58 protein-coding genes (1 of these 58 running past the window's edge) are annotated in these 57671 nt (G+C 39.8%); 31 read left to right on the forward strand and 27 right to left on the reverse strand.

Translation table 11 applies throughout. The annotated features are described in order from the left end of the window. Positions 1–19: 19 nt before the first annotated feature. The 3 genes from epd (at position 20) to fbaA (ending at position 3465) form a co-directional block, all read left to right on the forward strand. Positions 20–1039 carry an erythrose-4-phosphate dehydrogenase gene (gene epd / locus OOA_RS16960; protein WP_008913397.1) on the forward strand — a complete coding sequence of 340 codons (1020 nt, stop codon included), beginning with the start codon at positions 20–22 and terminating at the stop codon, positions 1037–1039. Between the two features lie 84 nt (positions 1040–1123). Further along, positions 1124–2287 carry a phosphoglycerate kinase gene (gene pgk, locus OOA_RS16965; RefSeq protein ID WP_008913398.1) on the forward strand — a complete coding sequence of 388 codons (1164 nt, stop codon included), beginning with the start codon at positions 1124–1126 and terminating at the stop codon, positions 2285–2287. Positions 2288–2388: 101 nt separating this feature from the next. Then, the gene (gene fbaA, locus OOA_RS16970; RefSeq protein ID WP_008913399.1) at positions 2389–3465 is read left to right on the forward strand and encodes a class II fructose-bisphosphate aldolase; all 1077 of its coding nucleotides are present in this window, start codon (positions 2389–2391) and stop codon (positions 3463–3465) included. 194 nt (positions 3466–3659) lie between these two features. Here fbaA and OOA_RS16975 read toward each other — a convergent pair whose 3' ends face one another. Beyond that, on the reverse strand, positions 3660–4547 hold the full coding sequence (locus tag OOA_RS16975; protein WP_008913400.1) for a LysR family transcriptional regulator: 888 nt from the start codon (positions 4545–4547) through the stop codon (positions 3660–3662). 290 nt (positions 4548–4837) lie between these two features. Here OOA_RS16975 and OOA_RS16980 point away from each other — a divergent pair, with 290 nt between their 5' ends. Then, positions 4838–6061, forward strand: coding sequence for a sodium/glutamate symporter (locus OOA_RS16980; protein ID WP_008913401.1), 1224 nt, complete (start codon positions 4838–4840; stop codon positions 6059–6061). 25 nt (positions 6062–6086) lie between these two features. After that, positions 6087–7052, forward strand: a complete 966-nt coding sequence (locus OOA_RS16985) for an agmatinase (RefSeq protein ID WP_008913402.1) — start codon at positions 6087–6089, stop codon at positions 7050–7052. A 116-nt stretch (positions 7053–7168) separates the two neighbouring features. Here the strand turns inward: OOA_RS16985 and OOA_RS16990 are convergent, their stop codons facing one another. Next, complete coding sequence (locus OOA_RS16990) at positions 7169–8020, reverse strand: LysR family transcriptional regulator (protein WP_008913403.1); 852 nt, start codon at positions 8018–8020, stop codon at positions 7169–7171. Positions 8021–8104: 84 nt separating this feature from the next. Here OOA_RS16990 and OOA_RS16995 point away from each other — a divergent pair, with 84 nt between their 5' ends. From OOA_RS16995 to OOA_RS20945, 8 genes are all read left to right on the forward strand, one after another. Further along, positions 8105–8791 carry an ankyrin repeat domain-containing protein gene (locus tag OOA_RS16995; RefSeq protein WP_008913404.1) on the forward strand — a complete coding sequence of 229 codons (687 nt, stop codon included), beginning with the start codon at positions 8105–8107 and terminating at the stop codon, positions 8789–8791. Continuing rightward, positions 8791–9258, forward strand: a complete 468-nt coding sequence (locus tag OOA_RS17000; RefSeq protein ID WP_008913405.1) for a nucleoside deaminase — start codon at positions 8791–8793, stop codon at positions 9256–9258. The genes OOA_RS16995 and OOA_RS17000 overlap by 1 nt, the downstream gene beginning before the upstream one ends. Then, complete coding sequence (locus OOA_RS17005) at positions 9255–10475, forward strand: cyanate transporter (RefSeq protein ID WP_008913406.1); 1221 nt, start codon at positions 9255–9257, stop codon at positions 10473–10475. Before OOA_RS17000 ends, OOA_RS17005 begins: the two co-directional genes overlap by 4 nt. Positions 10476–10569: 94 nt before the next feature. Then, positions 10570–11439, forward strand: coding sequence for a helix-turn-helix transcriptional regulator (locus tag OOA_RS17010; RefSeq protein WP_008913407.1), 870 nt, complete (start codon positions 10570–10572; stop codon positions 11437–11439). 170 nt (positions 11440–11609) lie between these two features. Further along, entirely contained in the window at positions 11610–12458 is an 849-nt protein-coding gene (locus OOA_RS17015; RefSeq protein ID WP_008913408.1) for a TonB-dependent siderophore receptor, read from the forward strand. Further along, positions 12439–12705, forward strand: coding sequence for an MFS transporter (locus OOA_RS20935; protein ID WP_008913409.1), 267 nt, complete (start codon positions 12439–12441; stop codon positions 12703–12705). The genes OOA_RS17015 and OOA_RS20935 overlap by 20 nt, the downstream gene beginning before the upstream one ends. Positions 12706–12717: 12 nt before the next feature. Beyond that, a complete protein-coding gene (locus tag OOA_RS20940; protein ID WP_236611259.1) occupies positions 12718–12954 on the forward strand; it encodes a hypothetical protein in 237 nt (78 codons plus the stop codon). Between the two features lie 21 nt (positions 12955–12975). After that, complete coding sequence (locus OOA_RS20945; RefSeq protein WP_236611261.1) at positions 12976–13269, forward strand: MFS transporter; 294 nt, start codon at positions 12976–12978, stop codon at positions 13267–13269. Between the two features lie 162 nt (positions 13270–13431). Here OOA_RS20945 and hpaC read toward each other — a convergent pair whose 3' ends face one another. The 14 genes from hpaC to OOA_RS17090 all read right to left on the reverse strand — a co-directional run bounded on the left by hpaC (position 13432) and on the right by OOA_RS17090 (position 29716). Next, a complete protein-coding gene (gene hpaC / locus OOA_RS17025) occupies positions 13432–13950 on the reverse strand; it encodes a 4-hydroxyphenylacetate 3-monooxygenase, reductase component (RefSeq protein ID WP_008913410.1) in 519 nt (172 codons plus the stop codon). A 19-nt stretch (positions 13951–13969) separates the two neighbouring features. Beyond that, on the reverse strand, positions 13970–15532 hold the full coding sequence (gene hpaB, locus OOA_RS17030) for a 4-hydroxyphenylacetate 3-monooxygenase, oxygenase component (RefSeq protein WP_008913411.1): 1563 nt from the start codon (positions 15530–15532) through the stop codon (positions 13970–13972). Between the two features lie 559 nt (positions 15533–16091). Then, positions 16092–16772, reverse strand: coding sequence for a LysR family transcriptional regulator (locus tag OOA_RS17035; protein ID WP_008913412.1), 681 nt, complete (start codon positions 16770–16772; stop codon positions 16092–16094). A gap of 1456 nt (positions 16773–18228) precedes the next feature. Next, entirely contained in the window at positions 18229–19101 is an 873-nt protein-coding gene (gene hpaA, locus OOA_RS17040) for a 4-hydroxyphenylacetate catabolism regulatory protein HpaA (RefSeq protein WP_008913413.1), read from the reverse strand. Positions 19102–19280: 179 nt separating this feature from the next. Next, on the reverse strand, positions 19281–20651 hold the full coding sequence (gene hpaX / locus OOA_RS17045) for a 4-hydroxyphenylacetate permease (protein ID WP_008913414.1): 1371 nt from the start codon (positions 20649–20651) through the stop codon (positions 19281–19283). 343 nt (positions 20652–20994) lie between these two features. Continuing rightward, complete coding sequence (gene hpaI / locus OOA_RS17050; RefSeq protein ID WP_008913415.1) at positions 20995–21801, reverse strand: 4-hydroxy-2-oxoheptanedioate aldolase; 807 nt, start codon at positions 21799–21801, stop codon at positions 20995–20997. Positions 21802–21811: 10 nt separating this feature from the next. Then, positions 21812–22615, reverse strand: a complete 804-nt coding sequence (gene hpaH / locus OOA_RS17055) for a 2-oxo-hept-4-ene-1,7-dioate hydratase (protein WP_008913416.1) — start codon at positions 22613–22615, stop codon at positions 21812–21814. Positions 22616–22718: 103 nt separating this feature from the next. Then, entirely contained in the window at positions 22719–24185 is a 1467-nt protein-coding gene (locus tag OOA_RS17060) for an NAD-dependent succinate-semialdehyde dehydrogenase (protein WP_008913417.1), read from the reverse strand. After that, on the reverse strand, positions 24182–25408 hold the full coding sequence (locus OOA_RS17065; RefSeq protein WP_008913418.1) for a Bcr/CflA family multidrug efflux MFS transporter: 1227 nt from the start codon (positions 25406–25408) through the stop codon (positions 24182–24184). The genes OOA_RS17060 and OOA_RS17065 overlap by 4 nt, the downstream gene beginning before the upstream one ends. Positions 25409–25417: 9 nt before the next feature. Further along, positions 25418–25798 carry a 5-carboxymethyl-2-hydroxymuconate Delta-isomerase gene (locus tag OOA_RS17070; protein ID WP_008913419.1) on the reverse strand — a complete coding sequence of 127 codons (381 nt, stop codon included), beginning with the start codon at positions 25796–25798 and terminating at the stop codon, positions 25418–25420. Between the two features lie 9 nt (positions 25799–25807). After that, positions 25808–26689: a 3,4-dihydroxyphenylacetate 2,3-dioxygenase gene (hpaD, locus tag OOA_RS17075; RefSeq protein WP_008913420.1), complete on the reverse strand. Its 882-nt coding sequence runs from the start codon at positions 26687–26689 to the stop codon at positions 25808–25810. A gap of 164 nt (positions 26690–26853) precedes the next feature. After that, positions 26854–28320, reverse strand: coding sequence for a 5-carboxymethyl-2-hydroxymuconate semialdehyde dehydrogenase (gene hpaE, locus OOA_RS17080; RefSeq protein WP_008913421.1), 1467 nt, complete (start codon positions 28318–28320; stop codon positions 26854–26856). Continuing rightward, on the reverse strand, positions 28320–29087 hold the full coding sequence (locus OOA_RS17085; protein ID WP_008913422.1) for a fumarylacetoacetate hydrolase family protein: 768 nt from the start codon (positions 29085–29087) through the stop codon (positions 28320–28322). Before OOA_RS17085 ends, hpaE begins: the two co-directional genes overlap by 1 nt. Then, entirely contained in the window at positions 29087–29716 is a 630-nt protein-coding gene (locus OOA_RS17090) for a fumarylacetoacetate hydrolase family protein (RefSeq protein ID WP_008913423.1), read from the reverse strand. Before OOA_RS17090 ends, OOA_RS17085 begins: the two co-directional genes overlap by 1 nt. Before the next feature lie 601 nt (positions 29717–30317). On the opposite strand from OOA_RS17090, the gene hpaR reads away from it, so the two are divergent. After that, on the forward strand, positions 30318–30770 hold the full coding sequence (gene hpaR / locus OOA_RS17095; protein WP_040691831.1) for a homoprotocatechuate degradation operon regulator HpaR: 453 nt from the start codon (positions 30318–30320) through the stop codon (positions 30768–30770). Between the two features lie 85 nt (positions 30771–30855). Here the strand turns inward: hpaR and OOA_RS17100 are convergent, their stop codons facing one another. The 4 genes from OOA_RS17100 to OOA_RS17115 all read right to left on the reverse strand — a co-directional run bounded on the left by OOA_RS17100 (position 30856) and on the right by OOA_RS17115 (position 34777). Continuing rightward, positions 30856–32862 (reverse strand): BCCT family transporter, encoded by a 2007-nt coding sequence (locus tag OOA_RS17100; protein ID WP_008913425.1) that lies wholly within the window; start codon positions 32860–32862, stop codon positions 30856–30858. 463 nt (positions 32863–33325) lie between these two features. Then, positions 33326–33592, reverse strand: a complete 267-nt coding sequence (locus OOA_RS17105) for a DksA/TraR family C4-type zinc finger protein (RefSeq protein ID WP_008913426.1) — start codon at positions 33590–33592, stop codon at positions 33326–33328. Between the two features lie 72 nt (positions 33593–33664). Beyond that, complete coding sequence (locus OOA_RS17110; protein WP_008913427.1) at positions 33665–34102, reverse strand: GNAT family N-acetyltransferase; 438 nt, start codon at positions 34100–34102, stop codon at positions 33665–33667. 216 nt (positions 34103–34318) lie between these two features. Next, positions 34319–34777, reverse strand: a complete 459-nt coding sequence (locus OOA_RS17115) for a hypothetical protein (protein WP_008913428.1) — start codon at positions 34775–34777, stop codon at positions 34319–34321. Positions 34778–35316: 539 nt separating this feature from the next. On the opposite strand from OOA_RS17115, the gene OOA_RS17120 reads away from it, so the two are divergent. After that, positions 35317–35985 (forward strand): DUF421 domain-containing protein, encoded by a 669-nt coding sequence (locus OOA_RS17120; RefSeq protein ID WP_008913429.1) that lies wholly within the window; start codon positions 35317–35319, stop codon positions 35983–35985. 48 nt (positions 35986–36033) lie between these two features. Here the strand turns inward: OOA_RS17120 and cptA are convergent, their stop codons facing one another. Beyond that, positions 36034–37743: a phosphoethanolamine transferase CptA gene (cptA, locus tag OOA_RS17125; protein ID WP_008913430.1), complete on the reverse strand. Its 1710-nt coding sequence runs from the start codon at positions 37741–37743 to the stop codon at positions 36034–36036. Positions 37744–38327: 584 nt separating this feature from the next. Here cptA and OOA_RS17130 point away from each other — a divergent pair. From OOA_RS17130 to OOA_RS17200, 15 genes are all read left to right on the forward strand, one after another. Continuing rightward, positions 38328–39503 carry an ion channel gene (locus OOA_RS17130; protein WP_008913431.1) on the forward strand — a complete coding sequence of 392 codons (1176 nt, stop codon included), beginning with the start codon at positions 38328–38330 and terminating at the stop codon, positions 39501–39503. Between the two features lie 23 nt (positions 39504–39526). Continuing rightward, positions 39527–40144, forward strand: coding sequence for a cytochrome c biogenesis heme-transporting ATPase CcmA (gene ccmA, locus OOA_RS17135; RefSeq protein ID WP_008913432.1), 618 nt, complete (start codon positions 39527–39529; stop codon positions 40142–40144). Further along, a complete protein-coding gene (gene ccmB, locus OOA_RS17140) occupies positions 40144–40809 on the forward strand; it encodes a heme exporter protein CcmB (RefSeq protein ID WP_008913433.1) in 666 nt (221 codons plus the stop codon). The genes ccmA and ccmB overlap by 1 nt, the downstream gene beginning before the upstream one ends. Before the next feature lie 883 nt (positions 40810–41692). After that, a complete protein-coding gene (locus tag OOA_RS17145; protein ID WP_008913434.1) occupies positions 41693–42031 on the forward strand; it encodes a helix-turn-helix domain-containing protein in 339 nt (112 codons plus the stop codon). A 302-nt stretch (positions 42032–42333) separates the two neighbouring features. Continuing rightward, complete coding sequence (locus OOA_RS17150; RefSeq protein WP_008913435.1) at positions 42334–42870, forward strand: fimbrial protein; 537 nt, start codon at positions 42334–42336, stop codon at positions 42868–42870. 68 nt (positions 42871–42938) lie between these two features. After that, a complete protein-coding gene (locus OOA_RS17155; protein WP_008913436.1) occupies positions 42939–43472 on the forward strand; it encodes a fimbrial protein in 534 nt (177 codons plus the stop codon). A 94-nt stretch (positions 43473–43566) separates the two neighbouring features. Further along, complete coding sequence (locus tag OOA_RS17160) at positions 43567–46236, forward strand: outer membrane usher protein (protein ID WP_040691833.1); 2670 nt, start codon at positions 43567–43569, stop codon at positions 46234–46236. A gap of 123 nt (positions 46237–46359) precedes the next feature. Next, positions 46360–47070, forward strand: coding sequence for a fimbria/pilus periplasmic chaperone (locus OOA_RS17165; RefSeq protein ID WP_473086671.1), 711 nt, complete (start codon positions 46360–46362; stop codon positions 47068–47070). Between the two features lie 51 nt (positions 47071–47121). Next, on the forward strand, positions 47122–47730 hold the full coding sequence (locus tag OOA_RS17170) for a fimbrial protein (protein WP_008913439.1): 609 nt from the start codon (positions 47122–47124) through the stop codon (positions 47728–47730). Positions 47731–47739: 9 nt separating this feature from the next. Then, the gene (locus OOA_RS17175; RefSeq protein ID WP_008913440.1) at positions 47740–48279 is read left to right on the forward strand and encodes a fimbrial protein; all 540 of its coding nucleotides are present in this window, start codon (positions 47740–47742) and stop codon (positions 48277–48279) included. A gap of 14 nt (positions 48280–48293) precedes the next feature. Continuing rightward, positions 48294–48791 (forward strand): fimbrial protein, encoded by a 498-nt coding sequence (locus OOA_RS17180; protein ID WP_008913441.1) that lies wholly within the window; start codon positions 48294–48296, stop codon positions 48789–48791. 10 nt (positions 48792–48801) lie between these two features. After that, the gene (locus OOA_RS17185; protein ID WP_008913442.1) at positions 48802–49299 is read left to right on the forward strand and encodes a fimbrial protein; all 498 of its coding nucleotides are present in this window, start codon (positions 48802–48804) and stop codon (positions 49297–49299) included. After that, positions 49296–49811 (forward strand): fimbrial protein, encoded by a 516-nt coding sequence (locus OOA_RS17190; RefSeq protein ID WP_008913443.1) that lies wholly within the window; start codon positions 49296–49298, stop codon positions 49809–49811. The genes OOA_RS17185 and OOA_RS17190 overlap by 4 nt, the downstream gene beginning before the upstream one ends. A gap of 21 nt (positions 49812–49832) precedes the next feature. Next, the gene (locus OOA_RS17195) at positions 49833–50375 is read left to right on the forward strand and encodes a fimbrial protein (RefSeq protein ID WP_008913444.1); all 543 of its coding nucleotides are present in this window, start codon (positions 49833–49835) and stop codon (positions 50373–50375) included. Positions 50376–50519: 144 nt separating this feature from the next. Beyond that, a complete protein-coding gene (locus tag OOA_RS17200; protein WP_008913445.1) occupies positions 50520–51383 on the forward strand; it encodes a hypothetical protein in 864 nt (287 codons plus the stop codon). Between the two features lie 383 nt (positions 51384–51766). On the opposite strand, the gene OOA_RS17205 is transcribed toward OOA_RS17200, so the two are convergent. From OOA_RS17205 to OOA_RS17230, 6 genes are read right to left on the reverse strand one after another with little or no spacing between them, the layout of a single operon-like run. Beyond that, positions 51767–52417: a 3-oxoacid CoA-transferase subunit B gene (locus tag OOA_RS17205; RefSeq protein WP_008913446.1), complete on the reverse strand. Its 651-nt coding sequence runs from the start codon at positions 52415–52417 to the stop codon at positions 51767–51769. After that, positions 52417–53073 (reverse strand): acetate CoA-transferase subunit alpha, encoded by a 657-nt coding sequence (gene atoD / locus OOA_RS17210; RefSeq protein WP_008913447.1) that lies wholly within the window; start codon positions 53071–53073, stop codon positions 52417–52419. The genes OOA_RS17205 and atoD overlap by 1 nt, the downstream gene beginning before the upstream one ends. A 14-nt stretch (positions 53074–53087) precedes the next feature. Next, on the reverse strand, positions 53088–54269 hold the full coding sequence (locus OOA_RS17215) for an acetyl-CoA C-acetyltransferase (RefSeq protein WP_008913448.1): 1182 nt from the start codon (positions 54267–54269) through the stop codon (positions 53088–53090). Next, positions 54266–55099 (reverse strand): beta-keto acid cleavage family enzyme, encoded by an 834-nt coding sequence (locus OOA_RS17220; RefSeq protein WP_008913449.1) that lies wholly within the window; start codon positions 55097–55099, stop codon positions 54266–54268. Before OOA_RS17220 ends, OOA_RS17215 begins: the two co-directional genes overlap by 4 nt. 18 nt (positions 55100–55117) lie before the next feature. Then, entirely contained in the window at positions 55118–56380 is a 1263-nt protein-coding gene (locus OOA_RS17225; protein WP_008913450.1) for an MFS transporter, read from the reverse strand. 13 nt (positions 56381–56393) lie between these two features. Beyond that, positions 56394–57167, reverse strand: a complete 774-nt coding sequence (locus tag OOA_RS17230; RefSeq protein ID WP_008913451.1) for a cyclase family protein — start codon at positions 57165–57167, stop codon at positions 56394–56396. A gap of 316 nt (positions 57168–57483) precedes the next feature. Here OOA_RS17230 and OOA_RS17235 point away from each other — a divergent pair, with 316 nt between their 5' ends. Then, a protein-coding gene (locus OOA_RS17235) for a TetR/AcrR family transcriptional regulator (protein WP_008913452.1) crosses the window boundary here: on the forward strand, positions 57484–57671 show its beginning. It continues 493 nt past the right edge of the window; only the first 188 of its 681 coding nucleotides appear in the window; its start codon is at positions 57484–57486; its stop codon lies off the right edge, out of view.

The following is a 57671-nucleotide window of genomic DNA, read 5'->3' on the forward strand; positions in this document are numbered from 1 at the left end:
TTAAAATTCAAGGTGTAGGATGCCAATTAAAGTGGCGATAAACGGCTTTGGCCGGATCGGACGGAGTGTGCTAAGGGCTCTATATGAGTCAGGGCGACGCGCAGAAATTATGGTCGTTGCGATTAACGAACTCGCTGCTCCTGAAGGCATTGCACATTTACTCAAATATGACTCTAGTCACGGGCGCTTCGCTTGGGATATCCGTCTTAATGGCTCACTTTTACAGGTCGGTGATGACAATATTCGTCTCTTCCATCAACCTGAAATTAGTGCATTGCCTTGGAAGGAACTTGGGGTTGATGTTGTGCTTGATTGTAGTGGGGTATATGGTTCCCGCGAAGATGGCTTAGCTCATCTAGACGCTGGTGCAAAAAAAGTGCTATTTTCTCACCCCGGCACGGATGATCTTGATGCGACTGTTGTCTATGGTGTCAATCATGATAGTCTGACAATCGAAGATAAAATTGTTTCGAATGCATCCTGTACTACAAACTGTATTATTCCTATTATTAAATTGCTGGATGACGCTTTTGGTATTGAGTCAGGCACCGTAACAACCATTCATGCTTCAATGAATGATCAACCCGTTATTGATGCTTATCATCATGATCTGAGAAGAACTCGTGCTGCAAGCCAATCTATTATTCCTGTTGATACAAAATTAGCAGCGGGTATAACGCGAATTTTTCCAAAGTTTCAAGATCACTTTGAAGCAATATCAGTGCGTGTACCGACAACCAATGTGACAGCAATTGATTTGAGTGTTACCGTTCATAATGATGTCTGTGTGACTAAAGTTAACCAGCTCTTGCAAGCAGCCGCTCATGGGCATTTTCGCGGCATAGTAGATTATACGGAATTACCGTTAGTTTCGATGGATTTCAATCATGATCCGCATAGTGCGATTGTCGATGGAACTCAAACGCGAGTTAGCAGCAAGCATTTAATTAAAACCCTTGTTTGGTGTGATAATGAATGGGGGTTTGCTAACCGGATGCTGGATACTACTCTGGCAATGGCAGCAACAGGTTTCAAATAATTAACGACTGACAGGCTGCTGTGTAGCATATGTCCGTACAGCTATTAATGAATATTTTATAGAGAATCAACAAGAGGATTCACCATGTCTGTAATTAAAATGACCGATTTGGATCTCGCGGGTAAACGCGTTTTCATCCGCTCTGACCTAAACGTTCCTGTAAAAGATGGCAAAGTTACTTCTGACGCGCGTATCCGTGCTTCATTACCAACAATTGAAAATGCTCTCAAGCAAGGTGCTAAAGTCATGGTTACATCTCACCTCGGTCGTCCGACTGAAGGTGAGTACAATGAAGAGTTTTCACTGCAACCTGTTGTTGACTATCTGGCAGAAAAAATTGATTTCCCTGTTCGTTTAGTCAAAGACTATTTAGATGGTGTTGATGTTGCTGAAGGTGAGTTAGTTGTTCTAGAAAATGTTCGCTTTAACAAAGGCGAGAAAAAAGACGATGAAACTCTATCAAAACAATATGCTGCATTGTGTGATGTTTATGTAATGGATGCATTTGGTACGGCTCACCGTGCCCAAGCATCAACTCACGGAGTGGCTAAATTCTCACCAGTTGCTTGTGCAGGTCCACTACTGAGCAATGAACTTGAAGCATTAGGCAAAGCCCTGGGTAATCCTGCTCGCCCAATGGTAGCGATTGTTGGTGGTTCAAAAGTATCAACCAAGCTGACTGTTTTAGATTCTTTGTCTAAAATCGCAGACCAACTGATTGTTGGTGGTGGTATTGCAAACACCTTCATCGCGGCTCAAGGTAACAATGTCGGTCGCTCTTTATATGAAGCAGACCTGATCCCTGAAGCTAAAAAATTACTGGCTAATTGCCATATCCCAGTTCCTACTGATGTTCGTGTGGCGACTGAGTTTTCTGAAACTGCAGAAGCGACGTTGAAACCAAGCTCAGAAATCAAAGATGATGAACAAATTCTGGACTTGGGTGATGAATCAGCAGCACGTCTGGCTGAAATTTTGAAAAATGCGAAAACTATTCTTTGGAATGGCCCAGTAGGTGTATTTGAATTCCCTAACTTCCGCAAAGGGACTGAGATCATTGCTAATGCCATTGCCGAAAGTGACGCATTCTCTATCGCTGGTGGTGGTGACACACTAGCGGCTATCGATTTATTCGGTATCGCAGATAAAATTTCATATATCTCAACGGGTGGGGGGGCATTCCTTGAATTTGTTGAAGGTAAAAAACTGCCAGCTGTTGTTATGCTCGAAGAGCGTGCTAAAGCGTAATTAATGTATCATGAACACAATGTGGGGAAATCATGCTTTTTTCCCGCGTTGTCTGCAACTACAGGCAGCTAAGCTGTCTGTTTAACACAGGATCTTTTCACATGTCTAAAATTTTTGATTTTGTTAAACCGGGTGTTATCACAGGCGATGACGTACAGAAAGTTTTCGCAGTTGCCAAAGAAAATAACTTTGCATTACCCGCTGTAAACTGTGTCGGTACAGACTCAATTAATGCTGTACTGGAAGCTGCTGCTAAAGTACGTGCTCCTGTTATTGTTCAATTCTCTAATGGTGGTGCAGCTTTTATCGCAGGTAAAGGTCTGAAAGCAGAAGGCCAACAAGCTGCTATTTTAGGTGCAATTTCAGGTGCTCATCATGTGCATCAAATGGCAGAGCACTACGGTGTACCTGTTATTTTGCATACTGACCACTGCGCACGTAAATTACTGCCATGGATCGACGGTCTGTTAGATGCAGGTGAAAAACACTACGAAAAAACTGGTAAGCCACTGTTTTCTTCACACATGATTGACCTATCTGAAGAAACATTAGAAGAAAACATCGAAATCTGTGCTCAATACCTAGCGCGTATGGCGAAAATCGACATGACGCTGGAAATTGAACTGGGTTGTACTGGTGGAGAAGAAGACGGTGTTGATAATACCGGCATGGACAGCTCTGAGCTGTACACTCAACCAGAAGATGTTGCATACGCTTATGAGAAGCTGAGCGCAGTTAGCCCTCGTTTCACTATCGCGGCTTCTTTCGGTAACGTTCACGGTGTTTATAAGCCAGGTAACGTACAGTTAACACCAAAAATTCTGCGTAATTCACAGGACTATGTTTCTGAGAAATTTAACTTGCCTCACAACAGCTTAGACTTCGTCTTCCACGGCGGTTCTGGTTCAAGCGCTGAAGAAATCAAAGAAGCAGTAGGTTATGGTGTTATCAAAATGAACATCGATACTGATACTCAGTGGGCTAACTGGGAAGGTATCCTGAATTACTACAAAAAGAACGAAGCTTATCTACAAGGTCAGTTGGGTAATCCAGAAGGTCCAGAAAACCCTAACAAGAAATACTATGACCCACGCGTATGGCTGCGTAAAGCACAAGACTCAATGGTTGTTCGTTTAGAGAAAGCATTTAAAGAATTGAACTGCGTTGACGTTCTGTAATCACGCCTAGCTTCAATTATAAGCGATAAGTGATATCCCTCAGCCGGGTTAACCGGCTGAGGGATTTTTTTGTGTAAGATAACGTTAGTTTTATCGGCACTGAGTTAACGCCTGGTATTAAGTTTAGCTTTAATATTTATATGCTCAGTTCTGGTAGTAGCTTGAATATTATTTTAATAAGATAAAATAATGCATTATTTCATAAGTGATTCTTTATTTTCAGTTTGTGATAAAAATTCTAAAAACAGTGCTTCACTTTGTGATAATGGCTTACTGGCATCGGTAATAGCACAAATCCGATTAGAGAATACGGGAGTATCATGAACTGCTTCTAGTGGATAGCGAGAATTTATATGTGCTGCGTAATTTTCGGGTAATATACCAACATAATGGCCTGAAGTAATAAATGCAGCTACTGCCTCTAATCCAGCCGCATCAGGGCCTTTAGCAAATTGCCCAGATGCTAAAATACTTTCGGTGAAGGGATGCCTTCGATAAACGAGTGTGAGATTTTTATTGTCTTTATATTGATTCGCGGATGAAATATAGAGCTTATGTTTTTCGATAAATAGGAATTGGTATCTAAAATTCTTGTTTTCATGATATTGGCCTCGGATACCGATTTGTATTGCTCGATCCCGCAGCGCTTTATTTAATTGATTATGGTTGAATATAAGCAATTCAAGTTTTACATTGGGCGCCGCTTTTTGAAAGTGAGATAAGGCTGTTGATAGATGACAAAGTGGATCGGCCAAGATATGTTCAACCACTCCGATCACTAATGTACCTGAGAGTATCCCTTGTAATGCATCAACATCAGTTTTTATCGCATCTAAGGCTTTAAGCGCGGATGTTGCTTTTTCTATTACGAGTATGCCGGAGGGGGTTAATTTGAAACCTGATGGGCCTCTTTCACAAAGATGAACACCGAGTTTTTCTTCAATTTCTCTAATATGTCGACTGATTGTTGCTTTTGACATATTTAAATTTTTTTCTGCAAGTGTAAATCCACCAGCTTGAGCTACGGAGGAAAAAATTCGTAATGATTTAAGGTCTTTTTCTGTTAACGTTTTATTATTCATACCTTATTCCTATAAAGTGAATTTCATCACTATAAGTTAATCTATCCTACTTTGTTATTAGACTCAAATATCAAAATCATTATTATTATTTTAAAATATAAAATTTTTCAGTAAAAAATAAAATTGAAAAGGTATCATTTTTTGAAACCATAGAATCAAAAATATCACTTTTATTTTTAATTCTTATCTATATCTTAAAGAGCACAATGAAATATATTTTAGCCATGAAGATTTTAGTAATAATTATTAATCCAAGAATATAAATAACAAATACAAAAGGATTCTATTTTATGGTTGCAAATGAAATGGTAATGATAAAGTTAGATATGGTCACGTTTACAGCATTGGGAGCTATATTATTAATTTTAGGAAACATTGCTGTAAGGAAAATTCCTTTTTTTATTAAATACTCAATACCAAGTCCAGTTATTGGTGGGTTTATATTTTCAATTATAATGTGGATAGCGTATCAATTTAATATTGCTGAATTAAGTTTTGACAATACATTGTACGACTTATCAATGTATGTTTTTTTTGTCACTATAGGGTTAATGACAGGCTTCAAATTATTAATTAGTGGTGGAAAAATACTATTATTGTATATGCTGATTTGTTGGTTACTCGCCTTCGCTCAAAATGGTGTTAGTATCGGGTTATCTTATCTTGTAGGTGTAGACCCTTTGATTGCAATGATGGCAGGGCAAGCATCGATGCAAGGCGGCCATGGTATGGCGGCATCTTTAGCACCATTGATCGAATCACTTGGACGCGACCAAGCTTTAAATGTCGGGTTAGCAGCTTCAACCTTTGGTTTAATTGCTGGGTCTGTATTAGGTGGGCCAGTTGGAAACTGGTTAATTAAACGCAACAATTTAAAGATAGAAACTGATAATGTGGATTTATCCATGTTACCTGAAAATAAAAATAATAATATTGAAAAAATAACTCCGGAACAATGTATTACTACGGGTGCTATTATATTAATGATATTAGCGATTGGTATGCCTTTAGCTAAATGGATAACTAACTACACTGGTTTTACTATTCCAGGTCATATATTTAGTCTTTTTATTGGAGTTTTGTTTCATTCATTAAATGAAAGAAAACCAATCATTAAAATTCCACACCATGTTGTGAGTTTAGTTTCGGCTATTTCACTTGAAATGTTTTTAGTGATGGCAATGATGAAATTAAAAATATGGGAGCTTTATGATTTAGCTTTACCATTGACAATTATATTAATTGCTCAAGTCACAATCACAATATTCATTGCAATATTCATACTTTATCGTGCACTGGGTAAAAATTATGATGCAGCCGTTATGTCAGCGGGCTTTGTTGGACAAGGAATTGGGGCAACACCAAATGGATTAGTGGTAATGGATGCAATATGTCATAAGTATGGTCTGTTTTCCCGCAAAGCATTCATTATTATTCCTATTGCAGGCACGATTCTTACTGACATCGTCGGCGTTCCTTTATTCGTTTTTTTAGCAAATACACTGGCAAATTAAATAAAGAAAAAAAGGTAATCAATATATGAAAGATTTAACAACACCTCCTTTGGTGAATCACAAAACATTCTTATATTCTAAATTAATGACAGATTTAACAAATGAGCAGGCTGATATAGCAATACTAGGTATGCCTTTTGGTTCTGCTTATAGTGCTCATGCATTTACCAACGATCAATCTAAAGCACCACAGTATTTACGTAATATTAGTGATCGCATTGTAAGGCACCCTGATCATTATGATTTTGATATTGATGGACCTTTATTACAGGGACGCGATGATATTAATTTCGTTGATTGTGGCGATGTAATTCCTGATTTATCTAAGCCTTTGGGTGAGCATTATGAACGAGCAGAATCTGTTATTAGGCAACTATTGAAAAAAAATGCAATGCCAATTGTTTTAGGTGGTGACCATGGTATCACAACACCTATCCTACAAGGGTTTGACGAAGTCGGGCCAATAACGCTAGTTCATATTGATGCACATCTCGATTGGCGCCAAGACGTTAATGGGGTTGATAAAGGATTATCTAGCCCAATTAGGCGAGCATCAGAAATGACACATGTTGCTGAAATTTTTCAAATTGGTTTAAGAGCGCAAGGGAGTGGTCGTCCGGAAGATTATCAAGCAGCAAAAGATTATGGCGCTCACCTTATACCTGCTTATGAATTACATGAAGTCGGTATACAAGCGATATTAGATAGGATCCCAGATAATTCCAATTACTATATTAGTATTGATGCAGACGGTATTGACCCAAGTATTATGCCGGGTGTCGATGGACCAGCTCCAGGGGGCGTTAATTACCTTCAGGCAAGAAGCCTAATTCATGGGTTAGTGAAAAAAGGAAGAGTGGTGGGAATGGATATTGTTGAAATAACACCGTCTAAAGATATCGGCTCTCAATTAACAGGCGTGACAGCAGGTCGGTTTATCGTCAATCTGATTGGTGCATCGATCAAAGCGGGTTATTTCGATAAAAAATAACTTACGCTGATTTCTTTCTATTCTGCCCTTATATATGTACTCGAGTTTTTCGGGTACATTTTCAATGTATTGAGTGATTTTTTTCATTCATACTTCAAGTCATATCTTACGTTTTATTAAAGCTCATTAAGTTTAGTGGCGAGCTGTTCTGCTAATACCATAATAGCTTCAGAGCTTTCATTAACATGCATCGCAATTTCCATATCTTTAGCCGAGGGGAAACCATCTTGTTCTGTTAAAATTTGATGTTGTGGCAATTTGGCTCGTAAAGGTAACAAGCTGATACCTAAACCATCCGCAATGGCGCTCTGTATACCAGCTAGGCTTGAGCAGGTATAAGTGATATGCCAAGCACGCTGCTTAATATCGAGCAATCTGAACATATCATTGCGATATAGCCCATTTTCAGGAAAAACAATTAAAGGTATCGAATTGGCATTTAGTTGTGGATTATCAGCACTCGAAAGCCAACATAGTGGCTCGGGCCAACAATAACGACTTTTAAACTCACCTTTACGTTGCTTAATAATAATCAAATCGAGCTCACCATTTTGATAACGCTGGTGTAGATGACGACTTAAACCACTCGTTACTTCTAAGCGAATATTAGGTTGATGGTGCATAAAAGAGGCTAATGTTGGTGTTATTTGACTTGACGCTAAATCTTCTGGAAAACCAAGCCGTAAGGTTTGAATAATTGCACTACCAGCGATTTTCATAAAAAACATATCATTCAATGCCAATATTTTTTTTGCATAACTGAATAGAGCTTCTCCTGTTTCTGTCAGGGTTAATATCCGATGTCCACGCACGAATAACGATTGGCCTACCAAGGCTTCTAAACGCTGAATTTGCTGACTCAATGTTGATTGAGTCGAATTTAAATGTTGTGAAGCAATCGTAAAATTGCCTGTCTCTGCTACGGTAATAAAAGTTTTAAGTAAAACGAAATTAAGCAATGTATTCATTTTATGGATACCTGGCATTTGAATATTTAATTTTTAAATACCATATATTTTCAGTAGATTAAATACTCAACTGAGGAGAGAACAATGAAAACACTATTTTTAACAACCAAATGGATAACTTATTTGCTTGTAACTCTTAGTATCTCATTGATATTTAGTATGAAATCATTTTCAGAGTCAAATTCAACAGATTTGGTCGCATTGGCTGAAAAAGGCGATCTTCCTGCGGTGACGTTAGCTATTGAGCAAGGGGCTGATATAGAACAGCGTGATTTACGTTTGCGAACACCGCTAATGGCGGCGACAAATGCGAATCAAATTGAAGTGGCTCGATATCTCATTAATCAAGGAGCGGATGTGAATGCACGTGATGCTATTCAGGATTCTCCGTATTTATATGCAGGAGCGCGAGGCTTACAAGAGATTTTAGAGATGACTCTTGTTCATGGCGCAGATTTAAAAAGTACTAACCGTTATGGGGGAACGGCGCTGATCCCAGCGGCTGAGCGTGGGCATATCCAAACAGTACAAACCTTGATTGATGCTGGGATAGACGTAAACTACGTTAATCGATTAGGTTGGACAGCATTGATAGAGGCAATCATATTAGGGGATGGTAGTGAAAAATACGCCACGATTGTTACGCAATTGATTAAAGGCGGAGCGAATGTGAATTTAGCTGACGCATCCGGTAATTCACCATTAATGCTGGCAAAACAGAAAGGTTATCGCAATCTGATTGAAATTCTTGAGCGTTCAGGAGCCAAATAATGTTAGATGAGCAATTTTTACAGCAATCCATTGCGTTGGCTAAAGAGAATGTCAAAACGGGTGGCCGTCCCTTTGGTGCAGTTATAGTGAGTAATGGTAAAGTCGTGGCTACTGGGGTTAACCAAATGCTGGAGCGGTGTGATCCGACTGCTCATGCTGAGCTAATGGCTTTACGCCAAGCAGGGAAAGCACTTGGAAGAGTTAGGCTAGAAGACTGTGTAGTGTATGCGAGCGGCCAGCCATGTCCTATGTGTTTAGCCGCGATGCGAATGGCGGGTATTGCACGGATTATTTATGCCTATTCGAATGAAGAGGCTGAGCCATTTGGATTATCTACGCAGGCAATAGCGGAATCTCTTAGAGTAGAGCCACAACAGCAAATTGGACTAACATTTATTCACCAAAGGCCAAAAGGTGAGTCTCAGCCTGCACTTTATACTTTTTGGCAGGAACAACAGCATTCATGAATCAGCGTACTGCTACTTCATTCGGTTTAGTGTTAACTATTGTATTGGTCGGGATCAATCTACGGCCTTTTATGACAGGTCCTGGGCCTCTCATTGATGACATTATTCAAACGACAGGAATGAGTTACCAAGGCATTTCATTGCTAACGTTATTACCTATGTTATTAATGGGAATAGGGGCGTTAATTGTACCTGCTTTGAATCAACGTTTAGGTGATCGCGTTGGTTTAACTATTGCAATATTTCTGTTGTTGATTGGTTCGCTGTCCCGATTTTTTGTAACGACTGGCTCGCAATTACTGCTTACAGCCTTTGTCTGTGGTGTTGGTGCGGCGTATATTCAGTCCGTTTTTCCAGGGCTGATTAAATTACGTTTCCCAACGAAAATGGCAGCGATAACTGGGCTATATTCTGCAATGCTGATGGTTGGCGGTGCCATTGGCGCACAATTGACCCCGATTATTTCAAGCGTGACATGTCACGAATTAATCCAAACTAATTCGTGTAAAACAGGTCATTGGCAAACAGCACTTGCATTTTTAGCGTTACCTGCAATTTTTGCACTGATAGCAGTTCTTATTAATATTCGTTCATCCGCTACTCGCAAAAATAATGGGCAGGAATCTGTTTTATCATTTTTAAACAAACCTCGGGCATGGTTATTGATGATAGGGTTTGGATTGATCAATGCGGGTTATGGCACCGTAGTGACATGGCTAGCCCCCTTTTTTATTGAACAGGGAATGAGTAGCACTGACAGCGGCTCATTAGTCGCATTGTTGAGTGTTTTTCAAGCACTTTCCGCGCTATTAATCCCTATTTTAGCTTCTCATAATATTGATCGTCGTTTTTGGCTTGTTATAACGTTAACCAGTCAAATCATTGGCTTTGCTGGAGTATGGTTATTACCCAATATGTTGCCTTATTTGTGGGTGTGCTTGATTGGAGTAGGGCTAGGTGGTTGTTTTGCCTTGAGCATCATTACTTCACTTGATCATTTACCTCATCCTGCAAGCGCAGGGGCATTAACTTCATTAATGCAAGCAGGTGGGTTTATTATTGCGGCATTTGGCCCTTTGTTTGCTGCGTGGTTACATGAAATTAGTCAAAGTTTTGCTTGGGTATGGATTGCACATATCTTAATGATATTTTTAACATTGTTATTATTTCTGCGTCTAAATCCACGGCATTATGCGAAATTATTCAGTGTGAGATAGAGTGAATGCCATAAATTACAAATGATAATGATTGTTATTTTCTTCTTTCTAAGCCAAGATAGCGGAAAAATCGGCTTTACCTCGAAAGAAGGCCATGCAGCAACACACCGAAGATAAACTTAATCAAGCGCATTCTATCCGCGAAGATTATTCTGTTGGACAATTTGTCCGTATCAGCCGCGGTGAATTTGTGATTTCGCATGATCTGGGGATTGAAGAACAACAGCAAGCAGGCCTGAAGTTAGTGGCCATACATAAAGGCGCAATGGGTTGTCGTAGTAGTTCTGGTCATAATGTCGAAGTTAATTCACCCTCATTGATACTCTCCGGCAGCCAGAAGAATTACCTGCTATGCAACCTATTTCGCGCCTGCCAACCGATGAAATATACGATGATTGATATTTCTCCCGAGTGGTTCGAACAGCAGCAATTAACCCTACCAGATAGTTGTTATCACCCAGATAAAGCGCAGCTTTTACAGTTTGCGATCCCCGCAAGCGTATTGGCAATGACCCATCAGCTATTTACTTGTCCAACTCATCCATCACTGCGTCAGCTTTATTTAGGAGACAAAGTATCTGAAATTACCGCTCTTTGTTTAGATCATTTGTTGCATGAAACTCCTCCAGCTTCACCCAGTTTACGACAACGCGATATAGATAATTTGCAGATGGCCAAATCGATTTTGAAACAAGAGTTAGAATCCCCACCTAGTTTGGATGAACTGGCGAAACGTGTTGGTATGAATACACGTAAACTCACGCATGGATTTCGACAGTTATTTGGCAATAGCATTTATGGCTGGTTGCAGGAATATCGATTAGAAACGTCTTATCAACTGTTGAGCATGAATGACGCCAATATTTCAACCGTTGACTATCAGGTTGGCTATACGCCAGCTCATTTCTCTGTCGCTTTTCGTAAGCGTTTTGGTATTTCCCCGAACCAACTAAAAAAATGCTAGATGCAGTTTAGCTTTGAAGGTCAATTTTTATTCGATTTAAAAGCAGCAAAGATTAACATCCCCTAATTATTGCCGGATAGCAATAGATAAAATCCGGCATTCGAAAGTAACCCATACCATTAATTGCTAAATTGATAACAATTATCATTTAACTTTTTTAGGATGGGGAAATGTTGTCTGTTTATAATGCTAAGTGCTTCAAGGAGCTAAAACTAGCACCGTGCGCACTGTTTTTCGCAACAGCACCATGGGTTCTTTTTGTACAAGCTACTCAAGCAGCAGAAAGCTCGCAACCTAAGCATGACATCATGCAGGTCACGACAACATCGGGTGCAGGTGACGATTATGTCGAACCTGGTGTGACGACATTAGGTAAGATTTCCCTTAAACCTCGAGAAGTTGCTCAATCGGTTAGTGTGATTGATCGTGAACAAATCGAAAAACAAAACTTACAAACCTTAGATGATGTGATGCAACGAGCAACTGGGGTGACAAGTGCACCTTACGTTAAATTAACTACTGCTTATTATGTTCGTGGTTTTCAAATTGATTCTTTCGAAATTGATGGTGTGCCAGCATTATTGGGAAATATGGCAAGCTCACCACAGGACATGGCGGTATATGAACGTGTCGAAATCTTACGTGGTTCGAATGGATTGCTTCATGGGATAGGAAACCCAGCTGCGACCGTTAATATGGTACGCAAACATGCTCCAAAAGAAAATATGGCTAAACTCAGCCTTAGTGCAGGAAGTTGGGATCGCTATCGCGGGGGAGCCGATGTTGGTGGACTATTGAATGAATCAGGGAGTGTCCGTGAGCGCTTTGTCATGGCATGGGAAGATAAAGATTTCTTCTATGATGTTTCCGACCAAAAAATCCGTCTGATGTATGCCACTGTCGATGCAGATTTGACGGCTGATACTTTATTGCGTATTGGCGCACAATATCAAACTATCGATTCCATCACCAATATGGCGGGTGTGCCAATGGGAAAGGATGGCAGCAGAGCAAGTTAGTGGTTCAATGCTATCTAAAATAAATGCAGTACAAATTGCTGGCGTGATGGCTGGGTTCTTTATTGGTGGTGCTGGGCTGATGATCATGAGTGGTTCGCTAGGTCAACATATGTCATTAATGATATTGTCTTGTGTACCGTTATTAAGTTTATTTTTCATTATATTGTGCCCTTTAAAAATAGTTAACTCTGTAGCCGAACAAGAAAAGGCAAGCTTGCTTAAAACATTTAAACGTCCTGGAGCTTAAAGATTATTGTTATTGACTCTGTTATCTGCGGTAACTGCAGTTTCTGGATTTGGTCTTGCAAAGTTATTCCTCAATGACGCAGGTTGGTCTCTGGCAGAAATTGGCAAAATAGGAATGGCTGGTGGTATGGTAACGCTCGTATTTGGTTGTGGCGGCGGAGCATGGCTAATTGGTAAAATCGGTGTATGGCTAGCCTTCTCATTCGGTTTATTTTTTGCGTTACTGTCTTCATTACTGTGGATTTTATAATCTATAAATGGGGTGACAATAATGCTAGTTGCAGCTTGTATCATATTCGGCTCGCTTTCAGCAGGGATCACCTCAGTGGCGATTATGACTGCGGGTATGCAGTTTGCTTCTCTGTATTCTCAAGCTGGAACTGATATGACAGCAGTACAAAGTACGCGCGATATTGGAGAATTGGTGAGTTCGATGATGTTGGTCGGATTGACCGCTGCGATTGGTTATTCAGGGGGCTTTATGTTAGGGGCTGTTATTGCATTTGTTGCACTACTCGTGACGTTTTCACATTACCAGTATATGCGTAGAATAGAAATATTGTAGAGATAGGTTAGATATGCGTTAAGTTGCATGGACGTGATATTTGTTCAGTAATCCGAATGACATAATTGATCTTATTTCTTGGAATAACTTGGTGTATCTCTTTTTAATGATAAAAAATATAAGAGGGTGAATATTCCTCCCTCTTATATTTTATTGAATAAATTAAGCGGTAACTTCCAAAATCTGATGCATTACAGGGTGGAACTTACGCTTGAAGTAAACTAATCCATGACCTTCTTCTCGGACGATAATCTGCTTTATCTCAACCAAATAGACAGAGTGAGTACCAATATCTTGTACTTGGGTAATTTCACCTTCTAAATTAGCGAGTGCATCTTTCAATAATGGTTGTTGTAAAATGCCACTATTCCAGATACTCCAACCGAAACGCTCTTCCATCGTTGAGCCTTTCATTCCCGCAAAGTGGCATGCCATTTCTTCTTGCTCATGATTAAGAACATTGACACACAGTCGGCCATTTTCCTGAAAGACCGCATTCATAGCACTATTGCGGTTAACACATACCATCAAAGTTGGTGGCGTATCAGTGACAGAACAGACGGCTGTCGCGGTAATACCGCAGCGACCAGCGGTTCCATCGGTGGTGATAATGTTAACTGCTGCACCAAGACTTGCCATCGCATCTCTGAAACGCAGGCGATGTTCATTTTCTAAAGACATACTGGCCTCCTGCTGCCGATTACTTCAGCAGCGAATCTAACTGATTAATATCATTGTTGTTATGCAGATGTGGGCGCTTCCAGCCATGCTGATCGTAATCAGACAGGCAGCGGTCAACCATATCTGTCATGGTCTTCATATTGCCAGAGCCGTATGCATGGCGAAGACATTGCAAACGAATTTCATCCTGACTGCCTGCATAGTTGATTTCATATAGCTCATGACGCCCACCAAACTCACTACCCATAGCATCCCACATTAACTTTAGAACTTTGATACGCTCTACATGATCCATGCCGTTAGATCCGCGAACATATTTTGCCAGATATTTATCAATTTCTGGGTTGTTCATATCTCGGACACTGGATGGTAGATATATCAAACCACTAGCCACGTTACTTTCGATAATATTCTTAATTTTCGTGTAAGCCATTGGCGCCATTACACGATAAGTTTGAATCGCTTGTGTATCAGGCAGATATGCACCGCCTTCCCAAGCCTTAGATTCAGCTGTCATCGCATCAGTCAGTGACCAAAACAAGTTCCGCCATGCAACCACTTCACCTAAGTCTGCCTGTACACCACGGAAATCGATAACTCCAGTGCACTCAAGACTTTTTTGCAGCAAACCAGTAATGAAATCCAGTTTCACGGCTAAACGTACACAGGCTTGTAATGGAAATAAGCGTGCAAAACCACCTTGTACTGCCCAGTTACGAGCTCGCTCAAAGTCACGGTAAATTAACACATTTTCCCAAGGGATCAGAACATGATCCATGACTAATATGGCATCATTTTCATCAAATCGGCTTGATAATGGGTAGTCAAAAGGTGCTCCTGTAGCACCAGCGACTAATTCATATGACGCCCGTGAAATTAATTTCACGCCATCAGCATCCATAGGAGCGACGAACATCAAGGCAAAGTCAGGGTTATCACCCATAACTTGTGCGGAACCAAAACCAATAAAATTATAGTGGGTTAATGCAGAGTTAGTTGCTACTACTTTTGCGCCGCTAACGATAATACCTGCATCTGTTTCTTTTTCCAGTTTGATGTAGACATCTTTAACTTCATCAGCAGGTTTATGGCGATCGATTGGTGGATTAACAATCGCATGGTTAAAATAGAGACCACTCTCTTGAATGCGTTTGTACCAGTGACGAGCATTGTCTGCGAATTGACCATAATATTCAGGGTTAGCGCCTAAACAGCTGGCAAATGCCGCCTTATAGTCTGGAGTGCGTCCCATCCATCCATAGCTTTGGCGTGACCAGTCAGCGATGGCGTCTCGTTGTTGACGGAGTTCTTCTGGGCTTTTGGCAAAACGGAAAAATTTGTGGGTGTAACCGCCATTTCCGGTATCGGTGTCCCAGCAAAGGCTGTCATGAGTTTCTTTATCATGGAGTGCATCATATAACTGTCCTATTGAGGCGGCTGAATTTCGAAATGCAGGATGAGTGGTAACATCTTTAACGCGCTCACCGTAGATATAAATCTCACGACCATCTTGTAGGCTTTTTAAATATTCTTGACTATTGAATGGGCGTTTTGCATCGGAACGAAAATCTTCAGGTTTCATGTCTACCTCGTTGTCTCACAAAGAGCGCTAGCACTGATAGGGGGGCTGTTATTCGCTAGTATCTTGGTGTGTTAAATTTATGTTTGTTTTGTGTTTATTAATTGAATCTTTTTATTGATTGATAAGAAAGAGATTTTCTAAAGGATTACTGGTACTTTTCGTTAAGAAAGTGAGTTTATGATAAGAGTGTGATCATTGTTGTGTTTTTTATAAGCAATAAAATAGGGGTTTTAATTTTTTATTATTAAATTCAGCGTTTTATTTTATTTAAGCTATTTGGTTATTTTAATGTTTACAAAAATTTTTGATATAAAATGCCTCACAAAAAGTTAATCAGTAAGTCATTTTTAGGTGGAAAGGTACTTTTTTTAAGCTGGGGTAAGGTCTTTTTAATATGATAATTTTATTCAACTAAGTTAACAAAAAGTAATTTTTTAGGGATGATTTTGGGAATGAAAGGTTAGTTATGTTTATGGTGAGCTTAAAATACGAGGTTAAGGGGAAGAGATAAAGCGTAGTTCCTGTCGATATCAGCTACGCTTATAAAATGGGAAAGAGATTAATAGGTCATCTGTTTTTTCGATACAATATCGATTGAATCATTGATTAAATAACCAATATGAAGGTAGTTATCTATATTTTTGTCGCCACTTCTAAAACAAATTTTAGATTTTATCTCGGAATATGTACTTAATGTACTAATCGAGTGCTCATTATTCCCTGTGATCGAGGGCTGTTGCATATTCGCTGGGAAATTTATTAGAGAAGCTGAAATAAAATTATCAGGGCATTTAGCTGCTGAAATAACCAATAAATTTAATGACATAGAACTAAGTAGAGAAAAGAGTGCTTCTGGTTTATCTATGGTCACATTTAATTTGAAATTTGGCTCGTTATTTGCAATTGTAGTCGTAATATAAGAAATAAAATATTCTGGCAATGTATCTGAAATACCGATATGGAATGTCTTGATATTATTATTTGTTGATTGTTGTGCTATCGTTTTAATTTCATCTATTTCACGCAAAATAATCTGGCTATGTTCTAATATTTGCAAGCCTAATGGTGTAAAGTTTACTCTACGAGTTGTTCTTTCTAGCAAAAAACACCCTAGATAATTTTCTAGTTTGCTAATTTGGATACTTAATGTTGGTTGTGCCACATTGCAGTATTGGGCTGCTTTTTTAAAGTTAAGAAATTTTCCTAACGCGTTTAAATATTCAAAATCTCTTATGTTCATTTTGTTTTCTCTACTGTATTTTAAAATTAAACCATTGTTTTTATTGTTAATTAAAACATTAATAATATGTGGTTTTTAATTTTATAAAAAACCATCCTTGATAGCATATAGCTAACGCTAGTGCCCTTGTTTTTACTTTTGATTAATATTCAATATAGAGAGTGATATTAATCAACGATTTTGTTAATTAATAAACAAACTCATTCCTATATGACATCATGTTTATATTAATTATAAAATTCTTTATAACTTTATTGATCTTTTTAGTTTAAAACTAAGTCAAAAAAGAATAAAGTGATTTTAAAATTAAACCTCGCTTTAAAAGTAGACTAGTAATGTATTTCCTTGTTGTTAAATAAATATACAATCAGTTGTTATTTTCTGAGAGTAAAATATTAAATTTATATTCGTCATAGTTCAGTTTGCATGGTGATAATTATGCGTGTAGGTATAGTTAAGTGCCCTAAATCATAGGGTTTATGATTATTTAAGGGCTGTTTAAATTTTAATAAATCTATCAATGCTTGGTGATGTAATCATTTGATTATTGATTTTATAAATCTATTGATTGTCAATTCCAGCTCAAAATATTTTTCTAATGATTCATTGCATTTAAATATATATAGCAAACCATTTCTATGTTATGTTATTACATGTCATGTTAAATTAATTTATCTATATAAATCATTCTATTACCTACATTAATTGAGAGTAAATTTAATTATGGAAAAAACGAAAGTTAAATTTATTTTACGGTCAACTAACTCAGGCTATATTGAAATAATAAAATTAACCAATTTAATCGTGTTTATGATTATATCATTTGATTGAAATTAAAAATTTATTTTTCATAAGTATTATTTAACCATTTTAATATGATGGCTTAATGAGTTTAAATGGTGATACATATTTCACATTTACTTTTAAAACACAATTACACATTGGATGAGTAATTTTTACCATGGTATTTTAGGTAAATCATCATATTTTGATATAATATTTAGTTCTGTATATATATTATTTAGTTATGTTAGTGAGTGATTTTACTTAATTGATAATATATGAATAATATAGAGAGTTAATTTATATAACATGATGATTTAATGTTAAAATATGTTTTGATTTAAATGTTGAGAAATAATAACATTTAATTTATGTTCGTTAGTAATCTATTGAAAAATATAAAAATTAATAAATAAAGAGAGTTTGGGATTTTAGTGTTAATCCGCTATTAAACAACATTTTTAGCTAAAAAATAGATTTATTTTGGCATTTTTATTCACATTTAATTGTGTAATATATTTATCATATATTTAAAATAGATAAGTATATTAGTAATGCATATCTTGAATCGTTTGGATATAAATAGCTTGAGGAATGGTAATGATCGTGTTGGATAATAGCTTTCTTCACACTGCTTAGAAATTAACTTAATCTATTAATTGTATCATGCTGGTCAATGAATGTTTTTTTCTCGCCATTGGCTTGGTGAATCACCGACTAGGCGATTAAAGAATCGAGCAAAGTAGGCGGGGTCTTTAAAACCGAGTTGATATGCAATTTCTGAAACGGGACTATCAGAAAACAATAGCATGCGTTTAGCCTCTCGTAAGATGCGGTCAAATATTAAGCGTTTAGGTGGGCGGTTAGCAAACCGTCTGCACATATCTTTAAGCCGAGACTCAGTTACACTAAGTTTATCTGCATATTCTGGAATAGAAAGGTGCTCATGATAGTGGGAATCAATAAGTTGGTTAAAACGCTGGAATAAACGGTGCTCACCCCTAACACCACTCACTGGATGGTCATCAAGAGGGATAGACCTTAATAGAAAAGTGAATAAAGCCTGAGCTAAAGAAGATAATACTTGGTCACGCCCTGCACAACGGTTTGCAGACTCACGCGCCATCAATGACCAATAATGATTAAACATTGCTAGCTCGTCAGGTTTATCTGCAACTGATAAGCAAATAGCAGGAATAGCGACTAAGTCAGGGTTTGCTGGGTAAAGTGATTCTAATAGTGGCGAAATTAACTCCTGCCGAACTGTGAGAACATGCCCATCAGTATCTTCCTGGGTAAAAAACGCATGTGCTATAGAAGGGGGCGTTAAGATAAATAGCGGTGCTTGAACAGAGTAGCGCTGATCATCAAGCTGTAAAGTGATATGTCCCGTATCAAGGTAGTGTAGCTGGAAAAATCCATCGTGACGATGTGCTTGCATATCACGGCCAAAAAATGCCGCCATATTGCCAAATGTCTGGTAATGGACATCGTCGTTACCTCGTGTTTCATCATAGTCTTTACTAATATCTATGTTAGCTATCACTACTTATTCCTCTTCATACTTCGAGCCGTAGCATTGTTGGCTACTCTTATTCGCCTTAGTCACGTAGTTATCTACGCTCCTAAGGACTCATTCGCTTGCCGCCTAGCTACAACTCGAATTATGTTAGGTATGCTACAAAAGCGCGCTTTGATTATTATATTTATCTTGGAATTATGTCATCAAGGAGTCGCTCTTGGACGTGAATTTTTCATCGGTATAAATATAACCAATATTGCCCCGATAACTAACAAACCAGCGACAAAATAGAGTCCTGAATTGAAGCTACCTGTCTTATCTTTTAGCCAACCAATTAATAATGGACTGACGGCTGAACCAATATTACCTGTTGCGTTGATAACAGCAATACCAATAGCACGTGCACGTAAGCTAATAGATTGGTCTGGCGTCGTCCAAAATACTGCCATGGCAGTAAATGAGCCTGTTGATGCCATAATAATACCTAACAATTGTATAACTGGATGATGTGTTATGGCGGCTAATACCCACCCAGCTGCGGCAAATAAATAAGGTAACGCTGTGTGCATTTTACGTTCTTGTAGCCTGTCAGACCGCCGACTCCAATAAATCATACCTAGTATGGTACAAAATTGAGGAATTGCGGTAAGCAAGCCAATCATGGCGTTACTGCTACCTTCATTAAAACTCTGCATTATTTGTGGTGTCCAAATATTAATCGCACTGAGAGTGTTAGTCAGGCAGAAATAAGCGACGGTATACATCAATATGACTGGCGTAAAAATCTCTTTCCATAAACTGGTGGTCTGCAGCGCACTCTGGCTTTTTGAGCCATGCGGTTGCACAAGCTCTAATTTATCTTGATCCATCATCTCTTGAAGACTTTCTTTGTCTTCTTTTGTGAGCCATTTTGCTTTTGCCGGTGAATCATCAAGATAGAACCATACCAAGACACCTAAAATTACAGATGGAAAACCTTCAAGCAGGAATAACCATTGCCACCCTTTTAGGTTTAAAATACCATCCATACCGAGGATATAACCTGAAGCAAGAGAGCCAAATGCCATAGTGACAGGCATTGCAACCATAAATAAAGCATTAGCTCGGGCTCGGAAGTAGGCAGGGAACCAGTAAGTCAGATAAACAAGAATACCCGGTAAGAAGCCCGCTTCAGCGATACCAACGAGCATACGCAAAACATATAGACTAGTTGGCCCGGTGGCGAACATGGTGGCTGTAGAGGCGATCCCCCACAACACCATTATTGTGGCAATCCAACGGCGAGCACCGACAATACCCAACATTATATTGCTTGGTATGCCAAAAATAACATAGGTTACATAGAATAAAGTTGCTGCAAGACCAAACATGGTTGATGTTAGTCCAATATCTTTTCCCATAGTTAAACCTGCAAAACCGATATTAATACGGTCGAGGAAAGAGAAAATAAATAATACAAATAGAAATCCGATTAGTCGTCTAAATAATTTTTTAATGACTCGTTGTTGTGGCTCAGTTAAATTATTATGTTGTTGAGCTGGATTATTTTCAGCAATGTTTGATTGATTGCTCATTTGTAACTCCATCTTTTATATGCACTTAATGCTATTATGGGTATAAGAGTCTCTTAGGCAGTCATTAAATATGACAGCCTTAACTGAATAAAAACTTATGTTATTAGGCTAGTTTTATTCGTCATTTTTAAATTCGACAATATTCTAAAACTTCACGTTTTTTATCCGCGTTAGTTTCTTCATACTGTTCGTATTTAAATGATTTTAACCATTATGCCTACTACGGGAATAGGCACTAGGTTATTAATCCTTTTTCTTAGCATTTTAGATAAACACTTTGTAGGGTGATAAGAATAAAGTTATCTAAATAGCATTGGGTACTTACGCTTTTTATTACAGGTTATTAATAAACACTAGGAATATTTGATTCGATATCAGAATGACTTCTACCAAAACGTGCAGCCAATGCTTCTGCCGTACGTGCTAATAGTGTGGTATCTACACCAACAGCAACAAACAGAGCGCCAATGTTTAAATAATGTTCAGCGATACTGGGAGCTGCCATTAAAATACCGGGAGCAACACCCGCAGCACGAATTTGTACAATAGCTTTTTCAATCACAGCTTTAACTTCAGGGTGATTTGGATCACCGAAAAAACCCATATCTGCACTGAGATCTGCTGGGCCGATAAAGACACCATCAATTCCTTCTACTTTCAAGATCTCCGAAAGGTTATTAATGGCTTCACGCGTTTCGACTTGAACAATCACACACATTTCATTGTTGGCACGTCGCAAATAATCAGGAATACGATTCCAGCGTGATGCACGTGCTAATGCGCTACCAACACCACGAATCCCCTCTGGAGGATAGCGTGTTGCACGTACAGCTTGCTTAGCTTGCTCGGCATTTTGTACCATAGGTAGCAACAATGTTTGTACACCAATATCCAATAGTTGTTTGATAATGACTGGATCGTTCCATGGTGGACGCACAACAGGTTGCGATGGATATGCAGCAATAGCTTGAAGTTGAGTTAATGTGGTCTGCACATTATTTGGTGCATGTTCGCCATCGATGAGTAGCCAATCGAATCCTGCTCCTGCAACCAGTTCAGCGCTATATGAGCTGCATAAACCTAACCATAACCCAATTTGTGGCTGGCCATCTTTCAATGCTTGTTTAAATTTATTATGTAGAATGTCCATGGTAATTTCCCTATACGAAACTGCAACTGACTGAACCCATTACGCCGTAGTCAACATGGAATACATCCCCTTTACGGGCAGGAACGGGTCGAGTAAAAGAACCACCTAAAATGACCTGACCAGCTTCTAATTGGACGTTGTGTGGCGCGAGTTTATTAGCAAGCCAAGCCACTCCATTTGCAGGATGATTGAGCACAGCAGCTGCTACACCAGATTCTTCAATAACACCATTACGGTAGAGCAAAGCGCTTATCCAGCGTAAATCGAGATCACGTGGCTTGATTGGTCTACCGCCTAAGATCACGGCACCATTTGCTGCATTGTCAGAAATAGTGTCAAACACTTTGCGCGGACGTTTGGTTTCGGGGTCGAGACTATGACAACGAGCATCGATTAGTTCGAGCGCTGGGATCACATAATCAGTTGCATTATAAACATCAAACAGTGTGCAGTTCGGCCCACGTAAAGGCTTTGCTAAAACAAAAGCTAGTTCAACTTCAATCCGTGGAACGATAAAACGATCTGTTGGGATTTCACAGCCATCATCAAAAAACATATCGTCGAGAAGTGCACCGTAGTCAGGCTCATCAATTTTAGAGCTAGCTTGCATTGCCTTTGAGGTTAAGCCAATTTTGTGGCCTTTGAGTGATCGTCCTTCAGCGATTTTCAGACCGACCCATTCACGTTGAATTGCATAGGCATCTTCAATCGTAATTTGGGGGTGATCCAGCGAAATTTGACGGATCTGCTCACGCGTTTTTTCAGCCTGATTAAGACGTTGTGCAACTTGCGATATGACATCTTTTTGTAACATGCGAGTAATGCTCCTGTTGATTTCTGCTTAAAATGCTAGAAACATTGGGCACCACTAACCCGCACTGCAATAATTAGCAGTGCGGTAACCAATAACGGCGTGGTTAGTTAGTGGATAGCCCACCAAAGCAGAGATATTTCACTTCCAGATAATCTTCAATTCCGTAACGTGAACCTTCACGTCCCAGCCCTGACTGCTTAATGCCACCAAATGGGGCAACTTCATTTGAAATAATGCCTTCGTTAATGCCTACCATGCCGCTTTCAAGTGCTTCTGCAACACGGTAGATACGTCCGATGTCTCTTGAGTAAAAATAGGATGCTAGACCAAATTCAGTATCATTAGCCAAATCAATAGCTTGCTGTTCATCACTGAATTTAAATAGCGGAGCCAGTGGACCAAAGGTTTCTTCTTTGGCTACTAGCATTGATTCAGTAACGCCAGTTAATACTGTTGGTTGGAAGAATAAACCACCGAGTGACGCAGGTTTACCGCCTGCAATCACAACTGCGCCATGAGAAACTGCATTAGCAATGTGCTCTGTAACTTTGTCGACTGCAGCTTGATTAATCAGCGGACCTTGTTGTGAATCAGCTTGGGTCGCAGGGCCGATTTTTAATTCACTGACGGCTTTTGCGAGGCGTTTAGCAAACTCATCATAAACGCCTTCTTGGACTAAAATACGGTTAGCACAGACACACGTTTGTCCACTATTGCGGAATTTAGCAGCTAACGCACCTTGTACTGCTGCATCAAGATCGGCATCATCAAAAACGATGAATGGTGCATTCCCACCGAGTTCTAGTGATAGTTTTTTGACAGTATCAGCGCACTGTGACATCAATAATTTACCGACACGAGTTGAACCTGTGAATGTCAATTTACGGACAACAGGGCTAGAGGTCATGACTTCGCCAATGGCTTTTGAGTCGGTGCCGGGAACAATGTTAAACACTCCGGCAGGAATGCCCGCTTCTTCACCTAATGCGGCGAGTGCTAATGCTGAAAGTGGTGTTTCAGCTGCAGGTTTTAACACCATAGTACAGCCGGCAGCGAGCGCTGGACCAACTTTACGGGTGATCATTGCATTTGGGAAGTTCCACGGCGTGATTGCCGCAACAACACCGATGGGCTGTTTAATGGTGACTAAGCGACGGCCTGGAAGTGGTGAAGGGATCGTTTCACCATAAATACGCTTACCTTCTTCGGCAAACCATTCAATAAAACTTGCGCCATAAGCGATTTCACCCATCGATTCGTTAATAGATTTTCCTTGTTCCCAACTGAGTAACTCAGCAAGTTCTTTCTGGTTATCCATCATCAGATGAAACCATTTGTTGAGAATTTGACTGCGCTCTTTCGCGCTTTTTGCTCGCCAAGCTGGTAGCGCTTTTTCCGCTGCATCAATGGCTTGTTGGGTTTCCGTTGCACCTACATTACTGACTTTTGCTATTACCTCACCATTGGCTGGGTTGGTAACATCAAACCGACTATTATCATTGGCATTGACCCATTGGCCGTTGATATAAGCCTGCTGGCGGAATAAGGTAGAATTGACGTTAATACTCATATTTCTTTTTTCTCCGAAGGCACTGAAATTAACTGTGAGCGGATATTTTTAGCCGATAAACGCTGGCTAATAAAACTGAGTCCGGCACAGACAGCCATAACTAGTGCCATAGCAAATGGGGATTCATCCTGTAGTACAGAAACTGCAACACTTGCAAGTGCTGCCAGTGCAAATTGAATAGAAATCGCGAGAGCACTGGCACTGCCTGCAATTTTACCTCTATGCTGCAATAACAGTGACAAACTGTTGGTACCGATAGCATTCACCATCGATAAAAACAGAACCACCAGAATAACAATAATAGGCAGGCTTTGCTGGTAGAAAAGTAGCAATAGTAATCCAAACAGTAATTGAGCCCCACTTTGCACACAGAGTATACGGGTTAAGCTATACACTTTAAGCAGCCGAACATTGATCAATAGCACTGCTATCATGCCAAGAATATTACAACCGAATAATAAGCCGTAGTGTTGTTCAGATACTCCAAAGTAGTTGATATACACAAAAGGTGAACCACTGATAAAGGCGAACATTCCGGCAAAAGAGAATGCCATTGTGCCGATGATAGACATGGCTTCTTTATCAGTTAAAACTTGTGCGTAATTATGAAAAGCGGCACGGAGTAAATTTTTAGACTCGTTTTTATGGCGCAGAGTCTCTGGAAGTAAAAAGAAAATACTGCCTAATGAGCAAAGTCCTATCAGTGCAAGAAGATAGAAAATCGCTTGCCACTGAAGATGGATTAATAAAAAACCGCCAAGTAATGGTGCGAGCAAAGGTGCAATCATGGTAACTAACGTCATCAAAGACAATATTTTAGGTAGCTCAATTGCGGGATAAACATCCCGAGCAATTGCCCTTGCCATGACAATTGCAGCGCCACTGCCAAATGCTTGTAACGCTCTAAATGCAATCAAAGTTTCTGCGGAAGTTGCTTGTGCACAAAGTAAACTTGCCAGCGTAAAAATGATGAGGCCACTTAACAACATTTTGCGGCGCCCGAGAGTGTCGCTGAGTGGCCCATAAAACAACATACCAATACAAAAACCAGCAAAAAATGCACCGAGTGTATACTGCATCTGTCCTTGGCTTGCTTGGAGATCTATCCCCATTTGCGGCAGGGCAGGGAGATACATATCTATCGATAATGGCCCAAATGCGACCAATGATCCTAATAATGGGATCAAGTAGCGAGGGATCTGTTTATCGAATGCAGTCGGCATCAAATTTCCTTACTTAAACAGTGCGTGAACGTTGTTTTGTTTATAATTCAGTACTGGATCAAGCTCTTCCATGGTGAATGATATTGCAAGATATCTATCCGCCATTAACTGAGCAAAATGCTCCTTGATAAGGGTAAATAGCATTTCACCGACTTTTTGCCGATCTTCAAGAGAGCGACCAGCACCAATTTTGAGCGTCATATGGACGAAGGCATAGTCATGTTTGCCATCTGCCATCTGCCAAGTATCTAACCAAATAGCGCGACTACGAATCCCCCCTAACGGAAAGATGCCCGTACCCGCTAATGCTTTGTTTACCGTTGAAAATAGCTCAGGTAAGTTCGCTTGCTCACGAATATTGTCGGTACACTCTGCAATAAAATGAGGCATAACGATTCCTTACGCGTTAGCGGTTTGTTTATCAGTAATGTAGCTTGGTAGAGGGAATATGGCATTGATTTGACCTGTACCTGAGCTGGCGAACAAATCAGTCAGTACTTCGACTTTCTCCTCATATTTATCCCAACCAAGCATGCCTAATAGCATCACAGTGTCATGCATATGGCCTTCGCCATAGCAGTAATCCGCATACTCTGGCAACATCTTACAGAATTCATTAAAACGACCTTCACGCCAGAGTTTGACTACGCGCTTATCCATTTGCTCATCAAATTCACGGGTGTAATTATTCATGCCGTCTTCTGCACGGTGGTCATCGATAAAGCGATGCGATAGTGAACCGCTAGCAAGAACGGCGACTGTACCATCATATTTTTCGATAGCCGTGAGTACCGCTTCACCGAGTTTGCGACTATCTTCGAAACTGTGAGAGGTACAAAATGCGGAAATAGAGATCACTTTGAAATGACGATCGCTATTCATGTAACGCATCGGTACTAATGTGGCATATTCCAATGTTAGACTTGGGATCTCATGAGATTGGGCTCTAACGCCTAACTTACGTGCTTCTTCGCCGATCATTCGACCAAGTTCAGAGTTACCATTGTATTCATACTCCATGTCACGAATAAAATGCGGAAGCTCATTACTGGTATAGATCCCTTCAAAATGGTCTGCACAGTTAATGTGATACGCACTGTTAACTAACCAGTGCGTATCAAAAACAATAATGGTATCAACGCCAAGTTCACGGCAGCGGCGGCTGATTTCTTTATGCCCATCGATAGCGGATTGCCGGCAGCCGTGATGCTTACCCGGAAGTTCTGATAGGTACATAGAAGGAACATGCGTGATTTTTGCTGCTAGTGCTAGTTTTCCCATAATTCCTGACCTCTTTCAGTGACTGATATTAGCAAAGTTTTTCAAGTGCTGATTTAAGCTTTTGTTATTTATGTGTTTTAGTGCAGAACATCTCACTATGTAGGACTAAGCTTTTTCAGCGATTTAGTGCCGGCGAAATTTATTCACCGGCGAGAGCTCAAAATTTAAACACCCCAACGAGGAATGTTATGATCCCCAAAGGAAATACAAACGTTTTTCATTTCAGCAAATACCTCAAAGCTGTATTCGCCACCTTCACGGCCAACGCCAGATGCTTTAACGCCGCCAAATGGCTGACGTAGGTCACGCACATTTTGGGTATTCACAAACACCATACCCGCTTCAATATTGCGAGATAACCGCAGGATCTTACTGATATCTTGTGTCCAGATATAAGATGCGAGGCCATACTCAATATCGTTTGCCATACGTAAACCATCCTCTTCTGATTTGAATGGGATCAGGCAAGCGACAGGGCCGAAGATCTCTTCTTGTGCCACACGCATTCGATTATCAACATCGGCGAGTACAGTTGGGCGTAAGAAATGACCATTTTTAAGATGTGTAGGCAAGTCGGTTGGTTTATCTGGGCTACCCGCCAGCAATGTAGCACCTTCTTCGATTCCAAGGCGGATGTAGCCTGATACCTTGTTCCAGTGTTGCTGGCTGATCAGAGCACCGACTTGGGTTTTCGGATCTGTAGGGGCGCCGACGATCAAGCGGTTGGCACGCTCTGCAAAGCGCTTAACAAATTCTGGGTAAATACTTTCTTGAATGAAAATACGTGAGCCCGCTGTGCAACGTTCGCCATTAATGGAGAAAATGGTGAACAGAGCGGCATCGAGTGCGCGCTCAACATCTGCATCTTCAAAAATTAATACAGGTGATTTACCGCCAAGTTCCATTGAATACTTTTTCAGGCCCGCGTTTTGCATGATCATACGGCCTGTGGCAGTGCCCCCTGTAAAGGAGACTGCGCGAACATCATTATGTTTGACGAGAGCATCACCTGCTGTGCTGCCATAGCCTTGAACGACGTTAAGCACTCCAGCTGGAATTCCCGCTTCTAGGGCTAATTCACCTAAACGGTTAGCTGAAAGAGGTGAAAGCTCAGACATTTTTAATACGGCAGTGTTACCGAGTGCTAAGCAAGGTGCTGTTTTCCATGTTGCCGTCATAAATGGCACGTTCCATGGTGAAATAAGCGCACACACGCCAACAGGTTGAACTAGCGTATAGTTCATCATTTTGTCATCAACAGGATAGGTGCGGCCATTCATCTGTTGGCAAATTTCAGCAAAGAACTCAAAGTTGTGGGAAGCGCGTGGGATTAGAACATTTTTGGTTTGATGGATTGGCAGACCTGTGTCTTGAGTTTCCATTTTTGCAATTTCAGGAACATTCTGGTCGATCAATTCACCGAGGCGACGCATTAGGCGAGCGCGTTCTTTCATCGGCGTATTAGCCCACTTAGGGAAAGCATCTTTTGCTGCGGCAACCGCCTGATTAATTTCATCTTGACCACCAGAAGCAACTTCTGCGAGTACTTCGCCTGTTGCAGGGTTGGTGGTTTCAAAATAGTCTTTACTGACAACATTTTTGCCGTTAATCCAGTGGTTTATTTTAGTCATCACACACGTTCCTCATACTCTTTTTCACTGACAATATGGTTTATCAGCCTGCCAACACCTTCAACTTCGACGATGACTTCGTCTCCTGGGATAACATCAGAGAGGCCTTTCGGGGTTCCAGTTGCAATCATGTCACCTGGTTGTAGAGTCATAAAGTCACTCAGGTAGGCAATTAAAAATGGAATATTGAAAATTAGATCGGCTGTTGTGCCCTTTTGGCGTAGTTCACCATTAACATAGGTATACAATGCAAGATTATGTGGATCTTTAATCTGATCTTTATCGATAACCCATGGGCCGATCGGCGTTAAGGTATCGCGGCTCTTAACGCGTAAATTTGGACGATAGTAGTTTTCAAGATAATCGCGAATAGCGTAGTCGTTACAGACGGTATAACCCGCAACGTAGTCCATCGCATCTTCTTGTGAAACCTTATATGCTGGTTTACCGATTACAACGACCAGTTCCGATTCATAGTGCATATATTCGACATTATCTGGGCGAACAGAGACTTGACGGTGGCCAGTTAACGTATTATCTGCCTTGATAAAAATAAGTGGTTCTTCAGGTGGCTTAAAATCGAGTTCAGTCGCGTGGTCAGCATAATTTAAACCAAGGGCAAATAAGGTGCCTCTTACTGGCGGTAACCACTCAACATTTTTGTCATCGCCAGCGAGCACTTGGCCATTAGGTAATTTTATCTCTTCGTTATCACCGACTGTGACTGAATATTCACTACCTTGATAACGGATTTTAGCGTGTTTCATTATTGCCCTCCTGCCACGACAACCTGATTAATCAGGCTTGGGAAGCCTTCCGCTTGAACCTCAACTTTATCACCGGGTTGAATAGTGACGCGTTGGTGTGGGGTTCCCATTAAAATTACATCGCCTGCTTTCAATGTCGCAAATTCACTCAGTGCTGCGACCAATTCATTTGCATCACGAACCAGATCGTTGGTTGACCAGCGATCAGCTTCTTTTCCGTTGATTTGAGTGATGATCTCTATCGGTGTTGATAATGTCGTTTTAACAATTTCCCCAATTGGGCAAAAACTATCACAGCATTTTGCTTTGATAGCAGGGCGATAGAATGAGTCTTCAGGAAGGCTAACTTCGTTTGCTAATGCAAAGCCTGCGATGTAATGATACGCATCAGCCTGATTCACTTTTCGTGCATCTTTACCAATAACTAATGCCAATGTTGCGCCACTTAGCACCACTTCATTAGCGGGGTGTAAAATGTTGTCTCCTGAACTAATTTGGGTATTACGTGGCTTAATAAACCATACTGGAGTTTTAGGAGGGGCTTTATAAGGGGCTTGCCCAAATGCCTCATGCCAGTGAGTGACTTGGCTTTGGTGATTGAGGGCAACGGCAAAAACAGTGCCTTTCATTGACAACTCCTTATGATGAAATCGACGACCTTGAATGATTGTTAATATATTAATAATGTATTAAATCGGAATTAGCAATAGGCTAATGCAATTGTTAATTTTAATTGTGATCTCATTAACATATTCAGATTGCTCACGTGTAACTTATTGTTATCACTTAAATTAATAAATTGCTTTATTTTTAACTGTAACTTTTTGTTAACTTTGGTGTTTTGAAAAATATTATTTACTCATTAATATTTTAGGGTTTTTCTTTGAGATTGTTATTTTGCCGTGCTAACCTTGGCTTTAAGCGGATATAGGGTTGGTTATCACCGTGAGTGAAATTGCGATATAAAGGCGTAGTACACTAAGCCTTATTCGAGATTGTTGACCTTTTAAACTTACTTTTGCAGCAGTTTGTTAGGAAGTCTTGGGAAGAAAAGAGAACTCCTGAGTATAACACTGAGTATAACACTGAGTAAAAGCTGCCATATGGAAGCAGTTAAAGGATTTATATTTGGAATCATTCAAGTAACTTGAGGAAAGGCAGGTATAAAGGGTCAATATCCCCTAATGGGTTGGTATTAAATAACATTTAACAGTGGTGAGTTTTAAGCTTATGCATGAATCATTGACAATTGCATTATTACAGGCAAGGGAGACCACCATGGGGTTCTTCCGTCCTATTTTAAAGTCATATAATTTGACTGAACAGCAATGGCGTATTATTCGGGTACTTGCTGATAAACGCTCTATTGATTTTCATGAGTTATCAGTTCAAACCTGCATCCTGCGCCCAAGTATGACAGGTATTTTGACTCGAATGGAGAGAGAAGGGTTAATATTTCGCTTAAAACCACTCAATGATCAGCGTAAACTTTATGTTTCTCTGACACCTAGTGGACAGACCCTTTATGATAAGGCTCGCCAAGAAGTGGAAGAAGGTTACCAAAAAATTGAACAGGCGTTCTCACATGAGAAAATGCAACGTCTTACTGAGCTACTTGGTGAATTGATTGCTCTAGAAAGCCCTGATTATAGCAATCTAGCGGATAAAAAAGAGAGCGCTTAACCTGAGCGCTCTCTGATAGCTTGAATCGAATTCTTTAGATATAACGGCATCTTAATCGGTTTTATCCCAATTAAGGTGCCGTTTTTTATTTACCTAATAAGTGCAGGAAGTGAATGTGTTTTTCGTACTGGTCGAGAATATCATGAATAATCTGCTCTTTTGCCCAGCCCATCACATCATAATCTTGACCACCTTCTTTTAGGTGAACCTCAGCACGGTAATACTTTTGTTCTTCACTTTTTTCATCATCACTTTCAGTTGCGATGCCAGAAAGTGCGAAAGCAGGTTGAACATAATAACGTAAGCGTACTTCATATAAGAAGTTCATGTCCTCGCCTAAATCGACTTCAAAGCCCATTCTGTCATCTCTTTCATTATGAATATGACAAATAGTCCCTTGTTTAGCGAGTTCATCAGATACCATTTCCATGGACGAATAGACGACTTCATCAAGAAAACGTTTTACTTGGTTACGTTTTGGAAAATAACCAATATTGCGCAAGCGACGCTGCCATGGAATTGGATTACGGCTCGCCGTTGGTGCAATAGTTGCCAGTTGTTGACTATCACGTTTATAGGCATCGACTCGTAAGGCTTTAAATAAACCGTAAATTGAGGCCAACAGCACCATAACAAAAGGTAAAGCACTGGCAATCGTCAACGTTTGTAGTGCTTGTAAACCACCTGCAAGCAGCAGGGCAATTGCCACTATGCCCATTAAGCCAGCCCAAAAAATACGTTGCCAGATTGGAGTATCTGAATCACCGCCCGAGGCTAATGTATCGACAACCATCGCGCCTGAATCGGCAGAGGTAACAAAAAAGATAACCACCATTATCATTGCAAAGAATGATAATGCTGTGGAAAAAGGGAAGTAATTTAAGAATTCAAACAGTGCTAATGAGACATCAGATTGAACAGTTTCAGCTAGTTTAGCTGCTCCTTGGTTTTTAATCAGGTCAATAGCTGTGTTACCAAAGAAAGTCATCCACATTAGCGTGAAGCCAGCAGGAACAAACAATACTCCAGTAACAAATTCACGAATGGTACGACCGCGTGAAATACGTGCGATAAACATACCAACAAACGGCGACCAAGATAACCACCAGCCCCAATATAACAGTGTCCATCCACCTAACCAGTCACTGGATTTGGGTTCATAGGCATACAAATTGAACGTTTTAGTGACAATTTCAGACAGGTAGCCTCCGGTGTTCTCAACAAATGATTTTAACAGTAAAACAGTTGGGCCGAGAATTAAGACCAAGAGAAGTAATATGAAGGCTAAACCAAGGTTTAATTCTGAAAGAATTCGTATTCCTTTATCGAGGCCAGAAACAACGGAAAGTGTCGCTAGGCTGATAAAGAGAACGATGAGCCCTACTTGAATTAATGGCGTTACAGGTAGACCAAACAGATGATTCAGCCCTGCGTTGACCTGCAATACGCCAAACCCTAATGAAGTTGCGACCCCAAACACAGTACCAACAACAGCAAAAATATCGACAAAATGGCCAATTGGACCATAAATACGTTCACCAATAATCGGATAAAGAGCGGAGCGTAATGTCAGTGGTAATCCGTGGCGATAACTGAAAAATGCAAGGATCAGTGCGACGATAGCGTAAATTGCCCATGCATGTAGGCCCCAGTGGAAGAAGGTTAATCGCATCGCTTCTTTTGCAGCTTCTACTGTCTGTGGATCACCAACCGGAGGATTGAGGTAATGCATCACGGGTTCTGCGACGCCAAAGAACATTAGCCCAATTCCCATTCCCGCGGAAAACAGCATCGCAAACCAAGAGACATAACTGAAATTTGGTTGTGCGTGATCTGGGCCTAGTTTTATCTGTCCATAACGAGAGAATCCCAGATAAGTCACACTCAAAAGAATGATAGCTACGGCTAAAATATAGAACCAACTAGCATTATGAAATAGATATTGTTGAAGATGACTTAGATGAGATTCTGCTATTTCAGGCATGAGGGCAGCAAACCCAACGATCACTAAAATAGCAAGAGCAGAGGTATAAAATACAGGAGGACTAATTTTAGAGCGTACTTTTTTCGAATCAGTATCGTTTTGACTCATAACAACCTTCTTAGATTTATTTTTGACATACCAATTGCGTGCAAGGGTATGCGTGAGATGTCCTTCTTAATAAAACAATGAAAACTACGAAAGGGTTTCCAATTTGGAAACGGGCAGAAAGAACAATTAATTGAAATATTTACAGAGATAGCTATAAACAGGTATTTTAAAATTTCCGTTACTATCAATTACTTTTGCCTGTTATAGACCTCTTTTGCAAAAAATAGGGCGATATACTGCCATATAAGAAGATTAATTACAATAAAATGGGGAGTGGGGTTTATTTTGATGTGAAAATATAATCTTACTAATCATATTGTTATATATGTTTTTTGTTATGTTATTAAATGTGTAACAAAAAGTTAAGTGAAATACCTAGAAATAGAGTTAGTTTTATTAAGAAATTAAGGTAAAAGGCATATAGATGAATGAAGCCATTGAAGTTAAAGGAGGGAAGTAAAAATTAGCGTAACTGGCTATCTTTACTACCTCGACGATTGTAGCCACTGAAGGTAGCAAGTTTTTTATCTAGTTCACGTTGGCATGTAATACAAAGGTGTACACCAGGGAGAGCTTGACGTCGTGCCTCGGGAATGACATCACCACACTCATCACAAAACTCAGAACTTTCGCCTGAATGCAATTGGCCGCGAGCCTTAGTCACGGCATCATCTAATGTTGCATCGATCTGTTCTTGGACAGCATCTTCATTCGCCCATCCATTAGCCATAATCACCTCGTACAAAAAATCATCATCTTAAGTGATCATAGAGGTGAAAATAGAAAATTCAAGTTTGTGAAGTTAAGCTAACGATAAAACCATATAGATATGATCCATACCATCTTCATCATATATTTCACCTTCTGAGTGGTAACCTAAGGTTTCATAAAAAGCCACAGCGGTATGTTGTGATGATAAACCAATAGTTTTATATTTTTGTTCTTTTCCATATGATTTGACAAATTTCATTAATTCTCGGCCGATGCCTTTTCCTCGATGCTCCTTAAGTACAGCGACTCTGCCTACTTTAATTAATTCATTGTTTTGTAAGATACAACGAAGTACAGCTACGGGGAAATTGTCTAAATACAGAACGACATGTAATGCACTATCGTCATACTCATCAACATCTATTTCAGCGGGAAAACCTTGTTCATGAGTAAAAATTTGCTGGCGAAGCTCAAAGGCGTGGTTAATGAGTTCTGGTGAAGAATATCCTAGGCTATATCTGATTTGCATATTGATTCCAACGATTGAGTCAGAGTATTAACGTTTCATTTTGATTCGATTGTAAGGGGGGGCTATTGTTTTATCGCAATGGGCTAACATACTGTTTTGTGGTTATTCACCTATATAATATCCCCGTCATACTTCTAGTTTTATCATTGTTAGCAGAATTCAGATGTAACTTGAAATATGACGGGTATGAGCAATTTAAGTGACGAATATAGTGCGTTATTTATTTTCTGATTTTAATTTCTCAGTTTTATTTTTGGCATCAGTGGATAATTCATCAGCCTTATTAATGGCGTCAGTTTTAATTTCCTGAGCTTTTTCAGCGACTTTGTCACTTGCTTCAGATGCTTCTTTTTTTGCTGAATCTGTTAATTCACCTGCTTTTTTTTCTGTGTCATCTTTCAATTGTTTTGCTTTATCAGAGATTTCATCTGCCTTCTCTGCTGTGTTTTTTTCGAGCTCATTGGCTTTTTCTTTTGCGCTGTCAGTAAGCTCATTGGCTTTCTCTTTTGCGCTATCAGTAAGTTCAGCTGCTTTTTGCTCACCTGTATCTTTTAATTGCTGCGCTTTTTCTTCAGCTTGTTTGATCGATTGATCTGTTTTAGAAGTGTCGTCGCAACCTACTGCCATTGTGATAATACCCGCTAGAATAAGAGAACCTAATATTTTCTTTTTCATAAATATTTCCTTTAGCATGATGTGAGTGAACATAAATCATATTTGAGCATTAAAAGCTCCAACACTGTATAAAGTATACCCAAGATAATCTTAGTTACTTGTAGTTAATCAATGAAAGTAACTTGATGTACCTAACATACTGTTATTAAAGTAGCAGAGTACAATATGTGATTTACAAGATACAAGCTACAATTCCAAAAATGATTGGTATACTTAAATATAACTCATATTTTGATTAATTGAAAATAGATTGGTGACTAAAATTAAATTGGACATTAATAATGAAAAAAAACAATATTATCAATAACATTTGGAATATAACGCTCAATATTGTTTTTTCTTAAGATGATAACGACTAATTTTATTATTTCGCTATAATTACTGGTGAAAATTAGTGTCTTTATATCTGTGATATTTTAAGTTGCATGTCTGCTGATTACACTTAGCTACATGGGGTATTTAAGTTTCGTAATAACTTTGCGGTCTCTTGATTTAATAGGAATTCAGGATAGTCATGGATATGTTAAGGGAAAGATAATATGACTTATTATTATGCGTTCGTCATTGTCAAATTCATTATTGGGTTCGCTATTGTCATCACTCATATGAACCTGTCTGGTAAAACACAATTATCACAAATGACCCCAATTGATTTTATCGGTAACTTTGTTTTAGGGGGAATTATCGGTGGTGTGATCTACAGTGATACGATTCCATTACAGCAATACATTATTTTGCTACTCATCGGTGTTTTCTTTATTTCCTCACTCAATTATCTAACTAAAAACTTTAATTTTTTCCGTAATGTTGCTATAGGTAATCCGATTCCTATTATTAATAAAGGGAATTTTATTATGGAAAATATATTAGAAAAGAGTAATAAAATTGATATTTTGAATGTCTCATCTCGACTACATGCACAAGGGATCCATTCATTTCAAGAAATTTATTATGCGCAAATTGAGCCTGACGGGCAATTAACGGTAATTTGTGATCCAACTAAGATGCCATCCGTGATTATCATGAGGAACGGTGCAGCTCGAATAACTGAATTACAATCAATTGAGAAAAATGAAGATTGGTTAGATGAGCAGATGCGTAAACACGGGATTGATAACCCCGAATCGGTTTTTTTGGCTGAATTTTGGCAAGGGAAAATTAAATTTATTCTGCAAGATGGCAAGATACAGCAACATAATACTGAGTAATTTCATATAAAAATGAAGGGCCATGTGACCCTTCATTTCAGTGTAATATTACTTTTTTAAATCATCATATAATATGAGTGATGATTTTTTCTCTGGGTCACCAATGTATCTTGGCTGAGGTTTAAACTCATTACCGAATAAACTTTTTTCAGGTAGGTAACCTTGGTAATTAAAGCCTGCTAAGTCTGACCATGAGTAGATAAAATCCATCGTGGTGTAAGGCCTATTAGTTTTACTATTTAGATCGAAATTATGGCTGTGTAGCCATTCGGGTGATTGCCACACGAGGAACGGAACATTATACATGACACGTGTTGGACTCCCTTCACTACGGCCTAAAGTTTTATGGGGCGGTGTATCAAAGACATCTTCACCATGATCAGAGAAAAAGACTAAGAAACCGTTCTCTTTCGATGAATCAAAATCTTTAATTAGTGTTGAGACAATATAGTCATTGTAATGTTGTGCGTTGTCGTAAGCGTTGTAGTCCTTCACTTCATCATCTTTAAGGTTCTTTGGAATTAGGCTGTCTTTATCTTTAAATACCGCTTTATTGTCTGGATAACGGAACTCATAACGCATATGTGTGCCAAGTAAATGAACGACAATAAATTTTTTCTCAGCCGGATCAGCAAGTGCTTCTTTAAACGGGTCAAAGACCACGTCATCATAAATGCGAGAGCTTTGCGCCATATCGTTATTTAAATAATATTGCTTATCTGTCTGACGAGAAAATGCGGTTAATAATGTATTTCGCTCAGTCATTGTTTGCTGATTGGTGATCCAGAACGTTTTGAATCCAGCTTGCTTCATAATATTCATGATTGAAGGGCGTGAATTAAAGAGATCTGGCTCGGTTTGGGATGCAAACGTTAGAATTTGTTGTAGTGCTTCAATGGTATAAGGGCGAGGCGTTACTACGTCATTAAAGACCGACAAGTTATCAGGGTAGTCTTGCTTTAGTTGCTCGAGTTCTGGTGTGGTTGGGCGTTGGTAACCATATAAACTCATTCTATCACGGCTTGTGGACTCACCAATAACTAAAACAAACGTTCTTGGTGTATTTCCATTGGCATCGATAAAGCCTTCTAATGGTGGGATTTTGCTATTATCGCGTATCAGCTCTTCCATATTAGCTAGTTGGTTTTTATACAAAGCATATCCGCTAATAAACTGCCAAGGTGCGGCATAGGCAAGTTTACTATTCACATAAGATATTACATTTGATAGTGGTCTATCTTGCTTAATAGCCTTGTTATAGTACGGCACACCAAATAAAACAGTTAACACCAAAAATGAAACGATCAAGCGTCCTGAAACCGGAAGAGTGACAGGTTTTAGGCGTGTCCATAGAAGAATTGCAACGAGAGTGTAAATCAGTATAACGGCTATGACTTTAAAGCTAATGTACTGTCTTAGGAATTCCCCCGCTTCATTAGTGTTGGTTTCGAACATAACAAACATCACGCTTTGTGACATCTGATGGCCATAAACCACAAAATAAGCTAATGCGACCACAGAAGATAGCCAAAGAATAATACCAATAACACCGGCAACTAACTTAATTCGCTGTGGGAAGAATAGGGCTGGCACTAACCAAAGTGTGCTGTACAGTAATGAATCTCTTAGCCCTATACTATTACTTTGACCTGTAATAAGGACGTAGATTTGCAGTAATGAGGAGAAGTACCAGAAATAGATAAGCAGCCAAAGTAAGGCTGACCAGCTAAATCTTTTTGCTTGTGTCGAATTAACCATAATTTATTGAGCTCTGATTCTAAGTTATGTTAAGTAATAAGCGAAAATACTAGAAGTCGATTTTTAGATTTGAGGTTTAATTTTAAGTTCAATTAACTCTCTGGTGATTAATAAACCATTAAGCAAACCACGAAAATCTGACTTAAGTCAACAACCTTTATCCTTTAAACTACATCCTAAATAACTCGACCTGTGCGCAGGTGAATAGCGAAGTTATTGCTATAAAAAAGATGAAGATAGATAAAATTGCAATACAGGGCATGCTCAATGGCTTTTTAGAGTATGACGAGCATATCTTGATTGGTTGTGCTTATTCAAATAATAACATGTTGCTATCTAACTTAATCTTAACGAAAAAAACATAATCAAACTTAATCAAGTGAATAGTATTGTGACTAACATCATTAATCAACATATGGTATATATAACCCGTTATACTTCAAATTTTATGGTTGTTGGCCGTACTCAGCGAGTTAATATGCCAATCTAATTATTCAGGGTATAGCAACAAAGCAACACGCTCAGCCATCTTGTGGGTGTAGATATCTTTAGTAATCCTATCTGATCAAAGGGTGAGGTCAAAAATGTCAGATAATGTTTTTATTGTATTTCTGAAATCATCCTTATTTATTAGGTTAGTCATATCAATACTCATCATTGTCGATGGGTACATGATAATCAATCCGGTCATAGGCTCTTATACCGATTATATTGATTGGCGTGCGAATGGTTTTACGGAGTGGCTAAAATCTCTCGGCTTTATGAAATTGCTCGATATCCCAAGATTTTTACTCGGAATTTCATTGATTCTTCTATCCTTATTTATGCTTAACGGTGCGCGTATTGCCTGGATATTCTCGCTTTTTTTATTAGCGATTATTTCATTTGTTGATCTAAAGCTTGCTCAAGATAATATTCATCAAGGCTATTTCTCATTAGGTCTGCTTGTTGCACTCAGCGTATTTTGGAAGCGTTATCACCATCACAGTTTAACCAGTGCTGGTTTTGTTGCAATGACCTGTATTATTTCATTGTTGCTCTACTCTATTTTTGGCACTCTTTATATTGGTAATGAGTTCTTACCTGTTGTTAAAGATGGCACAACCGCATTTTATTTTGCATTGGTGTGTATGACGACAGTCGGTTTTGGCGATATTGTCCCTGTCTCTACGGATGCAAGAGTCTTTACTGTTTCAGTTATTATTCTCGGTATCACCATTTTTACGACGTCAGTCGTGTATGTTGTTGGGCTATTAGCTAAAGGGACGAAGGAAATCGTCCGTAAGAGGTTTTCTTATATGAGAAATCATTATGTTGTCATCGGTAGCACTCCAATTGCGGTGAGTGCCTATCAAGGATTAAAAGATCGCGAATTACCCGTTGCTGTTATTTGCCAAGAAAGCCATCGAACACATTATCCAGAAAAAGATAATATTGTGACAGGAGACCCGACTAGCACTGAGTTGTTAGCGGCTGCAAATGTTAAGCAAGCAAAATATGTGCTGATTATGACTGACAGTGATGCCTTGAGCACCTTTGCTCTCTTAGGTGTAAAACAGCTTGCAGGCTCAGAGGCGAAAACAGTGGTATTAGTTAATCAAGAAAGTAATATGGAGAAAATTCGATTGCTTAATCCTGATATGTCATTTTCATTATCCTCACTGGGGGGTGAAGTTTTGATGAGGGTACTTTGCGGTGAAACAATATCGAATGACAATATTAGTGATATCTTGTTAAACAAAGTGGCAAAAAGCGCCTAGCTTTTCAACAGGAATAACTCACTATGCTAAGTGCTGAGCAAATAAGCTGTCAGCGACAAAATAGATTACTTTTTCAACAATTGAGTTTTACCGTATTACCCGGTCAGATTTTACAAGTTGAAGGGGCTAATGGTGCGGGTAAAACGACATTATTGCGTATGATTGCAGGGCTTTCAAAACCGGATGACGGCGATATTTTATGGCAGCAGCAATCTATTTATCAGTTAAAAGAAGATTTCACTCGAGACTTACTTTATTTAGGCCATAAACCCGCAGTAAAATCGCTCCTCACACCTTATGAAAACTTACAGTTTTACTATCAGATAAATAATAAACACCCAGCAGATGAGCTCATTTGGTCTGCTTTAGAGGAAGTTTCACTGATCGGCTATGAAGATATTCCTGTTGGTCAGTTGTCAGCAGGGCAACAACGTAGAGTAAACCTTGCAAGGTTATGGTTAAGTGATGCACCATTATGGGTATTAGATGAGCCTTTTACTGCTATCGATGTAGCGGGTGTTAACCGTCTGACAGAGTGTTTTCATCAACATGCTCAGCAGGGAGGGATAATTCTATTTACCTCTCATCAGGCCATGTCGGGACACTTCGATTCTTTAAAACTGACAGGCGGAGATGAATAATGTTTTGGTTAGTCATTAAACGAGAACTAAAAATCGCTTTTAGAAGTTTTTCTGAATTGATTAATCCGCTGTGGTTCTTCTTAATCGTGATCACCTTATTTCCTCTGAGTATAGGCCCTGAGCCTCAATTACTTGCACGCATTGCTGTGGGTATTTTTTGGGTAGCGGCAATTCTTTCATCTTTGCTATCACTTGAGCGTTTATTTAAAGATGACTATCAAGACGGTTCTTTAGAGCAATTGTTACTTGCTCCTCACCCACTATTTTTGACCGTGCTAGCTAAAGTGTTTGCGCATTGGTTAGTGACTGGTGTCCCTTTGATTCTACTTTCGCCAATTGCGGCAGTGATGCTCTCTTTTGATGCCAATACACTGTTAGTACTCGTGGGAACCTTGTTATTAGGAACGCCAGTTTTAAGCTTTATTGGTGCTATAGGCGCAGCGTTGACTGTTTCCTTGAAAAAGGGCGGCGTGCTAGTCAGTTTATTAGTACTTCCTTTATATATTCCGATTCTGATCTATGCAACGGGGACGATGGAAGCGCACAGCTTTAATATGCCATTGAATAGTTACTTTGCTATTCTGGCTGCTCTATTTGCTGCGAGCGTGACCTTTTCACCCATTGCGATTGCGGCGGCATTAAAAATTAATGTTAGTAATCGTTAATAGATGTATAGGCATGAGTTGAACGAAAAATGCCAATAAAGGTATTTATTGGTATCTGTTGAGACCCCCTCCATTTTCTTACCAACAGCCCTTAAACAGATTGGCAACGATCTCTATCTTTCTAAAAATTCATCCATCCCCTAAAATATATCTTTAAAAGATTAATTAGATAAACATACACAATATAAATGATGAAACCTGTGTAATCAGATAGCAGTGAGTAGTGCTTTATTGTTTAAATTGACTTTAGATAGCTCATTATTAAAGTGTTGATATTCTAATTTGTACGTTCGAATAATGCTTTTGCTATTTGATGCCCTATTATTATTTAGCAAACAACATGAGATTTTGAATTTTAGCCGTTGTAAATCAATTATTATTGGTATCGAATTTAATGATAAGTGTCGTATTTATAATATTTTATTAATTATTAGTAAAATAAACACTCAAATCGAGTTTGTTGTATCTTATTGATTAAATTAATTTAATCTGTGACTTTCTTGAACTCCATTATTTCTATACTCGTTTATGGTGTTTTTTTGTTGTGGATTGTTACAATTGCCATGATTTTTGTTAAAAAATATTAATTTCAGACTAAAATATCGTTTTTAATATGTTCTTAGTTAGAAAAATGCTGTTTACATCTCTGATTTTGATAGTATGAAATTCAACCTATTGCCCATTTTTTTTATCTGCTTGTTTTTTATGGTAAAAGTTAATTAATGAAAAGTGTAAAAATAGTGAATTCCACTATGAAGTGTATTTCCCCTTGTTTGATTTAAAAAAATTACTCTTTATACTTGTGAGCACTTAAGGCAATCACCCTATACGGAAATAACTAATAAATTGTTATAAATTTGGATTTTAAAAAACGCTACCTATTATGAAAGAAATTAATAGAGAAAGTTCTGTGCATAAAATGCCAGATAATCTCTTTTCTATTTACTGTGGTTTGGTAATAAAAAGAATTAGAAAAGAGAAAGGTATTACAGGTTCTGAATTAGCGCAAAAGATTAATATCTCACAGCAACAAATGTCACGCTATGAACGAGGTGTTAATAAGTTCAGTGTAGATATGCTGCTTAATATTACAGCTAATTTAGATACTTCTTTTGAACAACTTATTAGATATGTATTTGCTGAAATACGAACGAGTAATTCAGAAGGTGCTTTGTTTTTAAAAACTAAAATATCGGTTTTTGATACTGCATATTTTTATTGAAAACAAATGATAATATTTTAATGAGGTTTTTTTTCACTATATATTATCACTATGAATTATCGGGTAATTTCATCTGTATTTTTTAGTTGAAGATTTCATTTTCTTCATCTCGTTTTATTTTATTTTTATTTAACATCAGTACTTTTATATTTAGTGAATTACTTTGAGGTTTTCAATTACATTCGGTTATTTAAGTTACATATTTTTTATTTAACTTATTTCATTGCAAAAAAAGAGTGTCTGTAATCAGTAATGAAAAGTAGCACTCATATTTATTTAACAAAAAATAGGAATTTATATTCATGAAAATCAAATCAATAGCAATGGCAACGTTTATGGCTCTGGGATTAGTTTCAGCAGCAAATGCTGCCGATCAAGGTCACGGCAAAATCACCTTTAAAGGGTCGATTATTGATGCACCTTGCTCTATCTCACCAGACTCTATCGATCAAACCGTAGAGCTTGGTCAAGTTTCTAATATGGCGTTAGTTGATGGTGGCAAATCAAGCCCCCGCAGCTTTGATATTGCTCTAGAAAATTGTGATATCACCAAATTAGAAAAAGGCGTGCAGTTAACTTTTAGTGGTGCAGCTGCATCATTTGATAAAACCAATAAAACCCTGGGTATTGTCGGAACAGGATCTGGAGCTGGCATTCAAATTACCAATGGTAGCGGTAATGTCATCGCATTAGGTACTGCAACGCCATTCCAAAATATCCAAGATGGTAATAATACTCTGCGTTTTTCTGCCTATTTATTGGGTAACGGTGGCGATATTTCAACCATTACTGCGGGTGAATTTAGCTCAGTGGCTGACTTTACACTGACTTATGAGTAATTAGCCATGGCCGGTAGTGCAAGGATGCTCTACTGGTGAATATTAGTAATCGGATTGAGAGGGGATGCATGAAAAAGAAGGCGACATATAAAGTGGCAAGCCTCGGATTTTTTGCTCTCATGATGGCATCAACAATGATGGATGCGCAAGGCTCAGTACAGATGCAAGGCAGTATTATTGAAACCGCGTGTGCTATTGATGTCGGTAGTCGAGACCAAACGATTGATATGGGGAGCTTAGCGCTGACACAGATTCACCGTGATGGGCAAGGGCCTGTACGCCCCTTTGTGATCCGGTTAGTGAATTGTGTTCTTGAGCGTCAAAACCCAGATAAACCGAATTGGCAATATTTCCGTGTCACGTTTGATGGTCCACACGACCATGGATTGTTTGGCGTAAACGGACAAGCTAAAGGGGTAGGGCTACAAATTCAACGTGATGATGATGGTGAAATTGCATTACCAGGGCAAGTCATGTCAGTACAAACGCTGACTCGTGGCACTCGAGACTTAACTTATCAATTACGATTAGTCGCAAACCATGACGCATTAGCTGCGGGACAATATTACAGCCAATTACGTTTTAAATTGGATTACGAATAGTCTGTTTTTATGACGCTGAACCTTCTTCTCTTTTGAACTGGAAGTTTCACAAGCGGAATGACTTCATGAATAAAGAACGAATAAGAAGGTCGAAATGATGGCCCTAAATTGTATTCATATGCCGTTGTTACGGATGAAGCCTCGTTTGATGGGGCTTCTCATAAGTTTAGTGCTTTGTGGTCAAAGCCATGCGGCGGACATTGAATTTAATACCGATATTTTGGATGTAAATGACCGAGCGAATATTGATTTGAGTCAGTTTGCCCGCCCGGGGTATTTAATGCCGGGAGAATACAGTTTTACGATTTTTTTAAACAAACACAGTTTACCCGAACAAGCTGTTTTTTATTATGCTCCAGAAGATGAACCCGATGCGAGCGAGGCTTGTTTAAGCCCAACTTTGGTTGAGCAACTAGGCTTGAAACCTGATTTATTGTCGACACTACAGTGGTGGCATAACGAGCAATGTCTAGCTCTTAATAGCTTACCGGGAACTGAGGTCAAAGCTGATTTGGCCGCATCTTCACTGTATATCAGTTTACCGCAAGCTTATCTTGAGTATACGGCCGAGAATTGGGATCCGCCTGCTCGGTGGGAAGATGGACTACCAGGCATGTTATTTGACTATAACGTCAATGCGCAAGTTGGCCAACAAACTCGTAGTGGGCAACAAACTAATTATAGCACCAGCGGTAATGGCGTTGCAGGTATCAACTTTGGTGTATGGCGTGCCCGCGCGGATTGGCAAATGCGTCTCGATAAGCAACAGGGCCAAAGCACCACAACGTCGTTAGATTGGACGCGTTATTACGTGTATCGCGCCATTAAATCGTTAAGCGCAAAACTAACGTTAGGTGAAGATTACTTCGCATCCGATATTTTTGATAGTTTTCGATTTACTGGACTGAGCCTGATTACCGACACCAATATGTTGCCGCCGAATTTACGGGGCTATGCGCCCGAAATTACTGGTGTAGCGACAAGTAATGCGACGGTTATTGTTAGTCAGCAAGGCCGTATTATCTATCAAACACAAGTAGCGGCCGGGCCGTTCCGAATTCAAGATTTAAATGATGCGCTGTCAGGTGAATTGAATGTCGAAGTCAAAGAACAAGATGGCTCAACTCAAACCTTTACAGTGAACACTGCCAGTGTGCCTTACCTGACTCGTCCGGGACAAGTACGCTATAAGTTAGCAGCAGGAAGACCTACTGATTGGCGTCACCATGTTAGTGGGGATACGTTTGCGAGTGGTGAGTTTTCTTGGGGGGTCGATAATGGTTGGTCTCTGTATGGTGGTGGGATAGCGGCGGAAAATTATGCGTCAGCTGCCATTGGGATAGGACGAGATTTATTGATGTTCGGTGCGCTATCGTTTGATATCACCCATGCTCGTTCTCATTTAAAAGGGCTAAATGAAGTTGGTGATGAAACCTATCGCGGGAGCTCTTATCGTCTTAGCTATTCAAAACGCTTCGATGACTATAATAGCCAAGTAACCTTTGCGGGTTATCGATTTGCTGAACAAGGCTTTATGAGTATGTCGGAATACTTGGATGCGCAGTCAACTGGGGTTCGACAGTATAACAGTAAGGAAATGTACACGGTTTCGTATAACCAACAGTTCACCGAAGTTGGCTTAAGTGCGTATGTCAATTACTACCATCAAACCTATTGGGATCAACCCGATAATGACCGTTATAGCGTTTCTCTAGCGCGGTATTTTGATATTGGCAAATGGAAAAACTTGAGTGTGAATTTAACGGCGTATCGAAATCGATATAAACAGACCAATGATGATGGGATTTATGCATCACTGTCTATGCCGTGGGGTGAAAAAGGCTCACTCAGTATGAACAGCAGTTGGAATGAAAATGATAATACGCAGCGAGTCAGTTACTACGACAGGCTCGATGAAAACAGTAACTATCAGTTAAGTACCGGTTGGTCACGCACGGGAGCATTAGTCAGCGGCTATTACACTCGCGAAGGAGATGTGGCGCAAGTTAATGCTAATGCAACCTATCAGCAAGATCGTTATCGTTCTGCGGGTGTTTCATTCCAAGGTGGATTTACTGCGACAGAAAAAGGGGCAGTGATACACCGTAATAATCAACTGGGTGGAACCCGTGTGTTTGTCGACACTGATGGCGTAGCCGATATTCCGTTTCGTGGATATGGTTCTATCGTACGGACGAATCGTTTTGGACAAGCAGTATTAACGGATGTGAATAGCTATTACCGCAACCAAGTGAGTGTTGATTTGAATGCGTTACCGGATGAGGCTCAGGTCGCTCAATCCGTGAAACAAGGCACTTTAACGGAAGGGGCAATTGGTTATCGACAATTTGACGTGGTAGCAGGACACAGTGCAATGGCGTTATTGCGATTATCGGATAACAGTACACCGCCGTTTGGTGCGATGGTGTTCAATACCCGCGGTCAGCAGGTTGGTATGGTTGGAGACGATGGGAATGCTTATTTAACGGGACTTAACCCGAATGACGTACTAAAGGTGCGTTGGGATGATCAGGTGCAGTGTGAAGTAACACTCCCTGCCATGTTGCCAGAAGGGGACGCATTATTATCCAACTGGTTATTACCGTGCCATTCATCGGGAATAGTTGCACAAGCCCCCTTATCGGTGGCGTCAACGTCTGGATCGATAAGTTCACCATTACCGATAATGCCTGCATCTTCTATTACGGTGAAATCGGATGAATTACAGGCAATTCAATCAGAGAGTTGGTTGCAGAAAAAATAAGAAACGATTGATGCCTAAGATGGCTGTCTTTCTTGACTTTAGAGTAATGAGAATATGATGAATAACATAATGATGATGAATAAAACGAACGTTTATCGTTCAACTGTTCTGTTGATCGGTGGAATGCTGATGTCAATGGTATTTTCTTCCGCGCAAGCCGCGGTCGCATTAGATAGAACGCGAGCGATTATCACCGGAGAAGATAAATCAATTAGTTTAAATATCAGTAATGAAAATAAGCAATTGCCTTATTTAGCACAAGGCTGGATAGAAAATGCACAAGGCGAAAAAATCAGTGACCCGTTCACGGTCTTGCCGCCAGTACAGCGAATTGAGCCAGGCGCAAAAAGTCAGGTCAAAATTCAATCTTTACCGAGTGTGGCCACATTACCGCAAGATAGGGAATCGGTGTATTACTTTAACTTGCGTGAAATTCCACCTAAAAGTGATAAGCCCAATACATTGCAGTTAGCACTGCAAACACGTATCAAGCTGTTTTATCGCCCAACAGCGATTATCCCTACTCGTGAGCAAATGGATAACCCATGGCAAGAAAAAGTCACGCTAACACGCCAAGGGGATCAATATACAGTCACTAATCCAACGCCGTATTACGTGACCTTAGTTGATGCACAGGCGCGTAAGGAAGGGGAAACGGCAACTGGTTTTGAACCATTGATGGTCGCACCAAAGAGCAGCCAAGCGTTGAGCGTGAGTGCAAATGCTTTGGGTAGTAGCCCTGTACTGACTTATATCAATGATTACGGTGGTCGCCCTACATTAACGTTTCAGTGCCAAGGTAATAGCTGTCATGTGGTGGTTGATAAAAAATAGCCATAAAACAATGGAATAGGGTTTGAATCGATGAGATTGCAGGAGAATATCATGACAGACACTGATTGGACGTTCCGTTATGTGTGCTTAAGTGGTTTAGGATTGAGTTTACTCAGTGGCGTAGCCATGGGAACAACCTTGGATAAGGTGGATAACTGGGATGTGGATGGCGCACATGGCACGCTATATGTGCAAGGTGCCTTAACGGAAAGTGCCTGTCGATTAGCCATGTCCTCTGCGTATCAAACAGTTAATTTGGGGAATGTCGGAACAGGACAACTTCAGCAGGTAGGTCAAACGGGCACGCCAGTGGCGGTACAACTGCGCTTAGAAGATTGCTTAAGCGGAGAAAGTCGCAGTCGGAACAATTTGGGGAACCTGCTGTGGAGCCCTGATATGCCAGCAATGAAGATCCGCTTTTTGGCTCCTGCAGATAAGCAAGACCCTCGTTTAGCGGCGGTGACAGGTGCAAAAGGAATAGGCTTACAACTGAGCAATGCCGAGAGTCATCCGATAATACTGGGGCAATACAGTGCACCACAACTGATTTCACCGGGGCAAAATCAATTGACCTACTATGTGACGCCAGTTAGAACGGCTGCGGGATTGAATGCGGGGGCTTATTATGCGCTGCTCCAGTTTCAAGTGAGCTATGACTAGGAGCCTATTATGCGATTAACGAAGGCTTTGTCTGCGGTGTTGAACAATTTAATGTTGTTTTCTGGCGGCCTTTTCAGTGTTTTGTTGTTGGGAAGTGCAATCACTTTAGCGAAGGCAGATACCGCAAATTTGAAGTTAACACTGACCATTGTTACCCCTCCACAATGCACCATTAATAATGGCAATGATGCAATGACTGTGGGATTTGGGCAGGTACAGCAAGGTCTTATTGATGGAAGTAGTTATAAACGTATGCCCATTAATTATGGATTGTCGTGTTCCAGTGTTGCGAAAAATGCACTCAAAATGACATTGTCATGGATACCAAGAACAATTAATGGTGTTTCTACAATACAAACAAGTAGAAGCAATTTAGGGATAGCTATTTTTCATGATAATACTCGTTTGAGTAATGGGTCATCATTAAATTTCACATATGGAAGCACCCAACCAACTTTATATGCGGTGCCCGTTAAACCTACAGGGTTAATGCTAACAGATGCTGGGGCGTTTACTGGGGCGATGACGATGACTTTGGATTATCAATAGTGTGGGAAATAGCGATGAAAACACGTTATGGATTAGGGTGTCTTTTCGGCGTATTGAGTGTTTTGCCATTCATGGCTGAAGCTGCATTTACAATTAATTTCAATGGCTCTCTTGTGGTGACGCCACCGGAATGTACGGTTAATAGTGGCACAACTGCGGATGTTAATTTTGGCGATGTCCACGAAACGCTAATTGATAATAGTAGCTACAAACGTACAAAAATTGAGTATGCCTTAAATTGCACCCAAGTTTACAGCAACGCGTTAAAAATGACGTTGTCATGGAATGCAATTACTCTCAATGGACAGAGTGTTGTACGAACAAATCGGACTAATCTGGGGATTGCGGTATACCAAGATAACACGCGTTTAAATAATGGATCCGTACTGAACTTTACCTACGGAGGAAGTATGCCAGCACTCTATGCTGTCCCTATTAAGCCCGCGGGAACAGTGTTAACAGATGGTGGTAATTTTAGCGGCACATTAACGATGGTTGTGGATTATCGTTGAGGAGGAAGGGATGAAAAACACCTATTGGCAGCCGATGATGCTGTGCTTTCTGAGTGTGATGATGTGTCCGACTGCGTTAGGTTTAGGGGCAAATTTACACGGTAATCTGATAGTTACGCCGCCAGAATGTATATTGAATAACAATAATCAAGAAGCCATACATTTTGGTGATATTTTGCTGACGCGAATTGATGGTAGCAATTATTTAAAAGACCTACCTTTGAGGTTGTCGTGTACCGGATTGGCTAAAAATAATCTCACCTTAACGCTGGAAGGAGATGCAACCTCATTTAACAGTAGTGGTGCATTAAAGACGAGCAACAATAAATTGGGTGTGGCTTTTTATATTAATGATATTCGACAGCCGATTAATCAATCCGTGAAATTTACCTATACCAGCTTACCCTCTTTAAAAGCGGCACCGATAAAAAATAGTAGTGCAAGTTATAACAATACCGATGGGGGTAATTTTACCGCGCAGGCAACATTAAAGGTGAATTATCAATGAAGCGATTACGGATAAAAAAACAACAATATTACTGCTGTGGTGCTTTGGGGATCTTTATGATGATGTCATCTGCTCAGGCTAATTGGGCATTTGATGGCGCTTTAATTATTCCTCCCGTGTGTCAGTTAAGCCAAAGCGATCCGATACGCGTCTCATTCGGTAAAGTCGGGGTACGTAAGGTTGATGGTAATTTATTTAAACAAGATATTGCTTATCAATTGGATTGTCTGGGGGATATGACCCAACCGTGGAATGTAACACTGACGTTTAGTGGAATATTAGCAGGCGCTGGGTTTGATAATGCAACGTTACGCACAATCACACCTCAGAATAGCGGAAAACTCGGTATTCAAATCCAAAAAAATGGAAGCCCGTTGGAGCTGAATAAGGCGTTTTCAATTAATGCATCAAACCCGCCAACGTTATCTGCAGTTCCTGTAAAACGAGCTGGAACAGAATTGGTTGGGGATAATTTTACAGCAACAGGAACGTTGACCATCGATTTTCAGTGATTCGGTAACAAGGAAAAAAAGATGAATATAATATTATATCGATTTTGGTCTTTTCTCCTGTTAGGGAGCTTATTGAGCATTCCATTGAGTGCCCAATCAGAAGCGGTGCAATTTGATGGCACGTTAGTTGAGGATGCCTGTGAAGTCTTTCCAGGGGATGAAAATATTGAACTGGATTTTGGCACTGTAGTGGACAAATATCTTTATTTGAACACACGAACACATAGCCAGCCTTTTACCATCCGTTTAATCAATTGTGATTTGGTACTGGGAAAAGAGGTACAAGTGTCCTTTACAGGTACCGAAAGTATTGCGCTACCGGGGTTGCTAGCTTTAGACAAAGGTAGTCAGGCAAGTGGAATCGCTATCGGAATAGAAGCAGAAAATGGAAATCCTATTTTGCTGAATAAACCGAAAAACTATATTCAGAAATTACATACAGGAAATGGCAATAATCTTAATTTGCAAGCGTATGTGCAAGGTGAACCTAATGCATTATCGACCAAAACCGTTGGGCGTGGGGCATTTATGGCTACAACTACTTTTATGCTGGAATATGAATAGCATAAATTAGTAAATAGAAGTTGATTGTATGAATATATTCATTAGCAAGCGTTCAAAACGTAATAATAAAAGACAGTAATGAATTGAAAATATTATTTTGAAACGATTTATACCTAAGATTATTGATAAGGATTGAATTAAAATATGCATAAAAAAACAAAAATGAGATGGAAACTTTTATTACTTTCCTATTGTATGCTATTACCTTTAATTAGTATTGGTCAAATATCTGTTGACCTTGATAATTTCAGAAATTATATCCTTGTGAAGGGACCTGCTCAGCTTTCTGAATTTTCTTCTATAGGCCGACAAGGAAATGGCTGGCAAACGCTCAATATTAAAATGAATTATGGTTCTTGGGCGGGGAATGGTGGTTATCGTGATTGGAATCGTGTTAATTGTCCGAGTGATGTTAGGATTGCTGGAGATAGAGCAACTGAAGAGGAGAAGCAAAAATTTTTACAATGGGTAAATAGTTATCTTGCTACCAACCCTAGAGCGACAGCTAATAACCCTAATATGAATGTATCCATACAAACAACTGTACAAGTTGATGTAATGGTAATAGGTTGCTATGTAGCAGTAGATGATTATGTATTTGGGGGTGATGTATATGTAGAAACTGTAGAAATTGTGAATCCGCCGGAGCCTAAGTCAACTTGTAGTTTAAATAGCCAAAATTTAAATTTGAATTATTCTCCGACTAGTTTAAATGTTTCTGGATTAACACAGAGTACAAACCTAATAGTTTCTTGTACAAATGGTGATGCTAAGGATTACCAATTAAAATTAACAGGAAGTAATGTAACGAATGGGCGCTTAAATTTTGGTAATGGGGTTTCTGCTCAAGTTTCATTAAACGGCACACAAGTTCAAGCTAATGGCTCAGCAATTTCCTTAAATAAATTGACGGGTGGTTCAATTCCAGTGAGTGCAACATTAGCAGGAACGGCATCAGGTCCAGGAGTGACTAATGCAAATGGTGTTTTAATACTAGATGCGTTATAAAATAAAACTAAAATAAGCAGGATGGTTTTATTATTTTTATAGATAATATAAGTTTACTTAAATAAGCGAGTCATTAAATAAATATTATTATTCTTAAGTCGGTATTAACAGAATTACATCACTTAAACAGCAACATGTTATAATAAGCGCTGAGCATCGTTATTAAAAATTGATAATTCCCAGCGCTTAATATTTTTTAATTCAAGTAGCAGCTAACTCAATGGTTAGTTTATTCCTAAACTGAATGTTGCTGCTTAATTTCGTGCGCAATAGTAAGCCCACGTTTTTCTTCTTTTTCGGCTATCTCAACGGATAAACCAATATAAGTTTGTGGATTAAGCATTTCCTTAATTTCACCACACTCTAAAATATATGCTAATCACTTAAATCGATATTTTTTGCAAATGTGGTGAGATAATAAATTCTGCTTCAGTGCAAGCTTTAATTGCTTCAATACTAGAGTCTGATGCATGTTCGACTAGCGTTAATTGCCCATCAATAAAGCGAAAAACTGCTAGCTCGGTCACAATGGTTGATACACAATTTTGAGCAGTAAGCGGTAAACGGCATTGCCGTAAAATTTTTGCATCACCAGTTTTTGTGCAATGCTCCATTGCGACGATAACGTGACGAGATCCCGTCACTAAATCCATAGCTCCACCCATGCCGGGCACCATTTTGCCGGGGATCATCCAATTTGCTAAATTGCCTTGTTGGTCAACTTCTAAACCACCTAATACACAGGCATCAACATGACCACCACGGATTAAAGCAAAAGAAAATGCACTATCAAAGGTTGAGCCGCCCGAAATAATTCCGCATGATTGTCCACCTGCATTGGCTAAATCAGGGTCTACGTTCTCTTTATCTACCGGACAAATACCTAAAAAACCATTCTCAGATTGGAGAAGAATATCAACGCCATCCGCAAGATAGTTGGCTACCATGGTGGGTAACCCAATGCCTAAATTGACAATATCACCATCTTTTAATTCTTGAGCGACACGTCGTGCGATTAAGATTTTTGCATCCATTATCGGTCTCCTTGGAATAAACCTGTCACTAACATGCCTGGCGTCATAATTGCATCAGGTTTAAGTTCGCCAACATCAACCAATTGTTCTACTTCAGCGAATACAGTATCTGCTGCTAATGCAATCAATGGGTTAAAGTTACGAGAGGCTAAGCGATAATATAAGTTTCCCGCTTTATCCCCTGTATGAGCATGAATAATAGCGAGATCAGCGCGTAAAGGCAGTTCGAGTAAATAATCGCGCCCATCAATGTTTATGCGTTGTTTACCTTCTTCAACTATAGTGCCTACTCCAGTTGGGGTTAGAAAACCACCTAAACCTGCGCCGCCTGAGCGAATACGTTCCACTAATGTACCTTGGGGAACAAGTTCAACCGCCATTTCACCCGCGATCATTTGCCGTCCAGTTTCCGGTAATAAGCCAATGTGCGAGCTAATTAATCGGCTGACTCTTCCCGCTTCAACTAAAGGTGCAACACCAACGCCCGGTTTACCGGTATCATTGCCAATTAACGTTAAATTTTTCACACCTGAATCTAAAATCATTTTGACAAGGGTCGGCGGAGTTCCTTGTCCCATAAAGCCGCCATACATTAAGCTCATTCCATCACGGAAATGGCTCATAATTTTATCTTTTTCAATAAGCTTATGTTTCATCTGTCACTCCCCTTTCAAGATAAACGTTCAACGATAACGGATACACCTTGCCCACCACCAACACAAAGTGTCGCGAGGCCGAAGGTTTTATCTTGTTGCTGTAGAGCATGTAATAGTGAAACTAAAATGCGTGCACCTGAAGCACCGATTGGATGCCCCAAGGCAATGGCACCACCATTGATGTTGGTTTTTTGTGGATCTAAACCAAGTTCTTTTCCAACAGCAATAAATTGTGCGGCAAATGCCTCATTAGCTTCAATTAAATCAAGGTCAGCAATTGTTAACTGAGCTTTTTTCAAGGCATTAAGTGTTGAAGATACTGGGCCAATTCCCATGACTGAAGGATTAACCCCCGTTGTTGCATAACCACGAATACGAGCGAGTGGCTTGAGGCTAAGGTCAGCAGCTTGTTGGCTGGACATGACTAACAGAGCTGCGGCACCATCGTTGATGCCAGAGGAATTACCTGCCGTTACGCTTCCGTCATTGGTAAAAGCAGGGCGTAACTTAGAAAGCGATTCAAGGGATGTATCAAAGCGCGGGTATTCGTCTTGCTTAAATACGACTTCTACTTTTTTCTGTTTGACGATCACAGGAACAATTTCATTTTTGAATGCGCCGTTTTCAATTGCGGCCTGTGCTCTTTGCTGTGAACGCAATGCGATTTCATCTTGTTCTTCGCGGCTAATGGCATAGTATTTCGCGACATTCTCAGCAGTTATTCCCATGTGATAATGGTTGAAAGCACAACTCAGCCCATCATGAACTACACTATCGGTTAGGGTGCCATTACCCATACGGTACCCAAATCGAGCTTTATCCAGTAAATAAGGCGCAGCTGACATATTTTCCATACCACCCGCTAAGACAATTTTATTATCTCCAGCTTTGATTGTTTGTGCCGCCAAGATTACGCTTTTTAATCCCGAGCCACAGACAATATTAAGAGTCGTTGCTGGTATTGAGTCAGACATTTCAGCCTTTAATGACACTTGGCGAGCCGGATTTTGTCCAAGTCCCGCCTGTAAAACATTACCAAGGATTACTTCATCAACTAAATCTGGATTGATTCCTGCGCGTTCAAATGCAGCTTTAGCCACAATTGCACCAAGTTCCGTCGCGCTTATATTGGCTAATGCTCCCCCAAAATTGCCGATAGCAGTACGTACAGCACTCACAATCACCATATCATTCATGAGTATCTCCTTTTCAACGTCAAGATTTCACGTGCTTCATCTGGTGTTGCAGCAGCATGATCAACTTCATTGGCAAGGCGAACGGCACGTTCAACAAATTCTGCATTGGATTTTGCTAAACGCCCTTTGCTGTAATACACATTGTCTTCCATGCCTACGCGAACATGACCGCCCATCGCAAGGGTTGTCATGAGAATTGGCATATGCGCTCGGCCAATACCAAAAGCAGACCAATGTGCATTCTCGGGGAGTAAATTACGCAAGAAAACTAAGTTCTCAACAGTGGCAGCAATCCCGCCTGCTGCGCCGAGTACAAATTGATAATAAGCAGGGGTTTTCAGAAGATTTTTCTTTATATAATGCAGAGAGTTGTAGAACATTCCTGCATCGAATATCTCAATTTCAGGTCTAACATCGTTATCAATCATGACTTGCCCTAACTTCTCTAAAAAGGAAGGGTGATTAATAAATAAACCTGAATGTGCCCAGTTCATTGATCCACAATCATAAGAAGCGAGTTCTGGCTTTAACTCCTCAATGTGGATCATTCGAGTTTCATCAGTGGCATTTAAATCACCAGATGTTGTGAGATTAATGACGATATCGCATTTTTCACGAACTAAGGCGACAGTTTCACGGAATTTTTCAATGCTCATCGTTCCGCGACCTTCGTCATCACGCATATGTAAATGGGCAATTGATGCCCCCGCTTGCCAACATTCGTATACATCTTCCGCAATTTCCTTAGGTGTTAAAGGAATATTAGGGTTATCTTTTTTGGTTGGAAATGCCCCGGTGGTGGCAACAGTAATTATTGTTTTATTTGTCATATTGGTTTCTCCTGAAATTTAAACTTCCGGTTCAACTGCCGCTTTTGGTTGTTTGGCAGCTGAGGCATGTCTTGCCTTGTCGAGGTCAGGTAAGGTGAACATCATCAATCCTGCTAGGCAGAAGAAGCCGGCACAAATGATAAGACCCGTGACTAGCCCATAATTCAAGGCAATGAATCCCATCGCAAATGGTGCGAAAGCCGAAATGCCGCGACCAATGTTGAAACAGAATCCTGCGCCGATGGTTCTAACTCGAGTAGGGAATAGTTCAGGAAAATACGATCCCATTAAGCCAACAAATGCAGTGAAGAAGGCATAAACAGGCCCCATGATGAGCAAGGCGGTGTGTCCAGTCATATTGACGTAAATAGGTAAGGTAATTGCGGTGCCGATGAATGAGATAATTAAGGCATTACGGCGTCCAATTTTATCCGCGAGCACACCAAACACGTTATAACCGACGAACATACCTATGTTAAGAACGATAAAAAATAGGGACATGTTTTCCATAGTCAAGCCGCGATCTTTGGTAAGAAACATCGGTAACCAAGTGGTGCAACCCCAATAACCAATAAGGCCAAAACTTGCGACAGTGGTCGCCAGAAAAGTATTACGTGCCATCTCCTTGGAGAAAATTTCACGAATACGAATTTTTTCGCCTCGTTCTTTTTGCGCTGCTTTTTCTTTCTTCCAAGTTTCTGATTCAGGAACAAAAATAAGGAAATAGAAAGCGGCAATGATTGCACCGACACCACATAAAAATAGGGCGCGCCAGCCATAGGTAGGAATGATTAAGTAAGCGAGGAATGCAGCTAAACCGGCTCCGGCTGGGAATGAACTCAAGACAAAAGAGGCGGCTCGACCGCGTTGTTTTGCTGGCCACGTTTCTGCAATATAGGCAACGATAATGCTCCAAACACCGCCGAGGCCAAGCCCTGCAAGAAATCTCAATACTAAAATCTCGAACCAAGTGTTGGTAAACGCAATCGCTGCGGTGAGAATACTAAATAGCATTAAGCTCCAAAACAGAGTTTGACGCCGCCCGTAAGTATCCGCACACCAGCCAACAACAATACTACTTAAGCCAATTCCGATCATTGTGGAAGTCGCAAGTAATCCACCATCAGCCGTTGAGATCCCGAGATCAGCGATAATGACTGGCATGGCAACAGCGAGTAATAAAATATCGACAGCATCAAACATATAGCCAAAAAAACCACCTACTAATACATGCCACTTTACTTTTGGATTGCCAACAGCATTGTCTTGAGATTGTGTCATGAGTTATCTCCCGCTAGAGGTCAAACATGGCAACTGCTCGGCACCATCCGGCGCTTGCAGCTTTGATTTTTACGGGAAAGCAAGCAATCTTGAAGCCAAAAGCGGGTAGCTTGTCGAGATTATTTAACTTTTCCATATGATAATATTCACGTTCAATACCTGCAAAATGGCCTTCCCAGATCAAGGAAGAATCACCCGTTTCTTCAAATTCTTTAGCAATTAATGATAGAGGACGATCCCAGCTCCATGCGTCAGTACCCACGACTTTGATGCCGCGTTCTAATAAAAAAAGAGTGGCTTCACGAGTCATTCCACAGCCCGCATTTAAGTAATGACTTGTTCCCCAATGTTTCATTGCACCAGTATGAATGACAACAATATCTAATGGCTTTAAGGTATAGCCAATGCGTGCTAGTTCAGCCTCTAATATTTCAACGGTAATTTTTCCACCGTCACCGGGATTTTTTGAAAAATCGAGTTTAACGCCATCGGAAAAGCACCATTCGAGCGGAACCTGATCGATAGTTCGTGCGGGTTCGCCTAGGTTCATGGTTGGATGGTAATGCCAAGGTGCATCGAGATGAGTTCCGCTATGAGTTGTCAGTTGAACATATTCAATTGACCAGCCTAGGCCATCGGGTAAATCATCATCTTGAGCAGTTGGGAAAAATTGACGCATGTGTTCTGCGCCTTTATCGTGACCCCAATAATCTATTTTTGTTGGCATTGATGGGGGATCACAGGGAGTTTCGTGTTCAATTGTGACGCTGAGATCAATAATTTTCATCACTATGTTACTCTCTTTATTGGTCGTACGTCCAACCTACATTTAAATTAGACAGTCGTCCAAATTAATCTATCAAGATCGTGAGTATGATCGAAAAATAACCAAAAATGTGATGTTCAGCAACATTTTTGTAACATCGCTTGTTTGTGATAGTTTTTTTAAACAAAAATAGTAAGTTACGTTAAATTTAAGCGAGTTTTTGAAAAGCTAAAGCATTTTCAATGATGATCTTTATAATAGTTAACAGAAATATTAATGTTGGCCGACGAGGTAAGCATTAATCAACACTTGTATAAGGCAGAAGTTACGGATAGCTATGCAAATATCGACATCGGAAAAGATCTTAAATGCCGCGGAAGAGCTGTTTGCTCAAAGTAGCTATGATGCAGTCTCTATTCGGCATATAACCCAAAAAGCGGGTGTAAAGCTTGCACTTGCCCATTACCATTTTGGCGCAAAGAAAGAGCTATTTGATGCTGTCGTGAAACGACGTATTGGTTTATT

Origin of the sequence: Providencia burhodogranariea DSM 19968, assembly GCF_000314855.2 — a bacterium.
Taxonomy (GTDB): domain Bacteria; phylum Pseudomonadota; class Gammaproteobacteria; order Enterobacterales; family Enterobacteriaceae; genus Providencia; species Providencia burhodogranariea.

Excerpts from the sequence above, each read along its gene's own strand:
- epd (WP_008913397.1), top strand. The coding sequence starts at position 20 with ATGCCAATTAAAGTGGCGATAAACGGCTTTGGCCGGATCGGACGGAGT.
- pgk (WP_008913398.1), top strand. The coding sequence starts at position 1,124 with ATGTCTGTAATTAAAATGACCGATTTGGATCTCGCGGGTAAACGCGTT.
- fbaA (WP_008913399.1), top strand. The coding sequence starts at position 2,389 with ATGTCTAAAATTTTTGATTTTGTTAAACCGGGTGTTATCACAGGCGAT.
- OOA_RS16975 (WP_008913400.1), bottom strand. The coding sequence starts at position 4,547 with ATGAATAATAAAACGTTAACAGAAAAAGACCTTAAATCATTACGAATT.
- OOA_RS16980 (WP_008913401.1), top strand. The coding sequence starts at position 4,838 with ATGGTTGCAAATGAAATGGTAATGATAAAGTTAGATATGGTCACGTTT.
- OOA_RS16985 (WP_008913402.1), top strand. The coding sequence starts at position 6,087 with ATGAAAGATTTAACAACACCTCCTTTGGTGAATCACAAAACATTCTTA.
- OOA_RS16990 (WP_008913403.1), bottom strand. The coding sequence starts at position 8,020 with ATGAATACATTGCTTAATTTCGTTTTACTTAAAACTTTTATTACCGTA.
- OOA_RS16995 (WP_008913404.1), top strand. The coding sequence starts at position 8,105 with ATGAAAACACTATTTTTAACAACCAAATGGATAACTTATTTGCTTGTA.
- OOA_RS17000 (WP_008913405.1), top strand. The coding sequence starts at position 8,791 with ATGTTAGATGAGCAATTTTTACAGCAATCCATTGCGTTGGCTAAAGAG.
- OOA_RS17005 (WP_008913406.1), top strand. The coding sequence starts at position 9,255 with ATGAATCAGCGTACTGCTACTTCATTCGGTTTAGTGTTAACTATTGTA.
- OOA_RS17010 (WP_008913407.1), top strand. The coding sequence starts at position 10,570 with ATGCAGCAACACACCGAAGATAAACTTAATCAAGCGCATTCTATCCGC.
- OOA_RS17015 (WP_008913408.1), top strand. The coding sequence starts at position 11,610 with ATGTTGTCTGTTTATAATGCTAAGTGCTTCAAGGAGCTAAAACTAGCA.
- OOA_RS20935 (WP_008913409.1), top strand. The coding sequence starts at position 12,439 with ATGGCAGCAGAGCAAGTTAGTGGTTCAATGCTATCTAAAATAAATGCA.
- OOA_RS20945 (WP_236611261.1), top strand. The coding sequence starts at position 12,976 with ATGCTAGTTGCAGCTTGTATCATATTCGGCTCGCTTTCAGCAGGGATC.
- hpaC (WP_008913410.1), bottom strand. The coding sequence starts at position 13,950 with ATGTCTTTAGAAAATGAACATCGCCTGCGTTTCAGAGATGCGATGGCA.
- hpaB (WP_008913411.1), bottom strand. The coding sequence starts at position 15,532 with ATGAAACCTGAAGATTTTCGTTCCGATGCAAAACGCCCATTCAATAGT.
- OOA_RS17035 (WP_008913412.1), bottom strand. The coding sequence starts at position 16,772 with ATGAACATAAGAGATTTTGAATATTTAAACGCGTTAGGAAAATTTCTT.
- hpaX (WP_008913414.1), bottom strand. The coding sequence starts at position 20,651 with ATGAGCAATCAATCAAACATTGCTGAAAATAATCCAGCTCAACAACAT.
- hpaI (WP_008913415.1), bottom strand. The coding sequence starts at position 21,801 with ATGGACATTCTACATAATAAATTTAAACAAGCATTGAAAGATGGCCAG.
- hpaH (WP_008913416.1), bottom strand. The coding sequence starts at position 22,615 with ATGTTACAAAAAGATGTCATATCGCAAGTTGCACAACGTCTTAATCAG.
- OOA_RS17060 (WP_008913417.1), bottom strand. The coding sequence starts at position 24,185 with ATGAGTATTAACGTCAATTCTACCTTATTCCGCCAGCAGGCTTATATC.
- OOA_RS17065 (WP_008913418.1), bottom strand. The coding sequence starts at position 25,408 with ATGCCGACTGCATTCGATAAACAGATCCCTCGCTACTTGATCCCATTA.
- OOA_RS17070 (WP_008913419.1), bottom strand. The coding sequence starts at position 25,798 with ATGCCTCATTTTATTGCAGAGTGTACCGACAATATTCGTGAGCAAGCG.
- hpaD (WP_008913420.1), bottom strand. The coding sequence starts at position 26,689 with ATGGGAAAACTAGCACTAGCAGCAAAAATCACGCATGTTCCTTCTATG.
- hpaE (WP_008913421.1), bottom strand. The coding sequence starts at position 28,320 with ATGACTAAAATAAACCACTGGATTAACGGCAAAAATGTTGTCAGTAAA.
- OOA_RS17085 (WP_008913422.1), bottom strand. The coding sequence starts at position 29,087 with ATGAAACACGCTAAAATCCGTTATCAAGGTAGTGAATATTCAGTCACA.
- OOA_RS17090 (WP_008913423.1), bottom strand. The coding sequence starts at position 29,716 with ATGAAAGGCACTGTTTTTGCCGTTGCCCTCAATCACCAAAGCCAAGTC.
- hpaR (WP_040691831.1), top strand. The coding sequence starts at position 30,318 with ATGCATGAATCATTGACAATTGCATTATTACAGGCAAGGGAGACCACC.
- OOA_RS17100 (WP_008913425.1), bottom strand. The coding sequence starts at position 32,862 with ATGAGTCAAAACGATACTGATTCGAAAAAAGTACGCTCTAAAATTAGT.
- OOA_RS17105 (WP_008913426.1), bottom strand. The coding sequence starts at position 33,592 with ATGGCTAATGGATGGGCGAATGAAGATGCTGTCCAAGAACAGATCGAT.
- OOA_RS17110 (WP_008913427.1), bottom strand. The coding sequence starts at position 34,102 with ATGCAAATCAGATATAGCCTAGGATATTCTTCACCAGAACTCATTAAC.
- OOA_RS17115 (WP_008913428.1), bottom strand. The coding sequence starts at position 34,777 with ATGAAAAAGAAAATATTAGGTTCTCTTATTCTAGCGGGTATTATCACA.
- OOA_RS17120 (WP_008913429.1), top strand. The coding sequence starts at position 35,317 with ATGACTTATTATTATGCGTTCGTCATTGTCAAATTCATTATTGGGTTC.
- cptA (WP_008913430.1), bottom strand. The coding sequence starts at position 37,743 with ATGGTTAATTCGACACAAGCAAAAAGATTTAGCTGGTCAGCCTTACTT.
- OOA_RS17130 (WP_008913431.1), top strand. The coding sequence starts at position 38,328 with ATGTCAGATAATGTTTTTATTGTATTTCTGAAATCATCCTTATTTATT.
- ccmA (WP_008913432.1), top strand. The coding sequence starts at position 39,527 with ATGCTAAGTGCTGAGCAAATAAGCTGTCAGCGACAAAATAGATTACTT.
- ccmB (WP_008913433.1), top strand. The coding sequence starts at position 40,144 with ATGTTTTGGTTAGTCATTAAACGAGAACTAAAAATCGCTTTTAGAAGT.
- OOA_RS17145 (WP_008913434.1), top strand. The coding sequence starts at position 41,693 with ATGAAAGAAATTAATAGAGAAAGTTCTGTGCATAAAATGCCAGATAAT.
- OOA_RS17150 (WP_008913435.1), top strand. The coding sequence starts at position 42,334 with ATGAAAATCAAATCAATAGCAATGGCAACGTTTATGGCTCTGGGATTA.
- OOA_RS17155 (WP_008913436.1), top strand. The coding sequence starts at position 42,939 with ATGAAAAAGAAGGCGACATATAAAGTGGCAAGCCTCGGATTTTTTGCT.
- OOA_RS17160 (WP_040691833.1), top strand. The coding sequence starts at position 43,567 with ATGATGGCCCTAAATTGTATTCATATGCCGTTGTTACGGATGAAGCCT.
- OOA_RS17165 (WP_473086671.1), top strand. The coding sequence starts at position 46,360 with ATGCTGATGTCAATGGTATTTTCTTCCGCGCAAGCCGCGGTCGCATTA.
- OOA_RS17170 (WP_008913439.1), top strand. The coding sequence starts at position 47,122 with ATGACAGACACTGATTGGACGTTCCGTTATGTGTGCTTAAGTGGTTTA.
- OOA_RS17175 (WP_008913440.1), top strand. The coding sequence starts at position 47,740 with ATGCGATTAACGAAGGCTTTGTCTGCGGTGTTGAACAATTTAATGTTG.
- OOA_RS17180 (WP_008913441.1), top strand. The coding sequence starts at position 48,294 with ATGAAAACACGTTATGGATTAGGGTGTCTTTTCGGCGTATTGAGTGTT.
- OOA_RS17185 (WP_008913442.1), top strand. The coding sequence starts at position 48,802 with ATGAAAAACACCTATTGGCAGCCGATGATGCTGTGCTTTCTGAGTGTG.
- OOA_RS17190 (WP_008913443.1), top strand. The coding sequence starts at position 49,296 with ATGAAGCGATTACGGATAAAAAAACAACAATATTACTGCTGTGGTGCT.
- OOA_RS17195 (WP_008913444.1), top strand. The coding sequence starts at position 49,833 with ATGAATATAATATTATATCGATTTTGGTCTTTTCTCCTGTTAGGGAGC.
- OOA_RS17200 (WP_008913445.1), top strand. The coding sequence starts at position 50,520 with ATGCATAAAAAAACAAAAATGAGATGGAAACTTTTATTACTTTCCTAT.
- OOA_RS17205 (WP_008913446.1), bottom strand. The coding sequence starts at position 52,417 with ATGGATGCAAAAATCTTAATCGCACGACGTGTCGCTCAAGAATTAAAA.
- atoD (WP_008913447.1), bottom strand. The coding sequence starts at position 53,073 with ATGAAACATAAGCTTATTGAAAAAGATAAAATTATGAGCCATTTCCGT.
- OOA_RS17215 (WP_008913448.1), bottom strand. The coding sequence starts at position 54,269 with ATGAATGATATGGTGATTGTGAGTGCTGTACGTACTGCTATCGGCAAT.
- OOA_RS17220 (WP_008913449.1), bottom strand. The coding sequence starts at position 55,099 with ATGACAAATAAAACAATAATTACTGTTGCCACCACCGGGGCATTTCCA.
- OOA_RS17225 (WP_008913450.1), bottom strand. The coding sequence starts at position 56,380 with ATGACACAATCTCAAGACAATGCTGTTGGCAATCCAAAAGTAAAGTGG.
- OOA_RS17230 (WP_008913451.1), bottom strand. The coding sequence starts at position 57,167 with ATGAAAATTATTGATCTCAGCGTCACAATTGAACACGAAACTCCCTGT.